Below are 57,671 nucleotides of genomic sequence, written 5' to 3' on the forward strand. Positions count from 1 at the left end.
CACCGCCGGTGGTTTGTCCACGATGGTGTATCGCTACGCCGGCCAGATCCCCGTGATGGAGTACAAGACACTGCGGTATCCGGGACATGCGGCCATCATGCGCAGTGTTCGTGATCTGGGCTTGCTGGGCACGGAGCCGGTGGATGTGAAGGGGCAGCACGTGGCGCCACGCGATGTGTTCGTGCGTGTCGCCGGCGCGGCGTTGCGCAAAGGCAAACCTGACCTGGTGGCATTGCGTGTCGTGGTCACGGGCATCACCGGTGGTGCACGCACGTCGCGGGCGTGGGAAGTCGTCGATCGCTATGACAGCGAACGGGGCATCTCGGCCATGATGCGCACGACGGGATACACCCTCGCGATCACCGGACTGCTGCAAATGTCGGGTGCCATCGCGGCAGGTGTGCACACCCCTGATGAGTGCATTCCACCTGCGCGCTACTTCGAGATGCTGGCCGCGCGCGGGATTCTCGTACGCGAAGTCGACGCGGTTTGACGCCGGGCCGATGTTGCGAGCGCCTGCCGATCGCTCATGAGGATCGGCAGGCGCGTTGTCATGTGCGGAACTCGCCGATCAGTCCGCGCACACGCAGGCTGGCTGTCTGCAGCATTTCCGCGGTCGCGGACACTTCCTGCGCCGACGCCGATGTCTGCTCGGTGCTCGCGGCCACTTCTTCGGCTGCAGCGGCATGCCCTTCTGCTGTGTCGCGTGCATCGTACAGCGAGCGCTGCACCTGACTCAGTGATCGGCGATTGCCCTCCACCGCCGTGGTCACGCGGGCTGTGGCGCCGTCGACCTGGGCCGCTGCGTGTTCGATGCGAGCGAGCGCGCTCCGCACACCCTCGGCAACGGTTTCTGCATCACGCAGTCGTGTCGCACCAGATTCCACTGCGGTTGACGCGCTGGCGATGCGGCCGCGGAATCGCTTCACGTTTTCGGTGACTTCATTGGCCGCGTGGGCGCTCTGTTCGGCCAGCGCGCGCACTTCCTGCGCCACGACCGCAAACCCGCGACCCGCACTGCCGGCCCGTGCCGCTTCGATGGCCGCGTTCAGTGCCAGCAGATTGGTTTGTGTGGCGATCTCCGAGATGACATTGACAAAGTCATCGATCACCGCGGTGGCGTCACGCACGGCCACCATCTCGTCGCGCGATGCCTGTACCACCTCGCGCGCACCGAGCAGGGTGTCGATCGCGACCTGTACCTGGTCGCGTGCACCGTTTGTGGTGTGCCGAATCTCGCGCCCCACGCGGTCGGTTTCTTCCGCTGCTTCACCGATCGTGGCTCCGGCCTCCGCGAGCTCCTTCACAGTTTCGCCGGCATGGTTCAGCGAGGTGAGCTGCATCGTCGCACCATGGGAGATGTCCATGATGGCCGACGTGACATGCTGTGACGACGCGGCGGCGGAGGAGGCCGACGCGGTGAGCTCGCTGGCTGCGAGTGTGACCTGATCCGCTTCTTCCTGCACGCGGGAGAAGAGCAGGCGCAGACGTTCGCGGGCCTGCCGCATGGCGTCGATCAGTTCGGCGTACTCCTGCGCAACGTGAGCGGAGCCGGCCGCATAGGGCGGGTCGCGCAGGTCACCTGCACCAATGGCCATGAGTTCGTCGCGCAGTTGTACCATGGGCTGCGTGATGGCTCGCGCGGTCGAGAGGCCAAAGAAGGCCGCCACACCAAATGCCAATGTCACCACCACGACCAGACTGGCTTCTGCATTGCGAAGTCCTTCCCGCATACGATCGATCGCATCACCAGCGCCCACCCGTGCCTCACGACGCAGTGCCTGCAGCTCCGTCTCGATGGCCTGGATGTCTTTGGTGGTGAGGGCCAGTACACGGTTGGCTTCCTCCGTACGCTGCGCCAACTGCCACGCACGGGTCGTCGCCACGCGCACCTCGAGGGTGGCCTGCAATCGGCCGATGGTTTCGAGTCGACGCCGTTCCTCGGCGCTCAACAGGCTCTTGGACACCGCGTCACGACGCAGTTGCTCCGCCTGCACGGTGAGACCCTGGTACTGCTGTTCATCGCTCTCCGTGCCGGTGCTGAGGTAGCGCAGTCCGGCCACGAGTTCGCGCAGCGCGATGTTGGTGGCGCGCTCCACGAACTCGGAACGATCCGTGACGTCATGGACGGTGGCCTCGGCCTGCGCATTGCTGCGGGAGAGCCAGAACCATCCCAACACACCCGCCGCCACGAGCAGGGTGATCGACGTACCAAACCCCGCGAGCAGTCGGGCGCGGATGGTGGAGATCTGCAGGAGGTGCCTCATGGTGCGCCCGCCCCCGTCTTCGGGACATCAGTCCCGGTACCGGTGCCTGCAGCTCCAGCGCGCGTCACCCGGGTGAGAAGAACCGGGCGCCCCTTGATGTCGTGATTCTGGTCAAAGGCGATGCGTCCGACGACACCATCCACCGAGGGAGTGCCGTTGCCGATGCCTTCGAGGGCCATGCGCAGGGCCGGGCGAGTGTTCGCGCCGCCGGCAACGGTTCGCCCGATCACGATGGCCGCGTCATATGAAAGCGCCGCGAAGCCGTCGGGTTCCTGGCGGAACCGATCACGATAGCGGGCGAGAAAGTGCATCGCCTCGGGGCTCGACGCCCGGTCGGCGCGAAAGAAGGCCGAGACGTAGGCGCCGACGGCGATGGTATCGCGGGCAATCCCCTCGGTGCCGTCGCCACCGACGAAGGGCACACGGACGCCTCGGGCACGGAGCGACCGCAGGAATTGCACGGCGTCGTCGGCGTCGCCCGGGAAGAGCACCACGTCGGGTTTGCGCAGGGCCACGAGGCTCGCGTAGGCCTCCCACTCCGTGACGCCGGTCAGGTAGGGATCGCGGGTGGCTACGATGCCACCACCTTTGCCAAACACGTCGGCGAAGGTGCTGGCCCAATCACGTCCATACGAGTCGTTGCGATAGATGATGGCCGCCCGGCGCGCGCCAAGGGTGTCGAGCACCCAGTGCGCGGTATGCTGCGCGGCGTCGGCGTCGCTCGGGGCAACACGGAAGAACCAGGGACTGACCCCACTCAGGCGCGGCGAGGACGCGGTCTGGGAGACCATGACCACGCCGTTGGCCCCCTCATGCTCAGCATCCGCATAGATCGGCACCGTCTCCAGAGTGTTGCCACTTTCCGGGTGGCCCACGACGGCGATCACCGTAGGATCTTCGCGGAGCTGTTCGGCCAGTCGGACCGGGCTCGAAACACCGGCCGGTGGTAGTCGCACGGCAAACCGGGTCGGGCCGGCCGCGTTCAGCCGTTCCACGGCGAGTTCGAGCCCACGGACAATGTTCTCGTAGCCTGGGGTCCCCGGGATGGCACCAACCCCGATCGCATGAGGAGCGCCGTCGCCAGCGGCCTGACGTTGGCATGCGCCGGTGGCCGCCAGTCCCATGATCGCCATGGCGGGCAGGGAGCGGGCCAGTCCGCGATGCCGGAAGGGCCATCGCGTGGGGGCGGGTTGGGCGCGGGCGGGTGTGCGGAGCTGGAGGGGGATCACGCCACACAGACGATTCGCGGCCTGTTCGCGAAACGGCAGTCGTGTATGGGATTTTCAGAGTGAAAAACGGGCTGATCCGGAGGGCCGAGTGGTGCGAAGAAACCAGTGAATAGGGTTCATGCCGGTTACATCGCGAAAAATGTCGGGCAAAGCCCGAGAAGTCGTCAGGCTTTGCTTGCGGTGGCCCAAAACGACGGTTTAGCTTCGCACTGCTGTCCCACCCCCGGCTGTCCGCCGAGCGCCCTTGTCGTACGCCCTCTGCGTACGTCCAGGACCGTCAAACGGCAGTCCTATCAACTCCACATCAGGATCCGGCATGGTTGGCACGTTCCGCCCGCGGCGAGTGGCATCCGCCGCGCTGCTGGGGGCTCTGGCCCTCGGGCTCGCGGCCTGCGGCGGCGAGTACCCGAACTCGACGTTCAATCACTACACCGAGTACAACACGGCGATCGACGCGCTGTGGGACAAGCTTCTCTTCTGGGGAACGCTGGTCTTCATCGGCGTCGAAGCAGGCCTGGTGTACACGATCTTCCGCTATCGTCGCCGTCCTGGCGGCGCGACGCCGAAGCAGGTGCATGGGAACACGGCGCTTGAAATCACCTGGACGGCCATTCCGGCCGTCATTCTGGTGTTCATCGCCATCCCCACGGTGAGCACGATCTTCAAGACTCAGGCCAAGGCTGCGCCTGATGCTCTGCAGGTCGAAGTCATCGGTCACCAGTGGTGGTGGGAGTTCAAGTACCCGCAGCTGGGCATCACCACCGCCAATGAGCTCTATCTGCCCAATGGGCGGACGGTGAACTTCCAGCTCAAGACGGTCGACGTTTTGCACTCCTTCTGGATTCCCCAGATGGGCGGCAAGCGCGATCTGGTCTCGAACCGCACCAACTATCTCTGGTTCACGCCGAACGCGGATCTGCCGTCGTCGGCCTGGAACGGCTTCTGCGCCGAGTTCTGCGGTGCGTCCCATGCGAACATGCGGTTCCGCGTGTACACGGTGACGCCGGCCGAGTTCGAACAGTGGGCGGCCCACCAGAAGCAGCCGGCGGTGTTCAAGGCGCCTGTGGTTGCGCCGGCCGCGGCCAATGCGGGCACCACGCCGGTGCAACTGGCGTCGTTGCAGCAGGGTGCGGTGGGTGATTCCAGCGCGGCGCCGGCCGCCCCGGTGGTGCCGGTGTGGGCGTTCCCGAAGGAGCGCCTGGACGCGGAGTTTGCCTACACGGTGCCCACGGCCAAGCTGCCGACGGCCATCAGCTTCGACGAGTCGTTGCTGGCACAGGGTGACGCGGAACGTGGCCGTCAGACGTTCTCCCGGTCTTCGTGCATCGGCTGTCACGCCATTGGCGGTACGCCGTTCACGTCGCCGATCGGGCCGAACCTGACGCACGTCGGGACGCGCTACACGATCGCCGCGGGTCTTTACCCGAACGACGCGAAGCACCTCGCGTACTGGATCAAGAGTGCCCCGCACATGAAGCCCGGCAGCATCATGCCGACCGTGGGCAAGGGCCTGACGGATCCCGTGCGCAAGAACGTCATCAATGTCGGTGGTCTGACTGACCCCGAGATCGCTGACATCGTCGCTTACCTCCAGGCTCTCAAGTAGCCGCCCCCGTCAACGACAGAATTCGACACGATGGCAACCATCGCTGCCGCGCCCCCGTACACCAAGGCCTCCACGGCTCCCGACACCGGGATCATGTCGTGGCTCACCACGGTGGACCACAAGCGCATCGGGGCGCTCTACCTGATCTCCGGACTGATCTTCTTCGTCGTCGGTGGCCTCGAGGCCGCCATCCTTCGTGCCCAGTTGGCCACTCCGAACGGCAAGATCGTGTCGGCGGAGATGTACAACCAGCTGTTCACGATGCATGGCACGACGATGATCTTCCTCGCCGTCATGCCTCTCTCGGCGGCGTTCTTCAACTTCCTGATCCCGCTGCAGATCGGCGCTCGTGACGTCGCGTTTCCGCGACTGAACGCCTTCTCGTACTGGATCTACCTGCTCGGCGGCATCTTCATCACGGTGCCCATCTTCTTCGCGATGGCGCCGGACGGTGGTTGGTTCGGTTACGCGCCATTGAGCACGAAGGCGTATTCGCCGCAGGTGAACATGGACTTCTGGGTGCTGGGTCTGCAGATCCTCGGCATCTCGTCGCTCGCGGCCGGTTTCAACTTCATCACGACGATCATCAACATGCGTGCACCGGGCATGACGCTCATGCGCATGCCGATCTTCACGTGGATGTCGTTCGTGGTGCAGTTCCTCGTCGTGCTGGCCTTCCCGGTCATCACGGTGGCGCTCGTGTTCCTGCAGTTCGACCGCTTCTTCGGCACGAACTTCTACACGATCGCCAAGGGCGCTGACCCGCTGCTCTGGCAGCACCTCTTCTGGGTGTTCGGTCACCCCGAGGTGTACATCCTGATTCTGCCGGCCTTCGGTCTCGTGTCCGAAGTGCTGCCGACGTTCTCCCGGAAGCCGCTGTTCGGGTACCCCGTCATGGTGTACTCGGGCATCCTGATCGGCTTCCTCGGCTTCGGCGTGTGGGCGCACCATATGTTCGCCGTCGGCATGGGTCCGATCGCTGACTCGGTGTTCTCGCTGGCCACGATGCTGATCGCCATTCCGACGGGCGTGAAGATCTTCAACTGGATCGCCACCATGTGGGGCGGCCAGATCAGCTTCACGGTCGCCATGAAGTTCGCGATCGCGCTGGTGGGCATGTTCACCGTCGGCGGTATCTCCGGCGTCATGCACTCCTCGCCGCCGGCCGACTTGCAGCAGACGGACACGTACTTCGTGGTGGCGCACTTCCACTACGTGCTGTTCGGTGGCTCGGTGTTCGGTCTGTTCGCCGGCATGTACTACTACTTCCCGAAGATCACGGGCCGTTTCCTCAGCGAGAAGCTGGGCAACTGGCACTTCTGGATCTCGTTCATCGGCATGAACCTCACGTTCTTCCCGATGCACTTCAGTGGTCTGCTGGGCATGCCGCGCCGTTACTACCAGTACGATGCGGGTCAGGGTTTCGATCTGTTCAACATGATGTCGTCGGTCGGCACGCTGATCCTCATGGTCGGCACGCTGTTCGGTCTCATCAACGTCTGGAAGAGCTGGAAGGGTGGCAAGCTGGCGTCGAGCAACCCCTGGGGTGCTGCGACGATCGAGTGGGCCATTCCGTCCCCGCCGCCCGAGTACAACTTCCTCGAGCTGCCGACGATCAAGTCGCGCTATCCGCTCTGGAACATGAAGGAAGGCGAACAGCTCGTACACGAGACGACGTACGAAGAAGAGAAGAACCTGCACATCCCCACGACGAAGGAATCCGGCATCGTGATGCCGAATCCCTCCATCTGGCCGCTGATCACCGCCGCCGGCATCGTTGCGATGTTCTGCGGTATGCCGTTCATGGACAAGAAGCCCGCTGTTGCCGTCGCCATGATGATTCTTGGCACGCTCTGGTGGGTGGGCTCGCTCTACAAGTGGCTGCTGACGCCCCTCGAGGATCACCACTAAGATGACCGCTACCACTGCTCCCGCCGCCCACGGCGACGGCCACGCGCACGGCGGCGGCGGCCATTACACGACCCTCGGGCTCGACAACCGCAAGATCGCCATTTGGACCTTCATCGGGTCCGAGTGCATGCTCTTCGCCTCCCTCATCTCCACCTACCTGATCTACAAGGGGCGGAGTCCGGAGGGACCGTATCCGCATGAGGTGTGGACGAACCCGGCGACGGGCCAGGTGTTCAAGCCGATCCTGAACATCCCGGTCACGTCGGCGTCCACCTTCGTGCTCCTGATGTCGTCGCTGGCGATGGTGTTGGCCCTGGCCGCGGTGCAGAACCGCCACGTGCCCAAGACCACCACGGGTGAACGCATTCTTGGCAACTCGAAGTTGTGGCTGTGGATGACCTGCCTGCTCGGCATCGTCTTCCTCGGCTGTCAGGCTTACGAGTTCACGTCCTTCATCCACGAAGGACTCACGATCCGCACGAACCTCTTCGGCTCCTCCTTCTTCACGCTGACCGGCTTCCACGGCGCGCACGTGACGGCCGGTGTGATCTGGCTGTTCACGCTGCTGGCGATCGACTACAAGCGTGGCCTGGAACCGAAGGATTCGTTGCTCGTCGACATCGCCGCGCTGTACTGGCACTTCGTCGACGTGATCTGGATCGTGATCTTCACCCTCGTTTACCTCATCAAGTGAGGCGATGATGGCTGATCATTCGCAGGGGGCGCACGGCGCCCACGCTGAGGACCATCCGACCTGGTCCACGTACTGGAAGGTCGCCCTGATCCTCACCATCATCACCGCCGTCGAAGTCTCGGCGTACTACATCCCGGCATGGGAAAACAGCTGGATTTACGTCCCCAGCATGCTCATCATGTCGTCGGTGAAGTTCGTGATCGTGGTGGCGTACTACATGCACCTCAAGTACGACCACAAGCTGTTCCGCGCGCTGTTCACGGGACCGTTCATCGTCGCCAGTCTCACGCTGATCGGCCTGCTGTTCCTCTTCTCGAAGCTGGTGCTTCGATTGGGATCGCTCAGCTGAACGCGTGACGACAGACTGACCCCTCCACGGGTACTGCGGGTCCCGGTGGGCGCCATACGGCGTTTCACCGGGACCCGTTGTCGTTGCGAGATGTGGGGCCTCGGCCGGATCCCGTCTACGATCGGTTAGATTGCCGGTATCATGCTGGCACTCCTTCATCCTGTCGCCCAACTCTCGCTCCGCGAGTTCTCGGTCCATCCGAGCACGGCCATCGGGATCGCTGCCTTCGGGGCAGCCTATATCTGGCGCGCGCGGCAAGGACCGTCGGCTGCCGATCTGCATCCGGTGTCGGTCGGTGCGGCATCGCCTGATGCCGGACCTGCTGCGGCTCTTCCGTCGCCCGTTGGGGCCGCGGTCGGCCCTACGATGGGACAGCGGCTGTCGTTCTTCACCGCGCTCGCGCTGCTCTTTGTCACGTTGAATGGGCCGTTGCACGACCTGAGCGATTTTTATCTGTTCAGTGCGCACATGGTGCAGCACCTCGTCCTCACGCTGATCGTGCCGCCGTTGATGATCCATGGCACACCCGGGTGGATGCTGCGCCCGTTGCTGCGACGCCCCGCGCTGTACCGTCTGGCGCGGCGCACGACGTCGGTTGTGGCCTGCTTCGTCATCTTCAATCTGGTGCTGGCATTCTGGCACTTGCCGCCGTTGTACAACCTCGCGTTGGCGTATCACCCGGTGCACATCACGCAACACCTGATGTTCATCGCGGCGTCGGTGTTGATGTGGTGGCCACTCATGTCGCCGCTGCCTGACCTGCCGCGAGCACCGTACCCGGCGCAAATGCTGTACTGTTTCCTGATGGTGATCCCGATGTCGATCATCTCGATCTACATCGCGATGGCCGATACGCTGTTGTATCCGGCGTATGCGATCGCCCCCCGTATCATGGGCATCACGCCGATGGACGACCAGCAGTATGGTGGCCTGATCATGTGGATCCCGGGCGGTGTGTTTTTCTATGCCGTGATGACCGTGGTGTTCTTCAAGTGGTCGGCGCGTGGTGAGGATGACGAAGCCAGTGCCCAGGTGACCTGGGCTCCCACGGTGAGCAACGGATGACCCGAGGCCACGAACGACGCGGCGATGGCGGAGGTGGAAAACCCTCTGCGGGCAAGCCAAAAGCTGGGCGGCCCAAGGCTGGTGGAGCCAAAGCCACCGGTGCCAAATCGGGCGGCCGAAAGGGCGGCAAGCCGTCGTCAGACAGTGCCAGAAGTGGCAAGCCCAAACCCGCAGGCGCTGGGCGCGGCGGGGCCGCCGATCGTCGATCCTCCGACCGTCGATCCGCTGCGGCGCGGGATACACGCGATGCGCGACCGGACGCCACGCGAGGTGTCGCGCGCGAGGTCACGCCGATCAAACCCTCCGGTCCATTTGTGGAGCTCTCCCGCATCGTGCATGCACCGGCCAGTGCGGTGTTTCGCATGGTGAACGATCCCACGAAGCGGGACTGGGCACCGGAACGCCTCTATCGTATCACGAGTGCGCTGCCACCGCGGTTTGCGCGATTGGCGTTTCCCGATGGGTCGCAGGCAGCCATCGCCATCGTACGTCAGGGCAACACTCGCACGGCGGTCAGCGTGGAGCACACCATGTTGCCGGAGTCGGTCGACGCGGACGTGTTGCGTCGGCGGTGGAATGATGCCCTGGCTGCGCTGAGTGAGGCGTTGGACAGCGACTGGGGCTAGAGGTTCATCCGCTCGCCGAGTAGGGCGACGGTGAAGATGGTAGAGACAAAAGGAAAGCCTCCGGAAACCGTTAGCGGTCCGGAGGCTTTCTCTACCCGCTACACTCTGCATCCCGTGTCTATTCGGGAGCACCAGCCAAAGCCGCATTCACGCGGCGTGGAAGGGCTGGGTGCATGCGCCACATATAGGCGCCCATCGCGGCGGCCGCGATCAGATTGGCAACGAAGACCTGAGCCCACGTGAGTTCACCGAACCCACGGGCCAACACCGTCGTCCAGCCGATCCAACCCACTTCGAAGGCGACGAACAGGCCTGCGAAACCGATGAACGCTGATGGCACACGTTCGGCGGAGTTCACGACCCACGAGAACACCACGCCGACAACGCAGAACACGATGAAGTGAAACAGCGTGTATCCGAGAAACGCACCAGCGCGACTGGGCTGGGCTCCATCGAGGAACAACGATGCAATCGCGTTGCCCAGCATCACCGGCGTGCCGAGCAAGTCTCCTCGCGTGGCATCAAGGATGGCGAACCAGACCGCGATGGCGGTGGCGCCGATGAGTCCAACGGAAATACCCTCACGGGCGACGGCATTATTGGCTGACATCCGATGCCTTCCTCCACGTTTGCGGTGACCATCGGGTTTGCCCCTCGACAAACCCGGATGTTGCAACCACACTGCGTTTGACAGCGACGCTGGTGGCGTCACCCTCTAGGCTCTACCACCGGCCGCTGCCCTGCGTTCCCGTTCAACCTTTCCGTCGTGCCGCGTGTCGGAGTGTCAACACGATGGACTTCGCGAGAGTATCACCCGATCCCGCCGCCCGCCATGCCATACTCCGCACGCTTCACCATCCGTCATGCGGTAGCCATCACAACGCCGCTCGTGTCAGCCCTTGCGGCCTGTGGTGGCGGCACGTCGGACAAGGCAAAAGCGGGGGCTGACACGGTCGCAACCGGCCCCATCTGTACGAGTCGCGATACCACCGCGGTCGGTGTCGCGGTGCGGGAGTTCATCACCTATGCCCGTCCTACGCCGCAGCGCTTCCTGAGCGCCGCCGGAACCGATTCGGCATTGCCGGACGACGGGTTCAAGGTGCTGCAGGACAAAGGACCGACGTACTTCTACACGAGCGATCCAAAGGGACAGGCGCAGGTCCGCGAGAAGTTGGAGTACTCAGGGCCCTACGCGTCCATGCTGGTGGTGTATCGTGGCAAGACCGAAGCCGACAACGGCAACACGGTGACCGTGACCCTTGGCGGTCACTACGTCGGTGGAGAACACGACGGAAAGGTGGCCGACAATCGCACGATGGTGGTGCGCTGTGATACAACCGGGTGGAGGCTTGCGTCTCCATCGGCGGCACCGACCGCGGCGGATAGCGCGGCCGCAGGCACTCCCACCGGTACGGTGGCGCCCAAGCCGTGACGTCACCAACGGGCAGCTTCAAGGCGGAGCGACTGCTGTCGCTTGATGTCTTTCGCGGTATGACCGTGGCCGGCATGCTGCTCGTGAACAATCCCGGAACCTGGTCTGCCATCTATCCACCGTTGCAACATGCGCCATGGCACGGGTGGACGCCGACGGATCTGATCTTCCCCTTCTTCCTGTTCATCGTAGGAATCACCACCGAACTGTCGCTGCGGGCACGTCGCGCGCGTGGTGATGATGAACAGGCAATCCTGCGGCAGATCCTCAAGCGCGGTGCGCTGATCTTTCTCTTTGGACTGCTGCTGGCCGGCTTCCCGTTTTTCACCTGGCCGCCCGGATTGCCTGGTGCGTCGTTTGGCGAGCGGGTCATCGATCGTTTCGAACACTGGCGCATCATGGGCGTACTGCAACGCATCGGTGTGGCCTATCTGTGCGGCGCGCTGCTCACCTGGCGCACCACCGTGCGGCAGCAGGGTGTCATTCTCGCCGCGCTGCTGTTCGGTTACTGGGCTCTCATGACGCTCGTGCCGGTACCCGATACGGGCGTCGCGGGACGTTTTGTGCTCGACAAGCCCGATCAGCTACTCAGCGCATGGCTCGATCGCACGGTGCTTGGCGTGAATCACCTGTGGAGTGGCGCCAAAACGTGGGACCCGGAAGGATTGCTGAGCACCATTCCGGCCATTGGGACGATGATCTGCGGCACCTTTGCCGGTCGATGGATCGCTCGGCAGGAACTCACGTTGCACGAGCGCTTGGTGGCCTTGTTCGCCGTGGGCGCGCTGGCGATGATGGTGGGGTTGATGTGGCATTGGGTTTTCCCCATCAACAAGAGCATCTGGACCAGCTCCTATGTGGTCTTCACCGCAGGGACGGGCGCGGTGACACTGGCCACCTGCATGTGGCTCATCGATGGGATCGGGTTGCGACGCTGGACCTTTCCGTTCGTCGTGTATGGTACCAACCCGATGTTGGCGTTCCTTGGCTCCGGCCTGATGGCGCGGTGCATCTCCTCCCTGTGGACCTGGGAGACAGGGGACGGATCACGGATCTCGGCGCAGGGATTCGTGTTCAAGACTGTGTACGCGTCATGGCTCCCGCTGCGGGAGGCATCGTTCGCGTATGCCGTTTCCTTTGTGGCGCTCTGGTTCCTCATTCTCTGGGCCGCATGGAAGCGTGGTTTCGTTCTCAAGGTGTGATGTCATGATGGCACGAAGCTTCCGGTCCCCGCGTTGGGTGTCCGCGCTGGTGATCGGATCGTTGCTCGGTGCGCCTCTCACGGAGGGGCACGCAGCGCCGTCCGCGGGTGCTCTGTCCTCGCGATTGCTCGTACAGAGCACCCGCACTCAGGCCAAGAAACGCACGACGACCACCAAAAAACGTCCGGCTCGCGCCACCACGGCCACGAAACGTCGCGCGACCAAGGCGCCCATTGTGCCGGTGCTGCGCTACACCACGCCGCGTGGCACCGAAGCGCTGACCAGCGATCTGTCCACGCTGCTTGGCAGCCGCACCCGCAATGGCGATTGGGGCGCGATCGTGGTGAGCATCTCGCGTGGCGATACGCTGTTTGCGCGCGGCGCCGATGCGCCGATGGTGCCGGCCAGCACGATGAAGCTGTTCACATCGGCCATCGCTTTCGAGAAGCTGGGGCCTGAACACACGTTCAGCACGGATGTGCTGCGTGATGGCACCGTGGATGCCAACGGCGTGCTGTCGGGCGACCTGGTGCTGCGTGGTGATGGCGATCCGTCGCTGTCGCCGCGGTTCGTGCGGGGTGGTCCCGACGCGTCGATGAATCTGCTGGCGCAGTTCACCGCCGGTACGGGCATCAAACGGGTGACCGGCGACATCATCGCCGATGCATCAGCGTTCGAGTCACGCCGCATTCCCGAGGGATGGCTGAGTCGGTATGCAGGAGCCGGGTATGCGGCCCCGTTTTCGGCGCTGTCGCTCAACGAGAACATTGTCATCGTAGGGGTCACGCCCGGTGGGTCCGGTGACGGCGCGAAGGTGTTTCTGGAGCCTGCCACTCAGGCGCTGACCATCACCAACACCGTGCGCACCGTGGCCGGTGGCGGATCCCGCATCACGGCGCGCCGTGTGGGCGATGATCGGGTGGTGGTGTCGGGCACCATCGGCGCGCGTGCAGGCACGGTGCGGTATCAGCTCGTGGTTGGTGATCCGTCCACCTTCACCGCCGGTGCATTCCGCGCCGCGCTCGAGGCACAGGGCGTGAAGGTGGATGGGGCCACCAAGGCTGGACGCACGTCGTCAACCGCTACCGTGGTCACCAGTCTGCCGTCACCCCCACTGGCTCGGCTCGTGTCGGTGATGAATCGCGAGAGCATCAACCTTTACGCCGAGATGTTGTATCGCAACGCGGCGCGTGGAGCGGACAAGACGACCGTTGGATCGGCCGAGACGGCGGCGACGGTGCTGAAGGACTTCATGGTGCGCCAGGTCGGTGCCGCGCCCGATGCCGTGACCGCGACGGATGGCAGCGGTTTGTCGGTGCTCGATCGGGTGACACCGCGTTCGCTGGTGCAGCTACTCGATCATGCGCATCACGCCCAGTGGGGCAGCGCCTTCCACGCGTCGTTGCCAGTGGCCGGTGAGTCCGAGCTGCTGCGCAACCGCATGCGCGCCACACCGGCGCAGGGGAACCTGCATGCCAAGACGGGCACGACGAATGATGTGATCGGTCTGTCGGGCTACGTGACCGCCGAGAACGGCGAGATTCTGGCATTTGCGTTTTTGTACAACGGCAAGGATCGCTGGCATGCCCGCGAGACGATCGACGCGATGGGACCAACCATGGCGGCGTTTTCGCGGGACTAGCGCCGGGGCCGGACCTTTCATTGGGATGTAGAAACGGGAGCTGGAACCACGGAAGCTGGTGGAACGGGAGCTGGTCCTACGGAAGCTGGACGAACGGGAGCTGGACGGACGGGGAAAAACGGGAGCCGGACCACGAAACCGACACTGCGGTCGTTGGTCCGGCTCCCGTTTTTCCCCGTCCGTCCAGCTCCCGTCTTCACAGCTCCCGTGGGTCCAGCTCCCGTCCCACCAGCTTCCGTAGGACCAGCTTCCGTCGTCCCAGCCCCCGCAGTTCCAGCCCCCTTACCGCCCCTTCTTTCCCCGCTCCTTCCCGCTCTTCAACGGCCCCTTCGCGGTCCGTGCCCCTACCGCCGGGTTCAGTGAACCCACCACTGCTCCCGCACGGGCCGCCGCGATGAGCGAGCCGCTACCGGTTCCCGCCACCACGGTGCTGTTGTAACCCACCGCAAAAGCGCCGGTCGCGCCACTCGCCGGCCCGGTCACGGCCCACAGCAAATCCGTCGATCCCGTGCTCATGTTGCTCCACGACGTGCCGTTGTAGCGCAGGATCGTGCCGGCCTCACCGGTCGCATAGAGATCCGTGGCGCGAAGGCCCCACACACTGGTGAGCACGCGCGTCGTGCCGGTGTTCATGCTGTTCCAGCCGGCCCCGGTCGACGTGAATGCCAGACCGCTCGTGCCACCCGCGCTGGCACCCACCGCGAGCACATTCGACGCGTTCTCCGCCCAGATCCCGGCGATCGTACCGGACGTCGGGGCATTCATCGCCGACCAACTGGTGCCGTTGAAGCGCAGGACCACACCCGCTTCACCCGAGACGTACACATCGGAGGCGGACGACCCGAAGACCGACCACAGTGAGCCCGAAATGGAGGCCACCACGTTCCAGGTCGATCCATTGAAGCGCACCACCTGACCGGCCGACGTCACCGCGTACACATTGCTCGCGCTCGTGCCCCAGAGGCCGTAGACCGCACCGCTGCCCGGGAACGCCATCGTCGTCCAGTTGCTGCCATTCCAGCGCAGCATCGTGCCCTGATCGCCAGCCGCAAAAGCTTCACTGGCGCTGCTGCCCCACACCGTGTTCAGCGTGCTGGTGGTCGGAGTCGATTGACGGCTCCAGGCACTGCCATTCCAGCGATAGATGGAGCCGAACTCGCCCACGGCCCACGCGTTGTTCGCACTCGTCGTCCACACGTCGATCAGATCCGGGGACGCATTGAGCGTCTCCCAGGAGGAGCCCGGTGTGCGCATGACGAGACCGCGTTGTCCACCGGCGACCAGGTTGCCGGCGCCGTCCAGGGCGACCGCAAACAGGCGCGGCGCATACGGCGTGGACATCGGCGTGACCGAAGAACCGTTCAACTGCAACAGTCCGTCATCGGTCGCGAGGTACATCCGTCCGCCGTTGGCACTGCTGCCCACGATGCCGAAGAGATCACCCGTCGCCGAGCCGGCCGCGACACGAGTCCACTGCGTGCCATCGAAGCGCAGAATGGTGCCGAAGGTGCCGACGGCCGCCACATTCGAGGTGGACGTACCGGACACCGACATCAACACCTCGGAAGAACCTGATGGCAGTTTGGTCCAGGCAGAACCGTTGTAGCGCAGAATCTCGCCACCGGTGCCCACCGCGAAGGCAGTACCACCGGTGGACCACACGCCAGACAACGCCTCCGACGAACCGGTGCTGGTCGCGCTCCAGCTCGAGCCGTTGAACCGCAGCGCCGTGCCATTGGCACCCACCGCGAAGCCCAGCGACGCGCTCTCGAGGAAGACACCATACAACGTCTGCGCCGTGCCGCTGCTCATCGTGCTCCATGAACTGCCATTGAAGCGCGCGATGACACCATTGGTGCCCACGGCAACGACATTGCTGGCGCTGCTGCCACTCACGGACACGAAGCGGGTGCCGTAGCTCGATCCACTCGCCGACAGTGTCCAGGTCGAGCCATTGTAGCGGTAGATGTTGCCGATGGAGTTGACGGCAAAGATCGACGACGCATCGGGCGCATCCAGCGCCACCACATCTTCATGCAGCGCCCCGCCGAGACGGCTGCTGGTCCAACTGTTCACCAGTTGCGTTGGTGCCTGCGGTGTGGCCGTGACCGTGATGGCCGACGTCGCCTGCTTGGACGTGTCGATGGCCGACGCCACCGTGATCACCGCACTGCCGAGGCCCGTTCCCGTCACCAGGCCCGCGAAGTTCACGCTGGCCACGGCGGGATTGCTGCTGCGATAGATCACGGCCTGCGACAGCGAACCTTGCGCCACCACCGAAGGAGTGAGCTGCACCGTCTGACTGGCGGCGATGGTTGCCGACGCCGGTGTGACACTCACCGACTGCACCTGCGGCACCACCGTAATGGTGGCCGATGCGGACCGTGTCGTGTCGGATACTGATGTCGCCGTCACCAGCGTGGTGCCAAAGCCCGCTGCCGTCACCACACCACCGGCGGTCACGGTAGCGATCGACGTGTTGGCGGACTGCCAGGTGACACCCTGGCCGGGGCCTGTTTCGCCCGTGATACTGGCGACAATGGTTTGCTGCTGGCCGAGCGAGAGTGCCACGGTGGCCGGCGCCACACTGACCACGGACGCCGCGCGCACCGTGACGGTGGCGGTCGCGCGCTTGGTGGTGTCACCAGCGGCCAGGACGGTGATCGTGGCATTGCCCGCTGCCACGCCGGTGGCCGTGCCATTGGCGGCAACGGCTACGACCGACGGATTGCTGGTGCGCCAGATCAATCCGGTCGGCGCGCCGGGATCACCCGTCACGGTGCCAGAGAAGGTGCGGGCCTCACCGGGCGCCAGGATGATCGTCGTCGGCGAAATCGCGATGCTGTGTACCACCGACACCACCTGCACGGCAATTGACGCGCTGCGGGAGGTATCCGCTACCGACACGGCGGTGATGGTGGTCGATCCAAAGGTGACGGCACTGATGAGACCCGTCGCGGACACCGTGGCAATGCGCGGATCTTCGGAGCGCCATGTCACGGTCCGGTTCACACCGGCATCCGCCTGCACCGACGCCGACGCCTGTCGGGTCTGTCCCACTTCCAGCGACACATTCGTCGGCGACACCGTGACCACCGGTGCATACCGCACCGTGATGAGCGCGGTCGCACGGCGGGTTGAATCAGCAGCGGACAACGCGGTGATGATGGCCGTACCAACGGCATTGGCGGTGACCATGCCCTCGTCACTCACGCTGGCCACCGAGGCGTTGCTCGTGCGCCAGATGATGGCCTGTGAGGCACCCGGATCGGCCGAGAGTGTGGCCTGAAGCGGACGGCTGTCGGCCAGGAACATCGACAACGCCGTGGGTGACAGATCGAGGTCCCGCACGATCGGCACCACGGAAATCGTGGCCGAGCCGCGGCGCGTGGTGTCGGCCAATGACACGGCTGTGATCGTCGTGCTGCCCTGCGAGACACCCGTGACCATGCCACTCTGTGAAATCATCGCGACGGCCGGATCGCTCGAACGCCACGTCACTGTGGTGCTCATGCCGGCTTCGATGGTGACCTGTGCGGCAAGGGTGCGTGTCTCACCGGCGCCCAGCGACACTGAAGCGGGGGAGACCACCACCACACGGGCCGGACGCACGTCGAGACGAACCGAGTCCTGCAAGCGAGGATCGGCAGCCGCGGTCAGGCGCAGCGTCGTGGTCCCCACACCAAGCGCCGTCACGACGCCTGATGCGGAAATGGAGGCCACCGACGGCTGGCTGCTGCTCCACTGCACATCGCGTGACTGCGTGCTGTCGACATCGATGATGGCGTTCAGTGATACATCGTCGCCGATCCACAACGTGGTGGGCGCGGCGTTGATGCGCACATGGCGCGCCGGCGTCACGGTCAGCAGTGCGGCGGCTGTCACACGGGAGTCGGCAATCGCGGTCACGCGCACCACGGCGGTGCCTGGGCTGATGCCGGTGGCCACGCCACTCGAAGACACCGTCAGCACACCGGGGTTTTCACTGGACCATCGCACGGCAGCCACCGCACCCTGATCGGCGTCGAGGGTGGCGACGAATGAGAGTTGATCGCCGGCGCGCAGCGTGCCGGTGGCGGGTGTCAGCGACAGATCCCGCACCGCGAGCACATGAATGGCGATGTCCTGCACAAAAGCGCCGATCTGCGCGCGCACCGTGGTGCGGCCAGGCGCGCGTGCCGTCACGACGGCGGTCGTACCGCTACCTGCCACATCGGCCACGGTGATGTCGGCACTCGACCAACTCACGGACGTACCGGCGATCGCACCGCCGGATGCATTGCGCACCGTGGCGTTGATCTGCTCGGACGAACCGATCGCGGCCAGACTCACCGACGATGTGGAGAGTTGCAGACTGGCTGGTGTGTTGCCGCCACCCCCACCACCGGTACTCGGTCCGGTGGTGGTATCTGCACCACCGGAACAGGCCGCGAAGAACCCTGTGGCGAGCATCAGGAACGTGGCAGCAGCCGTACGAGCGGCGCACGACGTCGAATTGTCCAACGAAATAAGACCAGTCATGGCATGCGAGGAATCCAAGGAACACGTGAAAGACGGTTCGATCCTTGGACGACTCACGCACGCCGGCGGCACGATTGGCACAATGTGTTTCGTTGTTCCGTCACACCCTCGGAACACGTGTCACATTTCACGCAATCGCCAATGAAAAAGGGAGCGACCGTGGTGATCGCTCCCTTCGTCACATCACACAGTTGTTCTTTTCGGCGATGTGTCTCGCGGCCTGATTATGACTCGGTGACTATCGATGCCGCTTCGAGCGCTTGGCACCGACAGGCAACGGACCACGTCGCAACGCGGCACCACTCGCCGGTTCCAGCGACGCGCGGCCACCTACCCCTGCCGCGCCAGATACGGCAGCGCGCAGTGCACCGCTGGACAGCGAACCCGAAACAATCGTGGCGTTGTAGCCGACTGCAAACGCACCGCCTGTGGCATTCGGTGCGCCAGACACACTCCACAACAGATCGGTCGTGCCGGTGGTCATGGTCTGCCACCGGGTGCCATCGAAATGCAGCATCGTACCGACATCGCCGGTGACATACAGATCGAGCAGACTCGGTCCCCAGATGGACGTGAGAATGCGTGTGGAATTCACGCCGAGCGTACTCCACGCCGATCCGTTCCAGGAATACGCCACACCGGCCGTGCCCTGGCTGTTGGCGCCCACGGTGTAGAGCCCCGAGGCGCCGGTCGCCCAGAGGCCCGCCAGTGTGCCGCCCGACGGCGCGGGCAATGCACTCCAGGTGGTGCCGTTGTACCGCGATGCGATGCCGTTCTCACCGGACACGAACACCTCGTTGGCGCTGTACCCGTACACGGCCCAGAGTGCGCTGCTCATCGTCGTCGTGATGGTCCACACGGTGCCGTTGTAGCGCAGTACTTCGCCGGCGGCGGTGGTGGCGTAGACGTTGGTGCCGCTGGTCCCCCACAGCGCATAGACCGTGCTGGTGCTGGGGAACGTCATGGTGGTCCAGGTCGACCCGTTCCAGCGCAGCATGGTGCCGTTCTCGCCGCCGGCGTAGGCCTCGGTGGCACTCGGTGCCCACACCGCGTCGAGCGTGGCGGTGGTGGGTGTCGATTGCCGGGTCCACGCGGAGCCGTCCCAACGGTAGATGGATCCAAACTCACCCACCGCCCATGCGCTGTTGGCGGCCGTGGTCCAGACGTCGAGCAGATCCGGCGCCAGGTTGAGGGTGGTCCATGGTGTCCCGCTGCGCATCACCGCACCACGCTGCCCCGTGGCCCAGACCGCACCATTGGCGTCGAGGCCGACGCTGTAGAGACGTGGTGCATACGGGGTGGTGACCACTGATACGGCGTTGCCATCGATCTGTGCCACGCCATCGTCGCCAACGACATAGCGCCGACCATCATTGGCGGCGGATCCGGTCACGGCGTAGAACCCACCCGACAAGCCACTCGAGGGGAGGGTGGACCATTCCGAACCATTCCAGCGCAGGATGGTGCCCCCGGATCCCACGACCACCACGTTCGCGAGCGTGAGTCCGTGCACGCCATACAGGGTCTCCACCGTGGGCACGGCGACACGGGCCCACGTGGATCCTGTGCGGCGCAATAGTTCGCCATCGGCGCCAACCGCATACGCCACCCCGTCACCGGACCACACGCCGTTGAGGACGAGCGTCGATCCCGACGTCTCGCTGCTCCAGGTGGTGCCGTTCCAGCGCAGAATCGTGCCGCCCGATCCCACGGCATACGCCGTGGTCGCGTTCTCCACGAACACGCCGTACAGCGGCCGTGTGGTGCCCGATGTCATGCTTGCCCAGGCCGTACCGTTCCAGCGTGCGATCGCACCGTTCGAGCCCACCGCGATGAGATTGGTGCTCGACGAAGCGTGCAGGGCAAAAAACGTCGTGTTGTATGTGGTGCCACGGGCACTCACGGCCCACGCGGTGCCGTTCCATCGCAGAATGTCACCGTTCGCGTTGATGGCGAACGAGTTGCTGCCATCGAATGGGGCAATCGCCACGACATCGTCGTACAGTGGGCCGCTCAGACGCGCCGCCGTCCAGCTATTCGCGAGGCGCGGTACCACGCGTACGGTCACCGTGTCCCACTTCGACGCATCAGCGGCCGAGGACGCGGTGATGAGTGTGGAGCCCGACGTCACACCGGTCACCACGCCGGTCGCGCTCACCGAAGCAACACTCGGCGTGCTGGAGCTCCAGGACAGTGCGGTGCTGACCCCGGGGTCCGCCGTAACGGTGGCGGTGAGCGCCACACTGGTGGTGGGATTCACGCTGACATTGCGCTGCGCGATAGACACCGAGATCGGTCGCGTGGGCACGGTGATCGTGGCCGTGGCGCGACGGGTGGTGTCCACCGTGGACAGCACGGTGATTGTGGAGCTGCCCACCGTGACGGCCGTGACGAGGCCGGTGGCACTTACTGTGGCCACGGCCGGATTGCTCGACCGCCAGGTGACCGTCTGGGCCAGCCCCGCATCGGCGCTGACCGTGGCCGTGAGCTGCTGGGTGGCCGCGATGAACACCGAAGCGGTGGCGGGCGTGACCGCCACCGATCGCACCACCGGCACGATGTTCACCACCGCAGTGCCGCGCAGTGTCGTGTCCGCCGTGGAAACCGCCTGAATCTGTGTCGTGCCCTGCGCGACGCCGGTGACGGTACCATTGGTCGACACCGTGGCGATATTCGTCGCTACGCTGCGCCAGGTGACCGTGGTGGGCAGGCCACCATCAATCTGCACGGTGGCCGTGAGACGAGTGGTCTGTCCTGACCCTATGCTCACCGGGCTCGGCGTGACCGTGATGTTGCGGGCCGACTGCACCGTGATGGTGGCCGTGCCACTCACCCGCGTGTCGGCCACCGAGGTGGCGCGCACCACGGCCGTTCCGGTGGCCACGGCGGTCACGACGCCCGACGCCGACACGGTGGCCAGCGTCGGGTTGTCGGAACTCCAGGTGACGGTCGTGCCGGCACCATTGATCGCATCCACCAATGCCGTGAGCGCCTGCGTTTCCCCCACCCGCAGGGTCGCGGCCGATGGCGTGACGCTGACCCCCCGCACGGTCGGAACCGGCGTCGGCGGAGTGGGCGTGCCATCCCCGCCACCTCCGCACGCGGCAAGCACCATCACGAGGATTGCGGCACCACACGTACGAAGGCGCGAAAACGACATACCGGTTTGGTCTGGCTGAAAGTGAGCGCCGCTCGGCGCTTTATGACTTCACGGAACGGTCCGACGTGACGCTGCGCGGAGCTGTCATGGCCGCAGGATTCAGGATCTCATCGAGCTGTGCACGGGTGACCAGTTTCCGCTCGAGCACAATGTCAAAGACCCCGCGACCGCTGGCCAACGCCGTCCGGGCAACGTCACTCGCTGCTTCATACCCGATCACGGGAACCAGAGCCGTCACGATCCCGATCGAATGCTCTACAAAGTGACGCATCCGGTCCGCATTGGCTGTGATCCCGGTGACACAACGCTCGCGAAGCACGGTGCAGGCGTTCCGCAGCATGTCGATGCCCCGCAACAGTCGGTAGGCAATGACCGGTTCAAAGGCATTGAGCTGAAGCTGTCCCGCTTCTGCTGCCATGGTGACGGTGACATCGCCGCCGATGACATCAAAACAGACCTGGTTGACCACTTCGGGAATAACCGGATTGACCTTGCCAGGCATGATGGACGAACCCGGCTGCATGGCTGGTAGGTTGATTTCCCCGAAGCCCGCCCGCGGACCCGAAGAGAGCAAGCGCAGGTCGTTGCAGATCTTGGACAGCTTGGTGGCCGTGCGCTTGAGCACGCCCGAGAGCTGCACAAAGGCGCCGGTGTCGCTGGTGGCTTCCACGAGATCGGGCGCCGTCAGCACCGGGACGTTGGACACCGCCGTCAGGTGGCGGGCCACGAGATCGGCATACCCCGGCGGAGCATTGATGCCGGTGCCAATGGCGGTCGCGCCGAGGTTGATCTCGCGAATCAGCGACTGGGCTTCGGCCAGACGATCCACATCCTCACGCAGCGTGTTCGCGAAGGCGTTGAATTCCTGGCCGAGCGTCATGGGCACGGCGTCCTGCATCTGGGTGCGGCCCATCTTCAGCAGCGACGCAAACTCGGTCCCCTTCTCGCCGAACGCATCGGCGAGGCGTGCGAGTTCTGCACTGAAGCCGGCGAGACTCTTGTGCAGCGCAACGCGCACCGCGGTCGGGTAGACGTCGTTGGTGGACTGGCTGAGGTTCACATGGTCGTTCGGGCCGACCACCTGATAGGCTCCACGCGGCTGGTTCAGCAGCTCCAGCGCCCGGTTCGCGATGACCTCATTGGCGTTCATGTTGGTCGACGTGCCAGCGCCACCCTGGATCATGTCCACCAGGAAGTGCTCGTGGTGACGGCCGGCGCGAATCTCACGCGCGGCGCGCACGATGGCATCGGCCACCGGGGTGTCGAGCAGTCCCAGTTCCTGATTGGTGAGTGCGGCCGCTTCCTTCACCGTGGCCAGCGCTTCGATCAGCACCGGGAACTCGCGCAACGGAATGCCGGTGATGGGGAAGTTCTCGAGGGCCCGCAGTGTCTGGACACCATACAGCGCTTCGTACGGCACTTCGCGTTCGCCGAGCAGATCGTGCTCGAGGCGCGTGCGATGCCCGCCGAAGCCCAGCGTGCGTCCACGTCCGACCAGTGTGGCATCGGCGCGGCGCAGGCGTTCGGAAATGGCCCGCGCGGCCTTGGCGACGAGTGCGGCGTAGAGCTGCGGCGCTTCGCGGGTGATGTCTTCGATCTGCGTGCGCGTGAGCAGCATCGCCTTGCCCGGCATGATCACGCGGGCCGTGGTGCCGTGATTGCTGTCGTCGAGCAGCAGTCCTTCGCCCACGGCCTCGCCGGGTCCGAGGGTCACCAGGCGGGTCGAGCGGCCATCGGCGGCCTTCTCGATCGCCACGGCCCCACTGACCAGAATCGCGAAACGCTGTCGTGGTTCGCCTTCGTTGAAGATGGTCTCGTCGGCGACGAGGTCACGCGGCGTGACGTGACGGGAGAGCTTCCAGAGGTGCGCGTCGGTGAACCCGTCGAGGAAATGGGTCTCGCGCAGCAGATCGGCGATTTCGGCCGGAGTGGTCATGGGAAGTAAAAGAGGTGGGAGGCAGCACTGACATTCTGACGGTCCGGCAGCCGTCTCGCCACAGGGGCGCGACAGCGGTATCGTCGAAGACCAGCCGATCGGCTGGTGGCAGGTCGTACTTTCTCATACTGCTTCGTCCGCCCTCTCTGTTCCGGAGTGCCCCGTGTCCGTGACTCGTCGTGACTTTCTCGAGCGCTCCGCCGCGCTTGCCGCCGCCGGTTTTGTACCCCGACTTCCGGACGATTGGTGGAGTGAGGCGACCGCGGCCCCCCCAGGCACCACACCCGGGTTCCGGGCGCGTCCCGTGGTGGTCTCTTCGGCCAATGGCCTGCGCGGGGTGAAAGTGGCGTACGATCGCATGCAGACGGGTGAAGACCCGCTCGATGCGGCGATTGCCGGCGTGAATATCCAGGAGCTCGATCCCGAGGACCAGTCGGTGGGATTGGGTGGGCTGCCCAACGAGGAGGGGGTGGTGCAGCTCGATGCCTCCTGCATGCATGGCCCGACCCGACGGGCGGGATCCGTGGCCGCCATCGAGGATATCGCCACGCCGTCGCTGGTGGCCAAGGCGGTCATGGACTACACCGATCACGTCATGCTGGTGGGCGTGGGCGCCAAGCGGTTCGCGAAAGCGATGGGCTTCAAGGAGCAGAACCTGCTCACCGACAAGTCGCGTCAGGACTGGATGCGCTGGAAGGCCCGTCTCAATGCCAACGATGCGTGGCTCGATCATGATGACGACATCAAGATCAAGTTCACGACGGGCACCATCAACATGAACGCGGTGAACACCGCCGGGGACATCGCGTCGGTCACGACGACCAGCGGCATGGCGTGGAAGGTGCCGGGCCGTATCGGGGATTCGCCGATCATCGGGGCAGGGCAGTACTGCGACAATCTCGTGGGGGCAGCGGGCAGCACGGGGCGGGGAGAGGCCAACATCAAGACCTGCGCGTCGTTCCTGGCGGTCGAGTTCATGCGCCAGGGGCTCGCCCCTCAGGAGGCGCTGATGAAAACCCTCGAACGGGTTGTGGCCATGACGGAGACCCGACTGCTCGGCCCCAACGGCCGGCCGAAGTTCGACCTCGAGTTCTACGCCATCACCAAGGACGGCCGCTACACCGGCGCCACGCTGTACTCCGGCGGCAAGTTCGCCGTCTGCGACGAACGTGGGGCTCGGCTCGAAGACGCGGCGTTTCTCTATCGCCGCTGAACAACGGGCGCTTGCGGTGCGCGCGGCTCGGCCGGGTCGGGGATCCGGAGGCGCGGCCGCTTGCTGCGTGGGCGCGACCGGGCTGGGCTGAGGGTGCCAGGCCCCTCTCTTCCCCGCGCCGGCAGCGCACTACCGCCTGACGTCCGCGCCCGCCGGACCAAGCCGAACCTCGGGGGCGGTTCCGAGCCGCCTCTTCGCGGGGCGCGCCGGGGCACCCCGGCGCCCCGCGAAGCAAGCGGCGAGGGGCCGTCCCCGAGTTCGGCGCGTCGCCCGCACCGCCAGCCTGCCAGTGGCGCGCACCGCCGACCCCTCGATTCGCTTAACTTGTCGAGATGTCCGAAATCGCCCTGCCGACCCCGTACGACCCGCGATCCATCGAGCCCAAGTGGCAGACCCGATGGACCGAGCGCGCCACCAATCGCGCCAAGCTCGACACCCCTGAGCGCCCGTTTTATGCGCTGATGATGTTCCCGTATCCGAGCGCCGAAGGGCTGCACGTCGGGAACCTCTTTGCCTTCACGGGCAGTGACATTTCTGCCCGATTCCATCGGTTGATCGGACATGACGTGTTCCAGCCGCTGGGGTTCGACGCGTTTGGTATCCACTCGGAGAACTATGCGCTGAAGGTGGGCGCACATCCGATGGAGCTGACGCCGAAGAACGTCGGCAACTTCACGCGGCAGCTCGAGCGGGCCGGCTTCATGATCGACTGGAACCAGAAGGTCGACACGTCGCGCGCCGACTACTACAAGTGGACGCAGTGGGTCTTCCTGCAACTGCACAAGCAGGGGCTCGCGTACAAAAAGGCGGCGGCGGTGAACTGGTGTCCCACCGACAAGACCGTGCTCGCCAACGAGCAGGTCGAAGGGGGACTGTGTGAACGGTGTGGCACCGCCGTCGAGCAGCGTTTCCTCGAGCAGTGGTTCTTCCGCATCTCGGAGTATGCGCCGCGTCTGCTGAGCAATCTCGATTGGCTCGACTGGTCGCCGGTCACGAAGCAGGCCCAGCGCAACTGGATCGGGAAGTCGGAAGGCGCGCAGCTCACCTTTGCGGTGTCGGGCCGCAGCGAGCGCATCACGGTGTTCACCACGCGCGCGGACACGATCTTTGGCGCCACGTACCTCGTGCTGGCGCCCGAACATCCGTTGGTGGCGTCCATCACCACCGATGCGCAGCGGAGCGATGTTGCTGCCTACCAGGAGCGTGCGACGAAGCAGGATCTCATCTCGCGCAAAAGCAGCAAGGACAAGACCGGGGTGTTCACCGGCGCGTATGCCGTCAATCCCGCCACGGGGCAGAACATCCCGATCTGGATCGCCGACTACGTGCTGATGGAATACGGCACCGGGGCCATCATGGCCGTGCCCGGGCACGACGAGCGGGACTTCGAATTTGCGCAGGTGTTTGATCTGCCCGTCGTGCGTGTGGTGGCTGCGGCCGACCAGCAGGCCGACACGGCACTCGGTGATGCCGCCTTCACCGACGACGATGATGCCTGTCGTCTGGTGAATTCAGGTCCGTTCGACGGGCTTGCGGTGCGCGACGCCAAGCGCGAAGTGACCGCGTGGCTGGCCGACGGGGGGCATGGCACGGCCGTGACCAATTATCGCCTGCACGACTGGTGCATTTCGCGGCAGCGCTATTGGGGACCGCCGATTCCGATCATCTACTGCGAAGACTGCGGCGCCGTGCCGGTGCCCGAGTCGCAGTTGCCGGTGGAATTGCCGTTCATTCCCGACTTCAAGCCCGATGACTCGGGCATCTCGCCGCTCGCCCGTCACGAAGAGTGGTACCGGGTGCCGTGCCCGACCTGCGGCAAAAACGCACGTCGGGAGACCGACGTGTCCGACACGTTCCTCGACAGCGCCTGGTACTTCCTGCGCTACCCGAGCGCGACGCGCGACGACGTGCCGTTCGATGCCGCGCGCACGAAGACGTGGTTGCCGGTGAACTCGTACATCGGCGGCAACGAACATGCCGTGCTGCACCTGCTGTATTCGCGTTTCATCACGATGGTCCTGAAGGACGCGGGGCACATCGACTTCGAGGAGCCGTTCACGCGCTTCCGCGCCCACGGCATGATCATCCGCGAAGGCGCCAAGATGTCGAAGTCGAAGGGCAACGTCATCAACCCCGATCAGTACATGGAGGAATGGGGCGCCGACGCCTTCCGCATGTATCTGATGTTCCTCGGACCGTATGAGGAGGGGGGGGATTTCCGCGATCAGGGCATCAGCGGTGTCCGGCGTTTCCTGGACCGTCTGTGGGCCTCGGTGCGGGACGCCGTTCGTGACGGAAGCCCCGACCCGGACGTCATTCGCAAGTTGCATCGCACGATCAAGAAGGTTGGTGAGGACTCGGCCAACCTGGGGTACAACACGGCGATTGCGGCGATGATGGAGTACATGAATGCCGTGCGTCGTGGTGAGCGGGTCGCGCATCGCGCCGAGGTCGAGCCGCTGGTGCAGCTCGTGGCGCCCTACGCGCCGCACCTGGCCGAGGAGTGCTGGGAAACGCTCGGTCATCAGGGCAGTGTCTTCGACGCCGGCTGGCCCAGCTTCGACGCCGCGCAGCTAGTGGACGACGAAGTGGATCTGGTGGTGCAGGTGAACGGCAAGGTGCGCGGGAAGATTCGCGTGCCGGCCGATATTGGCAGTGATGAGGCCATGGTCCGGGCTGTATCTGACGAAACGATCGCCAAGTTTGTCGTGGGAACACCGAAGAAGGTGATCTTCGTACCGAAGCGGTTGCTCAACATCGTGGTCTGATCCCTCTGGGGTGACCGCGCCGCGCCCCGGGAGGGGTGATGAGCATTGAGTTGATTCTTGCGGTCATCGGAGTCGCGTTGCAGTTCACCACCATGGCGGCCGCTTGGACGCTGGGTGGTGCTGCACGATGGCGACGGGCCAGATGGTTCACTGCCGTGACGCTCACGGCGGGCATGTATTGTGTTGTCGATGTCGTGGGCGCCTTGCAGATCATGCAGGGCATGAACCACGACTGGACCATGGGGACCAATCTGGTCCTGGCCACCGTGCATGCGGCCACGTGGCTCATTTTTGCGTTCGTCGACAACGCCGGAAGATGGCAGTCGGTCCCGCTCGCGGTGCGCAGCATCAGCATCGCGGCGGTGGCCGTCAATCTGACGCTGGTGACCACGGGACTGGCCCACGTCTTGGAGCCGGTGCGTGTCGCCTATATCCCCATGCTCCAGGCCTCAGTCCGGCGACCGGAGCTGAATGCCCTGGGGCAGGCGGCCGGCGCCCTGGCACTCCTGATGTTCGCGGGAAGCGCCTACGGTTTTCTGCGCCGGGTACGGATCGGGGAACGGGGCGCCGGTGCCATTCTGCTCGGCTTTGGTCTCTTCCTGCTCTTCACACTCGAGGAGCTGGCCGTCGCATCAGGTTGGATCGACTTCATCTACCTCGCGGATCTGGGCTACTTCAGTGTGGTGGCGCCGGTGGCTTGGCAGATGCTGAGTGGTTTCCGCGATGATGCCAATGAACTCGACCAGCTCTCTACGCACCTCACCGACGAAGTGCGTCGCCGCACCGAAGAACGCGACGACGCGCGGCGCGTGATGCTCGAGCAGCAGCGTCTCGCATCACTGGGGCGACTGGCAGCCGGTGTGGGTCATGAGATCAACAATCCGCTGCAGTACCTGCGTTTCAATCTCGAGGAGCTGCGTGACCATCCGGCACTCCGAGACGATGAAGAAGGACGGGTGGCCGTCGACCAGGCTTTCGAAGGCGTCGATCGCATTCGTCAGGTGGTGGATGGACTGCGCACCTACGTGCGTCCGGGTGCCGATGAGCTAGTGCCGCTCGACATCCGCGACGTCGCGCGCGCCGCGCTGCGCGTTGCCGCACCACAGTGGCGACAAGGCATCACGGTCTCCACCGAACTCGCAGATGTTCCACTCGTGAATGGTCATGAAGGCCGACTCGTGCAGGTGGCATTGAACCCCATCGTGAATGGGGCGCAGGCGATGCTCGCGCATGCGGACGCCACGCGGAAGACGCTCACGGTGGTCACGCGCACCGGCGCGGATGGATGGGCCGAGATTCTGGTGCGTGACCAGGGGCCGGGTTTCGCGCCGGAAGTGACCGCTCGCCTCGGTGAGCCGTACGTCACCACCAAAGCGGCCACCGGTGGTACCGGCCTCGGATTGTTTGTTGCGCGCGGCATCGTGGAAGCACATGGTGGCACCGTCACGTTCGCGAATCTGCCGGAGGGCGGCGCGTCGGTGCTGGTGCGTTTGCCACCCGTGAAAGTGCCCAGGCAGGGCGTGGGGGAGCGCCGGACACCACAATCCTTCCCTGTGCTGCCCAAGACCACCACGCCACTGCGTGTGCTCGTGGTGGAGGACGATCCCTCCGCGTTGCATGCGATCGAACGCGGACTCGTCAGAGAAGGGCTCGAGGTGACGTCCTATTCCCGTGCCCGCGATGCGCTGGCGTGGTTGGCCGACGCGGAGGTCGCGCGACGTGTGGATCTCGTGGTCACCGACCTCATGATGCCGGATGTCTCGGGCTCGCAGTTCGCGGCGGCATTGGCCACGGCACATCCTCGACTGCGGGAGCGACTGGTCGTGCTCACGGGTGGTGCGGCGGCCCCCGAGGAAGAAGCATTCCTGCATGAGCCCGGACTGCTCGTATTGGGCAAACCCATCACGCGGCAGGAGCTCGCCGCTCAATTGCGTGCGCGTGTGGTCGCCCCGACCAAGGGCAGCAGGGCGTAAACCCTCGTGGAACTCCTCGGTGTCGCATGGCCAACGACTTCCGAGGATTCCATGGCTCCTGATCACACATCGTCTCCTGCGCGCGCCGCGTGCGTCATGCGACCCCTGCTGTGGGCATTGCCCTTCATGCTCACCTTGCCGGGGGCGTTGCCCTTCAGTGCCGCCGAGGCACAGAACATTGATGTTTCGGTGCCGCGGCGTATGTCCCTGGGCACCATGTGGACCCGCTCCGCGGACCGTGCCGTACTCGGCGTGACGCTGGGAGCCGGTTCGGTGTCGGACACCGCTGGGGTGCGTCTCGAATCGGTGGATGCCAATGGACCGGCGGCAAAGGCCGGGTTACAGGCCGGCGATGTACTGACCGAGGTGAATGGGGTATCGCTCAAGGTGGCCAGGGAGGATGCCGAAGACCTCGCCTTGACTGGACTGGCGCAGCGTCGTCTCCAGCGGGTACTGGCCAAGTCCAAGCCGGGTGACGATGTGCGTCTGCAATACCGGCGCAGCGGCACCACGAAGGCCCTCTCGTTCAAGACCGTGTCTGCGGCCGACCTCGAACGCAGCGAGGTGCGCCGTGTCTCCAGCTCCCCGCGAATGGTCGAGGATATGCGGGGCCGGATCGGCGTGACCATCGGCGGGCCCGGTACCTCGCGAGATACGCTGGGGCTCTTTATCAGTGCGGTCGCCGCCGGCGGCCCGGCTGAGCTTGCAGGCGTTTTCGAAGGCGAGCGATTGGCCGCCGTCAATGGTGTGGACGTACGGATGCCGCGCGAGGATCTCGACGACGAACAGACACGCTCGGCCCGCATCGATCGGTTTGTCCGGGAGGTGCAGAAGGTCGCGCCCGGCAGTCCGGTCTCACTCCGGGTCTATGGCAACGGGAAATACCGCGAGGTCAGTGTAAAAGCGGTCAAAGCGTCCGAATTGCCGTCCACCGGCTTCAACTTCGAGTTTGGGGACGGAGCTGGAGATCGCCGAGTTCGCGTCATCACGCCGCCCGTGCAGGAACTCATGGATGGGGTTGGAGATGGGCTCCGCCAGCAAATCCGGGAGCGGTTGCGAGACATGGAGGTCCGCACGCCGACCCCCTCTGGGACGGTTCGTGTGATCACACGGCGTTCCTCCTCCGCCCTCTGAATAGCGCCGCTGGGACCATTTCCCCCGGTTTCCACACGGTTCGTCACAGCGATACAACGCTGGGTGGCTTCCTGACGTTATCTTGGCGGATTCCCCTGAACGGTGCCCCGGCTCGATGCCGGGGCATCGTGCCCTCAGACCCGCCGTTCGCACCGCGAATGCCAGCCATTGCAACGCCGACGCCTGCGCGTCGGTTTTTCATACAGCCCGCTCTCCCTCCTCGCGCGGCGTTTCTTCTCCTCATGGCGCTCGGCGCCTGCAAGGAGCAAGTGCGTCCGCAGCGCCCGACGCCCACCGTTTCGGTAGAACCGGCAGCGAAGGGGGCGCTTCCTTATATCGTCGTTGCCAACGGCCAGGTCGAGCCGAACCGCACCGTCGCTGTGCAGTCGCTCGTGTCCGGTCAGTTGACACGTATCGCGATCGCTGAAGGCGATGAAGTCTCGCAAGGACAGGTGTTGTTCGAGATCGATCCTCGGCCTTTCCGCGCGGAACTGCAGCGGGTGCAAGCCACCCTGGCACGCGACGAGGCGACCTTGGTGCGTGCACGTGCCGACTCGGCGCGCTTTGCAGCACTCGCCAGCGACGGGTACGTCACGAAGCAGCAGCTCGATCAGGCCTTCGCTGAAGTGTCGGCGCTGTCCGCCACCGTGTCTGCCAACCGCGCCTCGCTCGATCGGGCACGATTCGATCTCGAAAACACCGTGGTCAAGGCGCCGATTTCCGGTCGCACCGGCCAGTTGTTGTTCCGCGCCGGCGCGCTCGTGCGCGCTTCCACCGACCAGCTCGTGACAATCAATGAGCTGCGTCCGGTGTTGGTGCGTTTCCCCGTGCCTGAAAAGGACTTCGAGGAGATGCGTCGCCGCGCGGGTGTCGACAAGCCGTTGGCGGTGAAGGTCACGCCCAATGGCGCCGACACGACCAAGTCGATCAAGGCCACTCTGACGTTTGTCGACAATCAGGTCGATCGCACCACCGGCTCGGTGCTGCTCAAGGCGCGCGTGCCCAATGAAGATCGCGCGCTGTGGCCCGGTCAGTTCGTGAGCGTCGGTCTGCAACTCGATGTCGAGCAGAACGTGATCACCGTGCCGTCCATTGCGGTGGTGACCACGGGCACGACGTCGTTTGTGTATGTGATGGAAGACGGCAAGGCGAAGCGCACGGTGGTGAAGCCGGGCCGCCTCGCCGGTTCGCTCATTCGTGTGGACAGTGGCCTGGTAGGTGGTGAGCAAGTCATCATCGAAGGGCAGACGCGCTTGTCCGATGGTGCGTCGGTGCGCCTGCGTGGCGAAGAAGGTGATCGCCCACGCAAGGCCGATTCCGGCGGTGGACAGCGTGGTGGTAACGGTGGTGCCGGCAGCGCGGCCAATTCGCCGCGGGGCAATGGCGGGCAGTCCGGAGGCCAGGGAGGCCAGGCGCGATGAGCGACGAACGGCAGCAGCAGAACGACGGGGCCGGTGAGCCGGTCGAAGGCATGAACATCAGCGAGATCTGGATCCGGCGACCCGTCATGACGACGCTCGTCATGTCCGCCATCCTGATCTTCGGTGTGCTCGCGTATCAGAGGCTGCCGGTCAGCGATCTGCCCACGATCGACTACCCCACGATCACCGTCTCGGCCAACCTGCCCGGCGCAAGCCCGGAAGTCATGGCGGCGTCGGTGGCGACACCTCTCGAGCAGCAGTTCGCGACGATTTCCGGCATCGACAACATCACGTCGGGAAGCTCGCAGGGCAGCACCAATGTCACGATCCAGTTCAATCTCGATCGCGACATCGACAAGGCGGCTGCCGACGTACAGTCGGGCATTTCCAAGGCGCTGCGTCAGTTGCCGCAGGGGATCAACCCGCCCTCGTACAACAAGGCCAACGCGGCCGACGCGCCGATCATGATGTATTCGCTCAACTCCGACGTGCTTTCGCGCACGGAGCTGAACGAATACGCCGAGACATTCATTGCGCAGCGCTTGAGCACCATCACCGGTGTGGCGCAGGTGCAGGTGTTCGGTTCGGCCAAGTACGCCGTGCGCGTGCAGCTCGACCCGAGCGCACTCGCGCAGCGTGGTATCGGCATCGACGAAGTACAGTCGGCCATCAACTCGGGCAACTCGAACTCACCGGCCGGCGTGCTGATGGGTCCGAACCAGTCGTTCACGCTGCAGGCCACCGGTCAGCTCAAGAACGCGGCGGAGTTCCGCGCGCTGGTCGTCGCCTATCGCAACGGTACGCCCGTGCGACTCGGCGATCTGGGCAACGTGTTCGACGGTCTGCAGAACATGCGTGGCATGAGCGAGCTCAATGGTCGCTCGAATATCTCGCTCGCCATCATCCGCCAGCCCGGTGCCAATACCGTGGGCACGGCGAAGGGTGTCGATGCGGCCATGCAGGAGATGCTGCCGCAGTTGCCGCCCAGTGTGCAGGTCGAAACCATCTTCAACCGCGCCGAGAGCATCGAACACTCGGTGTGGGACGTGCAGTTCACGCTGCTGCTGACGGTGGCGCTGGTCGTGATGGTGATCTTCCTGTTCCTGCGCAACATGCGCGCGACCATCATCCCGTCGCTGGCGCTGCCGTTCTCGATCATCGGCACCTGTATCGTGATGTACGCGCTGGGTTTCAGTTTGAACAACCTGACGCTCATGGCGCTCACCCTCGCCGTCGGCTTCGTGGTCGACGACGCCATCGTGATGCTCGAGAACATCGTGCGTCACATGGAAATGGGGAAAGGTCCCATACGCGCGGCGCTCGATGGCTCACGAGAAATCAGCTTCACGATTCTCTCGATGACGCTGTCCCTGGTGGCGGTGTTCATCCCGCTGCTGTTCATGCCGGGCCTGGTGGGCCGCCTGTTCCGTGAGTTCGCGGTGACGATCGGCGTGGCCATCCTCGTGTCCGGCTTCGTGTCGCTCACGTTGACGCCCATGCTGGCCGCCAAGTTCCTCAAGGGCGGCGAAGGTCATGCGGCCACCGAAGGCAAGTGGCGCTCGGTGGAGCGCCTCTACCAGGGCACGGAAAAGTTGTACGTCGATTCACTGAACTGGGTGATGCGGCACCGTCCGCTCACCATGTTGTTCAGCGCGCTGACGCTGGCCGCCACGGTGGTGCTGTTCGTCATCATTCCGAAGGGCTTCCTGCCGTCTGAAGATACCGGTCGTCTGCAGGGCTCCGTGGAAGGACCGGAAGGCATCGGGTATGACGCGCTGGCGGCGAAGGTGCGTGAAGTGGGTGCCATTCTCACCAACAATCCCAACGTGAAGTTCGCGTTGATGTCGGTGGGTGGCGGTGGTGGTGGTGGCAGCAACAGCGGCCGTATCCAGCTCACCCTCGTCGATCGCGCTCAGCGCAAGCACGTGGACGAAGTGATGCGTGAACTCACGCGCGCCACGTCCGGTGTTCCGGGGGTGCAGGTGTTCTTCCGCAACCCGCCACCGATCAACATCGGTGGACGTCGCGGCAACAGCGCCTACTCCGTCTCGCTGCAGGGCTCCGATATCGCCGAGTTGTACACGGCGGCGCGCGCCCTCGACCAGCGCATGCGTGAACTGCCTGGACTCGAAAACGTGTCCAGCGACCTGCAGGTGGGCAATCCGCAGGTGTCCGTCACGATCGATCGTGAACGTGCTTCGGCGCTCGGTGTGACGGCCAGCCAGATCGAAAACGCCATGTACAACGCCTACGGGCAGCGTCAGGTGTCCACGATCTACACGCAAGTCAATCAGTATCAGGTCATCCTCGAGTTGCTGCCGGAATTCCAACGTGATCCGGCGTCACTCAGCCAGTTGTTCATCCGCTCCAACACCGGCAATCAGGTACCGCTTGGTGCAGTGGCAACCTTCACCAAGGGTGTCGGGCCGCAGTCGGTGCAGCACAACGGTCAGCAGCCCGCTGTATCGATCTCGTTCAATACGCGACCGGACGTAGCGCTGGGTGATGCCGTGAATGCGGTGCAGCAGGAAGCGGCGGCCGTGTTGCCGACGGGTGTGACGGCGGTGCTGTCCGGTGACACGCAGGCCTTCGCGCAAGCACAGAGTGGTCTGTTGGCACTGCTGGTGGTCGCGATCTTCGTCATCTATGTGGTGCTGGGCATCCTGTACGAGAGCTTCATCCATCCGCTGACGATTCTCTCTGGCTTGCCGTTCGCAGCCGTGGGTGCCTTGGCGACACTGATGCTGTTCGGCAAGGACTTGAGCGTCTACGCCTATGTCGGTGTGATCATGCTCATCGGTCTCGTGAAGAAGAACGCGATCATGATGATCGACTTCGCGATCGAGGCCGAGCGCAAGGAAGGGATGAATCCTACCGACGCCATCCTCGAGGCGGCGCGTGTGCGATTCCGCCCGATCACGATGACCACGATGGCGGCGCTCATGGGTACACTGCCGATCGCCATCGGCTATGGCGCCGGTGCCGAGTCGCGTCAGCCGCTCGGACTCGCAGTGGTGGGCGGCTTGGCGTTCTCGCAGCTCATCACGCTGTATGTGACGCCGGTGGTGTACACCTATCTCGATGCCTTCGTGAAGCGCCGGGAAGCGCGTCGTAAGCGTGCGACCTCTTCCACGCTGGAGCCGGCGACGGTGGCGGGGGATTGAGGTAGGCGCTTCGCGCTTTTGTATCTAGAGGAATCAGGGGGAAAGTTGGAGAGGGAGCAGATCGATAGGACTGACGCAGTCCTGTAAATCTGCTCCCTCTCCAACTTTCCCCCTGATTCCTCTAGATATCCATGACGCCGTGGCGCCCAAAGCCAGTCGTTAGAACTCGATCTGCGTCCCCAGCTCCACCACACGATTCGGCGGGATATTGAAGAAGTCCGTCGCCGATCGTGCATTCCGCGCCATGATCGAGAACACGATCTTGCGCCACTTCGACAGGGTGATCTTGTCTCCCGGCTTGGCCGGGATCGGAATGAGTCGCTCGCGCCCGAGGAAGTAGCTCGTCTCCATCGGCTTGCAGCGAATGCCCATCTGATCCACCACCTCGAGGATCTGAGGCACGTTTGGCGTCTGCATGAATCCGTATGACGCGATCACACGCCAGAACCCATGACCGAGTGGCAAGACGCGCACGCGCTCCGAGGCACTGGTCTCCGGAATGTCGGCCGTCTTCACCGACACCAGCAGTACCCGCTCGTGCAGCACCTTGTTGTGCTTGAGATGGTGCAACAGCACCGGCGGCACGCCATCATCATTGCCCGTCATGAACACGGCCGTGCCGGGCACCCGATGGACCTTCGACTGCGCCACACCATCGAGGAAGAGCGTGATGGGCATCGTGCCTTCCGCGAGGCGCTGCATGAGCAGCGCACGTCCGCGCTTCCAGGTGAGCATCAGGACAAACAAGACCACACCCAGGACCATCGGTACCCAGCCGCCGTGTGCCAGCTTCACCACGTTGGCGGAGAAGAACACCAGGTCCACGGAAAGGAACAACATCGCCAGCAGGATCGCTTGCCACGGCTTCCAACGGAAACGGATGCGGGCGACGAGGTAGAACAGCACGCTGGTGATCAGCATCGTGCCTGTCACCGCAATGCCGTAGGCCGCGCCCAGTGCCGAGGTGTTCTTGAACGCCACCACGATGATGAGACATCCCACCGCGATGAACCAGTTCACTTCCGGGATGTAGATCTGCCCCTCTTCCTTCTGCGACGTGTGCTTGATCTCGAGTCGCGGGATGAAACCGAGGGCGATGCCCTGTCGCGTAACCGAAAACGCACCAGAGATCATCGCCTGTGATGCAACGACGGCGGCGAGTGTCGCCAACACCAGCAACGGGAGCAGCAGCGCGCGCGGCGCGAGCATGAAGAACGGATTCTCGGCCGCTTCCGGCAGGCGTACGAGCAAGGCGCCCTGTCCGAAGTAGTTGAGCAGCAGCGCGGGGAACACCATGACCAGCCACGCAATGCTGATCGGACGACGCCCGAAGTGGCCCATGTCGGCGTACAGCGCTTCGCCGCCGGTGATCACCAGCACCACGGAGCCGAGAACAAAAAACGCGAGTTTCTCGTGAGCCTGTACGAAGTGCACCGCATACATCGGATTCACCGCGGCGAGAATCCAGGGCGAATGCACAATCTCGACGAGGCCCAGCGTGGCGATGACCACGAACCAGATGACCATGATCGGGGCGAAGGCCTTACCGATCAGATCGGTGCCATAGCGCTGCACGACAAAAAGTGCCGTGAGGATGACCACCGAGAATGGGACGATGTAGTGCGCGAGTTGTGGGAAGGCGACTTCAAGTCCTTCCATGGCCCCCAACACCGTCATGGCTGGCGTGATGATGCCGTCTCCGTACAACAGCGCGGTGCCGAACAAGGCCAGGGCCACAAAGATGCCGCCCTTGGCAAAACTCTGCGGTGTGCCGCGCGGGAAAATCAGCGCGAGCAGTGCGAAGGTGCCGCCTTCGCCACGGTTGTCGGCGCGCAGGACGTATCCCACGTACTTCACGGTCACGACCAGCGTCAGCGCCCACACGATCATGGAGAGAATCCCGAACACGTTCTCTCGAGTGGGCTCCAACCCGTAGAGCGGACTGAAACACTCCTTGATGGAGTAGAGTGGGCTGGTGCCGATGTCGCCGTAGACCACGCCGAGCGCGGTCAGGGTGAGCACGGCGAGCCGCTTGCCGGTGGGGTGCTCGTCGCGATGGGAGCTGGTGACCGTCGCGGCGGGGAACATGCCCGTACTGGAGCGGAACTCCGAGCCAGGGGCCGCCGACATGGCGTTCACGGGCCCTGGATCGGGAACCGGGCCGGTGGGGTGGCGTAGCGGCTCGGAGGAGCGTGTACTCGGCTCGTCCGCGGGCTTCGCGTCGGTGCTGCTGTCTGTTTGTGCTCCGGCTTCAGGCTGAGAAGACGGAGGTTCTTGGTTGTCGGTCATTGGGTGTGGTAGGACTCGACAGAATGTAATCGGGATGTGCGTTGCCTAACACTGAGCCAATAGGCGCATCTGAACTGCGAACGCAAAAACCCCACACCTCCCGCGGAGCGGGCGTGTGGGGTCGATGGGCCAACGTCAGAAGAATGCCCCGACGGCTACAGCTCCCGTCCGATGAGCACCGAAAGCTGCGCGCGGGCGATGCGGCTGTCCAAGCGGGCCTGGATCAGTGCCTGGCGTGCCTGATTCAGCGTGGTCTGTGACGTGAGCAGGTCGAGCAGCGTCGACGCACCCAACGCATACCGCTGCTGCTGCACCCGCAGGTCTTCCTCGGCCGCCGCGATTGCCGCCATCTGCACCTGGACACGGGCCATGGCGTTCTGCAGCGAACGCAGATTCGTGGTGAGGTTCTGCTTGGCCGCGAGCTGCACGTCCCGGAGCTGGGCTTCGGCGTTCGTGAGCGTCACATCCGCCTGAACGGACTGTGATTCGCGAAGGAGGCCGTTGAACAGCGGGTAGTTGATGTTGAAGTTCATCGTCTGGCGCGTGGCATGCTCGCTGCCGACCAGCAGCAGGTTGCGACCCGCGAACCCCGCGCTGTTCTGGTTGAACGCATACTGAAACGACATGCCCAGCGTGGGCAGGTACGACGTCCGCTGCGATTGTTTGGCTGCCTTGGCCACTGCCACGTTGGACTGCGCCAGACGAATGGCCGGGCCGTCGCTCGCGAGCATGGTCAGTTCTACTTCCGACGGCAAAGCAACGGGCGTGTCGAGCGTATCGGCCGCAGACGCCGTGATAGTGGTGGTCGAGCCGGAGACACGCGTCAGAGACGCGTTAGCCACACGCAGGTCGTTCTCGGCGGTCAGCACGGCCAGCTGGGCATTGCCGAGCAGGATCGCCGAGCGCAACGAGTCTGACTTGGTGGCGACTCCAGCGGCGACACGAGCCGTGGACGCCTTGAGCTGCTGGTCTGCCTGCTCGAGCTGTGCCCGGGCAGCGGCGGCGGATTCGCGCGCCGCGAGTGCCGCATAGAACTGCTGCTTCACCTGCAGAGTTGCATCAAACCGTGCGGTGGTGGCTGCGACCTCGGCGACATCAGCCGTAGCCCGAATGCGTCTCGCTTCAGAGAAGCGGCGCCCGCCGTCGAACAGATCGAGATCCATGCGGAGCGTGTTGCCATAGCTCCACGGATTGCCCGACAACGCCGTCAGCTGACCATTGAAACTGTTGATGGTCGTGCCCTGCGTATTGCCACTGGTCGCCGACAGGTTGATGGTCGGGAAATAGGAAGCCACCGCCTGCCGACGGGCGGCGGCGGCGTTGCGATTGAGCCCACGCGCCTGCACAGCCGCCGGGGCGTTGCGCGAAGCCATATCGATCGCTTCCTGCAGCGACACGGGACGGGCGCCGTCTTCTGGGACGGCAGGGGGCTGAGCGCCAAGCGGGGCGGCCACCAGGACCGCCCCGACCATAGCCAGACCAACGGACTGACCAAGCTTCACCGGACTTCACCTCGTGCACGCGCCGTACTGTCGGCGACGCGTTGGTTGCGTTCGAGCAGTCGGCGGAATCCCGCCACCTGGGTACTGTCGAACGTATTCATCATGAGCACGCGCGCGCTGTCCCGGAGGGAATCGAGGGCAGGGCGGACGATGCGCATAATTTCGCGTGAGCGACCCTTTCGCCACTCCCACACCGAATCGACGAGTTGTCGCTGGTCAGTGTTAAGGGCGAGTTCCCGGTGCAGCTCATCGAGCATGGCGCGCTCATCCGTGACACGCGGCGCGCTGGGTGGTGTGACCACCCGCTCCGCGGCAAACCCCACGGCGCCTCCCATGAGGAAGGCACCGAGGAGGAACATGATGGCGAGCGACTTGGGGCGGGGAGAGGACACGACGAACCGCTGACGACTAGTAGTCGAGCGGATGCAGATACCGTTCCGGCGCGTCGGCCGGCAGGTGCGGGCGCACCCGCGTCAGCATCACATCATCGAGCGGCTGGGTGGATTCCACCACCTCGCGGGCCGCCAGTTCACGAGCCTGCGCATTGGCCGCCTGGTCACGCACAAACGTGGCACCGGCCGCCAGCAACGCCAATGTGGCCGCCACCAATCCGGTGGTTCGCAGATCCGCCGTGCGCAGCTCCGAGAAACCGCTCCACCACGACGGACGCAGCTCATGCACCACCTTGCCGAGTCGCTGGGGCAGCGACTGCATGATCCGCTGTTCCTGTTTGGTCCAGAAGGCGTCGTCCTGCGGCGCCGCGTACTGCGTCCGCAACATCGCGGTCACCTGAGGATCCGCGCCCGGGCTCCGCCCGTCGTCGTTCCGTGTGCCGTTCATTTTTCACTCCGAAGGTTGCTCAACTGACGCCTGAGGTGCGCCCGAGCGTGATGCAGGTCCGATCGGGCAGTCCCCTCGGGAATACCGAGCAAGGTGCCGATCTCTGCGTGTTTATATCCCTCGACGTCATGCAGCACGATGACGGCGCGCTGCCGTTCGCCCAGGGTGTCCAGCGCACGCGTCAACCGCGCGCGCAGTTCGTCGGATTCTGCGGGGTCACGATGTGGAGACGACAGCGTCTCCGGCAATTCATCGGCATCACGCACCTTGCGTCGGCGAGCGATGTCGAGGGCCGCATTGGCGACGATGCGGTGCAACCACGCCCCGAACGCCTGCTCGGGACGGAAACGCTCCAACGCACGGAACGCATGCAGAAACCCTTCCTGCACCGCATCCTCGGCGTCGTCATGCGATAGGACGATTGCCCGCGCCACGGCGTAAGCCCGGCGCTGATGGCGGCGTACGAGGCCCGCAAAGGCCACGTTGTCCCCGGCCTGCGCCGCCAGGACCAATTCCCGCTCTTCGAGCGCCTCAGGCGAAATCGGGCGCTCAGTACCCACGGGCGCCCCCCCGACACGAATGTCGGACACGACCCGTCCGGGACGCCCATGACTGGGCGGCGCGCTCGGGATCGGGAGGGAAAGGGCAGTCACAGGATCGGGTGGGGTCACCCGACTTACGCATCGCCGGAAAACGTCGTTGAGGATGGGGGGGTCAATCCCGCCAGACCCAGGGGGCCGGCGTGCGCCTGCATAGCCGACAGGACCCGCTGGATGTGCTCATCCAGCGGCACCCCCAGCGCCTCAGCGCCCTGCACGATATCGTCGCGGTTGACGCCGCGCGCAAATGCCTTGTCTTTCATCTTCTTCCGCACCCCCGCCACATCGACATCGGCCACGGCCCTGGACGGCTTCACCAGCGCACAGGCCGTGATCAGCCCAGAGAGTTCGTCCACCGCGAAGAGAGCCTTCGCCATGGTGGTCTCCCGCGGTACCCCGCAGTAGTCGGCGTGGCCCAAGACGGCCTCGCAGACACTCTCGGGCCAGCCGAGGGTGCGCAGGTGCCGGACCCCCTCCGCCGGATGTTCGACATCGGCGGCCTGCGAAGCGTTGGGATACCGCTCGTAGTCAAAATCGTGGATCAGGCCGGTCACCCCCCACAGCTCCTCGTCCTCACCCAGATGACGGGCGTACGCGCGCATGGCGCATTCGACGGCCAGCATGTGTTTGCGGAGGGACTCGGAGGCGGTCCACTCATGGACCAGGCGCTCGGCCTCAAGACGGGAAGGGATCACAATAGACACAATGGCGCGTGAACGAAGGGGAAACAACTGCTGGGGGGCAGGGGCGGAGAAACGGGCGCTGGAGCTACGGGGGCTGGAAGAACGGAAGCTGGGGAGACGGGAGCTGAGGGGACGGGAGCTGGGAAAACGGAAGCTGGAAAAACGGAAGCTGGAAGAACGGGAGCTGGACCTACGGGAGCTGGACGCACGGGCCAAGGCGGGTGGGACTGACCCGTTGGTCCAGCTTCCGTTTTTCCCCGTTGGTCCAGCTCCCGTGTCCCCAGCTCCCGTAGGTCCAGCTCCCGTCCCCCCAGCTTCCGTTTCCCCAGCCCCCGTTCCTCGTGGTCCCCCCCCGCTAGTGCCCGTCTGCCTTCACCGGTACCGCTCGTCCCGTCTTCCAGATGAGCAGCAGCGGCAGCGCCGACACCAGCAGCAACCCCGAAATCAGGTAGATCCGCGAAAACGCCATGACACTGGCCTGGGCGGTGATCTGTCCGTCCAGCAGCATCAGCGCCTGCTGCTTGGCGGTGGCGGCGTCGATCCCGCGACCCATGAGGCCATGGGTGAGGCCATTCAGGCGCTCCAGCGTGGCCGGATCATAGGCGCCGACGTGTTCGGTCAGCACCGCCTTCTCCGTCTTGGTCAGTCGGGAGAGCATGGTGGCCATGATGGCGATACCCAGGGAGCCGCCCAACTGACGCATCAGGTTGAACATGCCCGTGGCCTGACCCAGGCGTTCCATGGGGATGCCCGCCATGCTGGCGCCGGTGAGTGGCACGAACAGGCAACCGAGTCCCACGCCGCGCAGGATGAGGGGCCAGAACATGTCGTCCTGCCCGGCGTCCAACGTGAGCTGCGACATCTTCGTCATCGACGCCAGGAACAGAAAGGCACCAATGGTGACCAGGATGCGTGCATCGATCTTCCCGCCGAAACGCCCCATGATCGCCATCGTGAATGCGGAGGCGATAGCGCCCGGCAAGATCACGAGTCCTGTCTGCTGCGCGCTGTACCCGTGCAGGGACTGCAGGAACACAGGCAGTACGAACACCGAGCCAAAGAGCGCCACGCCCATGAAGCTCGCGAACACCACACCCGGCGCCAGTTGCCGCGATTTGAGCACGCGGAAATCGATCACCGGCTCTTCAATCGTCAGCTCCCGCCACACCAGCAGTATCGCCGACACCCCGCTCACGATGGCCAGCGTCAGCACGAAGCGTGACTCGAACCAGTCGTACCGTTCGCCACGCTCCAGCATCCACTGCAGGGAACCCACGGCCAGGGTCAGCAGCAGGATGCCCGTCCCATCGATCGTGCGCGTACGCACCTGGTGTGCGGCATCCTTCACGTACGTCCACACCATCAGCGCGGCAATCAGGCCGAGCGGCACGTTGATGTAGAAGATCCACGGCCACGCATACGCATCGACGATGAAACCGCCGAGCGTCGGGCCAATGGTCGGGCCCACCATGACACCCACGCCGAAGATGGCCTGACCGATACCGCGTTCATGCGGCGGAAACGCTTCGAACAACGTGGTCTGCGCGGTCGAGAGCAACGCGCCGCCGCCCAGTCCCTGGAGCACTCGCCAGAACACGAGGCCCCACAGCGACGTGGCCGCACCGCAGAAGAACGACGCGATGACGAAGATGAAGATCGAACCGGTGAGATAGCGCTGCCGGCCGAAAAAGCCTGACAACCAGCTCGACATCGGAATGACGATGACGTTCGCGATGATGTACGACGTGCTCACCCACGCGATTTCGTCGAGTGTCGCACCCAGCGTACCCATCATGTGCGGGATCGCGACGTTCACGATGGACGTGTCGACGAGTTCGAGCACCGCTGCCAACGTCACCGCGATCGCGATGAGATATTTGTTCTTGTACGGATCGTCCGCCACGGCTCTGGCGGCACCGGAGGTGCCTCGCGCCGATGGGGAGTCGGCCAACGCCGAAGGGCTGGCCACCGAAGTGCTCATGGGGTGTTACCGGACGACGACGCTGGCCAGCACCGACATACCCGGACGCAGCGGACGATCCTTGCCGAGGTCCTTCGTCACGCGGATGCGCACCGGCACACGCTGTACGACCTTCGTGAAGTTGCCCGTCGCGTTGTCCGGCGGCAGCAGGGCGAACTTGGCGCCGGTGGCCGACGCGATGCTCTCGACTTCGCCTTCAGCCGTGGCCTCATAGGCATCGATCTCGAGATCGACCTTCTGCCCCACGCGCAGGCGCGCGAGCTGCGTCTCCTTCATGTTGGCCGTGACAAAGAGACCTGTGTCGGCCACGATCGACATCATCGCCTGACCGGCCTGAATGAGCTGACCCAGTTCGACCTGCTTGCGCGACACGATGCCGGAGAGCGGCGCCTCGACGGTGGCATACGACAACTGCAAGGCCGCGTTGTCGCGGGCCGCTTCGGCCGCCGCGAGACGGGCCTGGGCGAGTCGCACACCGGCCTGCGCGTTGGCGATGCTGCCAGTGGCGGCCAGCACCTGACGCTGCGTGGCTTCGAGGTTGGCGGTGGCCGCATCGAAGGTGGCCTGCGCGCCGTCGAGCTGCGCCATGCTGATGATCTGCTTGCCGGCGAGCTCCTTCGCACGCGTCAGGTCGGCCTGGGCCCGAATGAGCTGCGCCTTGGCCGCGTCCACCTGCGCGGAGCCGACATCACGTTGGCTCGACGCCGTACGCACCACCGTCACCGCCTGGCCTTCCAGGCCGCGGCCACCGGCCGATGCCCGCGCGGCGGCGAGCTCCGCTTCTGCCTGGGCGAGCTTCACCTCGAGTTCGCGCGTGTCGAGTTTCACGAGCACGTGTTTGCCGTCGACATGGCCGTTGTCGATGGCGTTGATGGCGGTGACATAGCCACCGACCTTGGCCACCACCGGTACGATGTGGCCGTCGATCTGAGCGTTGTCGGTCGACTCATGGGAGCGACCAAAGGACCAGCGTTGATAGCCCCAGATGCCCACGGCCACGAGGGCGGCGATCGGGATCAGGAGACGAATATTCGGGCGAGCCATGGAAGTGGTCTGTTCTGAGTGGGATGATGTATCGGATCAGGGCAGCTTCTGTGCATCGCCCATCGCCTTGGCGAGGGCCACGCGGGCGCCGTGATAGGCAGCCAACGCGTCGTTGCGCAGCGTGCGCGCCTGATTGAGTGAGAGCAGGGCCGTGATCACATCCGCATTGCCGGCCACACCGGCACGGAAGCGCTCCTGCGCCTGGGAAACTTCCTGTTCGGCGAGGCGCAGACGTTCTCGCACCGCGTCCACCTGTTCCTGAGCCGAGCCAAGATCCAGCAGCGCCGCGCGCACTTCGAGCGAGCTCTGTGCGCGCAGATCGCGCAGGCGTGCATCGGTCTCACGAGCCGCCGCGACCTGCTCCTCGAGACGTGATTCGCGACGGAATCCGTCGAACACACCCACCGAGAGCTGCACGCCCCAGGTGTAGGTGGGCAGCAGGCGCTCGTAGTTGCGGCCGATCACGCCGTGGTCCACCGTGAGCCCGAGTTGGGGCGCCCGTTCCCAGCGAATGGCCTTGGCCGACTGTTGCTGCGCAAACTCCTGTGCCTTGAGCGCCCGCACGTCAGCCCGAGTGTCGAGCGCGGCCGTCAGCGCTTCGCTGGCGGAGGGCAGGGCACTGGCCAACGGCAACCCGGCCAGAGAATCGGCCAGTTCGAGTGAGGCATCGGCGGCCACGCCGGTGATCCGCTTGAGCTCGAGCAAGGTGCGGTCGCGGTCGTTCCGCGCCATGATGATCTGTGCGCGCACATTGGCGAGCTGCGATTCCGCGCGGGTGACGTCGAGGGCGATACCGACCCCCGCCTGCAACTGATCGCGCGCGATGCCCAGCAAGTCTGCGGCGAGCGTCGAATCCGCTCGACGAGCCGACAACTGCGCTTCGGCCCGCGCGGCCCGCACATAGGTCGCGGCGGCGGCCGCCGCTGCGCCCTCGGCCTGGGCGTTCACCTCGGCGCCAGCGGCCGTGGTGCTGGCCTGCGCGGCACGCCAACTCCCCCATTTGCCCAGATCGAGCAGAGGCGCCTGCACACGGTACCGGAGGTCGATCGTGGGCACGGGGCCAAGCAGTTCACCGTCCGGCCGCATCATCGGCGCGCCAGTCACCGGATTGACGAACGAAAATCCGAAAGTGGCAGTATTGAGTGTTCTTTCTGACTGAATAATGGCGCCTGCAAGGTCTGGAAACAGAGCTCCTCTGCGTTGCGTGGCGCGTGCCGCGGCCTGTTCAACACGAGCCTTGGAGATGTCGATGGCCCCGTTTTGCTTGGCGGCCAGGCGCGCGGCGTCTCCCAGCGTGATCCGGGTCTGGGCCTCGGCTTGTGAGCCACCAAGCGCCAGGAACAGGCCCGCGACGGTAGCCGCGACAATCCGGGCTCGTGAGGCAGGGGCACGGCTTGAGCCGCGGCGCGGCCCGCCATGCCCCAATCGATCCGGGCCCGAATCGTCAGATGTTTGTAGAATGCTGTATGTCATGGAAGATTGATGGAATTTCCGCTCAGGGTTTGAGCGCGTGGAGGTAAAATCCGAGTATTTCGTCGAGGACCTGGTCGTCGGTGCCGAGCTGTGGGTGGAACGCCCGGTTGTTGCACCAGGTGCTGTGGGAGATGAGGAGCGCGGAGTACATGCGGGCGGCCATGTGCGGATCGACCGGCCGGAATTCACCACGCGTGATCCCGCGTTCAACGATGCTCGCCATCAGGCGTCGGCCACGCGCGATGACTTCGTCGGCGTAGAAGGCCATGAGATCGGGGAAATTCACGAGTTCGTCGTGCACGAGGCGCTTGAGCACGCGCACCCGGTCCGTCCGATGAAAATTCCACGACCTTGTGGCAAATTCTCGAATTTGTGACGCCGAACTGGCGTCTTTGTGCGCTTCTTGTGACGCCTCTGCTTCGCTCAATGCCACCACAATCGTGGTGCGCACCATTTCTCGGAATAACGCTTCCTTGTTCGGGAAGTAGAGATAAATGGTGCCTTTGGCGACCTGAGCACGCTTGGCAATGTCATCGAGGCGTGTTCCCGCCAAGCCGCGCTCACCAAACTCGTGAAAGGCGGCGTCGATGATCTGTTGTGGTCGCTCTTCCGGCGCTCGTCGGCGCGTGGAAGGCGAGTCTGGAGCAAGAGTCACGATGGTCTCGGCTGTTACTGACTGACTGGTCAGTCTGGAGACGAATCAATGCGATTCAGGTTTCGGACGCAAGTGGGGGATTGGCGGATGGATTTGGGCTTCTGGGAGATCCCGGGGGCCGCCTGCGGCGGCGATACCTGCAGGATCAACAGCCGGATACCAGCATGATTGATCGTCAATGTTCACATTTTAAAAACACTAACAATACAGTATTAGAACATTCTGGTATATTTCGATTCCAATCATGCTGGTATCCGGCAGTTCATCCTGCAGGTATCGCGCCCCAAAGGGGCGCCCCCCAGCACCACCACCAAACAAAACGGGCCCGGCAAACGCCGAGCCCGCTCATCACTCCAGCACGAAGCCGCTTAGCCGACCGAGGGAACCTCGATCACCAACGCGCTCGTGTGCTTCGCTTCGGCAGCATGGCCGGCGAACTTCGCGTTCGTCCACACCACGATCCCGTACAGGATGGCACCGATGAAAATCGAGCCCCCGATGAGTCCCATGAACGCGGCGCCCATATCACTGCTCTGCGCGGCGTGCTTGTCGTGTCCAGCCATGATCGGTGGTGTGAAAGGAAAAGTTAGTCGACGTCGGCCACGCGGACCGACACCATGTGGTCATTCTGCACGATCGTCGGCAGGATCTCCAGTCCCTCGGTCACCTGGCCGTACACCGTGTGCACGCCATTGAGGTGGCGCGTGTTGGACTCGCTCAGCACCAGAAAGAACTGGCTGCCGCCCGTATCGCGACCCGCATGGGCCATCGAGAGCGCGCCAACCTTGTGCGTGTGCGGGTTGCCCTTTGTTTCGCACGGAATCTGCCAGCCCGGGCCGCCCGAACCGATACGACGATCGCCTTCCGGCAGATCGCGCGACTGCGGGTCACCGCCCTGCACGACAAAGTCGGGGATCACGCGGTGGAACTTCACCCCGTCATAGAAACCCGAGTTGGCCAGCTTCTCGAAGTTCTCGACGGTCTTCGGCGCTTCTCCGGCGAACAGCTCGGCGGTCAGCGTCCCCTTATTGGTTTCGATCGTAGCGATTTTGGCCACGGATTTCTCGACGGTTGAAGGATCAGAACTATCTGTAAACCTATCCAACGACCCGTCAGGCGTCGATGCCCGCGCTGGGGCAAACGTCGGCCAGCACACAGCGGTCGCAGGCGGGTTTTCTGGCGAAGCAGGTCCGGCGGCCATGCCAGATGAGCAAGTGGCTGAGTTGCGCCCACGCATCACGCGGAAAAAGCGGCATGAGTTCCCGCTCGATCCCCACCGGGTCGGGTTCCCGGGTCAGTCCCAGCCGACGGGCCAGTCGTTGCACGTGGGTGTCCACCACAATGCCTTCGTTGATGCCAAAGGCATTGCCCAGAATGACGTTGGCTGTCTTGCGACCCACACCAGGCAGCGGCACCAATTCGGCGATGCTGCGTGGCACGTCGCCCGCATGGTCACGCACGAGCGCCTTGGCCATGCCCACCAGGCTTTTGGCTTTCGCGCGGAAAAACCCCGTGGTCCGCACGATCTCTTCGACTTCTTCCAACGGCGCGTTGGCCAGCGTCTCCGGGTTCGGAAAACGGGCAAAGAGCGCAGGGGTGACCATGTTCACGCGCACGTCGGTGCACTGCGCCGACAGAATGGTGGCGCTCAACAACTCGAACGCATTGCGGTGATCGAGTTCGCAGTGCGCATCAGGATAGGTCGCCTGCAGACGTTCGAGTACCACCGTGGCGATCGCCTGTTTGTCGGCCTTCGTCTTGGGGCTGCGGGCAACAGGTGCGGCACGCTGCGAGGGTTTCTGGCCCAGCGTCTTCGACGTGCGTCGTGGCTTGGGTGTGCCCGCACTGCGCACAGATGTCCCGGACGGCACCGCGCCGCGTTTCGAGGCACCGGGCTTTTTCACCGACAAGGGTTGCCGAGGCCCGCCTCCGGTTGCTCGCGCCATGCTGGCGGCTATGCGATCAGCGACGCCCGTCGCGCACGCGCAAAAGCGAGCACGTCGTCGGCGGAGCGGGCGTTGAGCACGTTGGCTGGCGAAAGCCATCCCTTGCGGGCCGTGGCCACACCCAGCTCGAGATTCTCGAATCCCTGCGGGGAGTGTGCGTCGGGGCCGATGCTGACCAGTGTTCCATGCTCGCGGGCGACGCGGCAGGCCCGCCAATCGATATCGAGCCGATGCGGATCCGCATTGAGCTCCACTGCGACGCCCACTTCACCGGCCTTGGCGATGACGGCATCGAGGTCGATGGCATAGGGTTCACGGGTGAGCAGCAGTCGACCCGTGGGATGACCGAGGATGGTGAGGTGCGGATCGTCGAGCGCCTTGAGCACACGATCGGTCATCTGTCGCTCGTTCATGCCATAGCGCGAGTGGATCGACCCGATCACGAAGTCGAAACGATCGAGGAAGGCCGCATCATAGTCGACGCGTCCACACGGCAGGATATCGGCTTCGATGCCTTTGAGCACCCGGAAGTCGACGCCTTCAGCGGCATACCGGGCATTCAGCACATCGATTTCGTCGTGCTGCTGCAGGATCGCATCGCGCGCCAGACCGCCCGCGTACGTGTTGGACTGCGAGTGATCGGACACGCCGAGATAGCGTAGACCACGCGCCCGGGCCGCGGCGGCCATCTGTTCGATGGTGGCACCGCCATCGCTGTACTGTGAGTGGCAGTGGAGTGCGCCCACGAGATCCCGCTCGGTGATCAGCTCTGGGAGATGATCGGCTTCGGCAGCGCCAATCTCGCCAGTGGCTTCACGCAACTCGGGTGGCACGAACGCGAGCCCGAGTCGGGCGTACAGCGCGGCTTCGTCGGCGACGGGGATCACGTCACCATTGGCATCGCGCAGTTCATCGCCCGTCAGCGAGAACCCACGTTGCGTGGCGAGTGCGATGAGCTCGTTGACGTGCGTGGCACTGCCCGTGGCGCGCCACCAGGCGAGCACGAATTGTTCGGGGCGCACGCAGTGCAGGTCCACATGAGCACCGTCTTCGAAACGCAGCGCGATGGTTCGTCCACCGCCGCCGAGCACTTCCCGCACGCCACGCAATTGCGACAGCGTGGTCGCGACGACACTCGGACTGCCGCGCACGGCCGCCACGAGATCGATATCCCGTACCACTTCCATGCGGCGCCGGATGGAGCCGGCGATTTCGAGCTGCAGCACATCCGGGTGTGCGCGCAGAGCCTCGGCGATGCGCGCCGCTTCTGCGCGTCCATGCTGCCACAGCACGGCGGCGCCCGTCGCGCGCAGGTCCGCGATGCCCTTGAGGATGCGTTCCGCTGTGCGTTCCCCGAAGCGGGGCAAGGCGGCCAGACGGCCATTCCGTGCGACCTCCTCGAGCTCCATGACGGAGTCGATATCGAGACCATCGTGGATGGCGCGAATGCGGGCCGGACCAAGCCCCGGGATGCGCAGCATTTCGAGCAGGCCTTCAGGCGTTTCTTCCTGCAGGCGCTCGAGCAGTTCGGAGCTGTTCGACTCCGTGAGATCCCGCAGCACCACCAGCGCTTCGTCGCTCAGCGACTCGACGAGCGTCCCAGTTGCCGGCGCCGAACCGGACGCGGCGGACAGTATCGGCAGTATCTCGCCCAACGGCGCATCCGCGAAGCCACCCACGACCCGCGCGGCCGTCTGCATGCCACGCACGCGCGCCTTGTCGGCGTTGTGCAATTCCAGCAGGGTGGCGATGCTGGTGAGGACGTGGGCGGCGGTCCGGCAGTGCATCCCGCAATCTAGCGGACGCCGACGCTTCCGGCGTTGCGGTCTTCGGGTACGGCGCTCCGTCTTCGGCGCGCCGTACCACCTGGCCTGCGAGGAGCGCTCAGCTCTCGATGCCCGCCTGGAACTTCATCTGGCGGATCAGGGTCATCATCTCGTTTTCCGTGAGATCCAGCTCATGCTGGCCGGCGGCCGGGTCGAGCAGGCCGGTGCGCATGCCCACAGCCACGCGATTCTGGTAGCGCACCTTGGCCAGCAATTCCATGGTGAGCTGACGCAATCCGTGGTACTTCCGCTTCTCGGCATTGGCGCGACGATAGCGCTGGGCCAATTCTTCCAGTTGCAGGTCACGGGCGCGTCGCAACACGTCGTCCGTGGTACGGCCTGGAAGCACACTGCGGTCGGGAATGCCGTTGTTTTCCCAACCACTTTCGGCAAAAAACAGACGACCCACGTATTCGACGCCGTCGTGTGACGTGTGGAGCGTGACACGGACTTCCCGGTCATCGACCGGGATGGTGCCAAGTGGGGTTTGGACGATTGGACTGCGTGACGCCATTGGATGGGCTCCAACCAACGTGATGCGAATCGGCTACGGCTCGGTGGTCTCGGCCAGGAATGTTTGCATCACCGCAAACAGCTCTTCCGGCTGCTCGACGTAGGGCACATGCCCACATGCGTCGAGGACCACGAACCGAGCACCCAGACACTCTGCGACCGCAGCGGCCGATTCGAGTGGGATGGGGTCCGAGTTCCCGTGAAGGACGAGCGCCGGGCAGTCCACGGCACAAATCGCATCCCGAAGATCAAAATCCCCGAGACTGTTCCAGATGGACTGCTGAACTTTGCCCGTCACTCGGAAGGGCGTCAACGCCGTGGCATTCCGGGGATCATGGAAATAGCCCGCAACGCTGAGCTCGAAGCTCCGCTGCCGGTAGGCGTCCGGGTCGCGCTCCCGCAGTCCCGATGCGGCGAGTTCGGCACGCATGCCCTGAATGACTTCCCCCCGTCCGCGCGCGGCCAGTGCCTCTTCGAACTGGGTCCGCCAAGCCCGGGTGATCGGCGCCGGCGAGATCAGCACCATCCGTGCAGGGGCAGGCAGAGACGGGTCCTGTGTACACCTTATGGCGTACAGCATGGCCAGCATCGCTCCCCACGAGTACCCGATCAGTGTTGGCGGCACGAGCCCGAACTCCCTGATCAGCGTGCCGAGATCAGCGACCTGCGTTTCCCAGGTGATGGGCGTCGGGTCGTCGGTCTTCGATTGCCCCCCACCGCGCTGGTCGTAGGTGTAGACGCGGTGGTTCTCGGCCAGCGCCAACATCTGCGGATACAGGTAGTCGTGATGCGCACCCGGACCGCCGTGGAGCAGCAGAACCGGAGGCGCATCGACCGGGCCGTCGATGCGGTAGTACAGCGAGGTGGAGACAGAGAAAGGCATGGGAACTGCAGAAGCTGGAGGGACAGGAGCAGGAACTGCAGAAGCGGGAGGGACGGGAGCTGGACCGACGGGAGCTGGGGAAACGGGAGCTGGGGAAACGGGAGCTGGAGAAACGGGAGCTGGACCCACGGGGCACAACGGCAGCAGGCTGCACGACCCCGTACCTCTCACCCGTGACTTCCAACATACCCGGACGACGTCTTCGGAGCGGCGTGCGCGCACACCGGTGCTAGCTTCCACATAAGGCCCTCCCGCTTGAACGCGTAGTTCCAGCTTCCGTAGTCCCAGCTCCCGTTTCTCCAGCTCCCGTAGGTCCAGCTTCCGTCGTTCCAGCCCCCGTCCCCCCAGCTTCCGTCGGTCCAGCTCCCGCTCCTCCGCTCCGCCCCCCGCCCCCTCGCAGTTCCGTCCATGCCCCCTCTCGGTTACCGCCGCTCCACTCCGTCAGCATCTGCCGCCGAAAGCGGCGCGTTTCGGGCCGTTCCTGATGGCCGGGCCGCGCGTGGCACGATGCGGGCGCTGGCGTTGCTGGTCGATCGTATCGTCACGCTCGGTACGTCGGGAGCGTCCGATATGCCCGAGCGCGCCGCGGTGCGGGATGCGTTGCGGTTGCTGGCCGCACGGATCCGCGAGGGAGCCATGCTGTGTCGCATCATCGACGGACAGTTTGTGTTGGCCGGTGAAGCAGTGGATCGGGGACTCACGCGCGACGATCCACTGCTGGCCGGACTGTTGCAACGGTGTTTTGTGCATGGAGTGGGCGGTATCACCGTCCGACAGGGTGCCGCGCCCGGTGAGCTGTTCACGCTCGCCTCGATGTTGGCTTCGGCCCCTCGGGGAGATGACGTCGTGCCGTTTTCCTCGGACACGCCGACGACGTTGAGCAGCATCGGCGCCGAGCCCTTGCCGCGTGAATTGCTGCGCTCGTGGAGTGTGTTGGTGACGCCGGCGGAGCGTCCCACGGCGCACCTGCTGCTCACGCCCGCTGAAGGCCTGGCCGCGATCAGTGCCACGATGGCGGACGGCGCGGGTGCGTCACCGACTGTGGTCGCGCTCACTCGGCTCGCGTCATCACACAGCGACGAAGCGGCCAACGCCGCGGTCGATCAGCTCGTGCAACTGCTCGACGATGCCGAACTGCGTGGTGAGGCACGCGTGGTGGAAGGGATCGCGCGTGCCTGCATGGCACAATTGCATGCCGTGGGTTCTGGCAGCACACGGCTTGCCCTCGAACGGCTGCTACGACGTCTGCAGCATCGACGTACGCTGGAGTTGTTGGGCGAACGACTGCCTGAGGTCCCGGATCGTCTGCAGTTGCTCACGCTGTTCGCACGGGCTGGGGAAATCGCCGTCGAGATTCTGGTGAACCAGCTCATGCGCGTGCAGGATGCCACCGCGCGCCGTGCCTATTTCGACAGCATCGTCTCCCTCGATCTGGGGGCCACGCTGCTGTTCGAGCTGGTGCGGGATCCGCGGTGGTTCGTGGTGCGCAATGCGGTGGCGTTGCTGGGGGAGATGGGGGTTGAGCACGCCGACATTGCCATGTTGCCGCTGGTTGCCCATGAGGATGATCGGATCCGCATTGCGGTGTCGCGATCGCTGTTGCGACTGGGCACCGTGAAAGCGCTGGCGGGTTTGCATGGTCTCATCGACGACCGCAACGCCGAGGTGCGTCGCATTGCGGCCGCGGCGTACGGTCTGACATCGACCGCCAGTGGCAGTGTCCGCCCGCCCGCGGCGCGGCTCGCCATGGCGCTCGAACGGGAGACGGACGAAGACGTCGCCCTCGAGATGTTGGCCTCATTGGGACGACTGGGATCGGCTGACGCCGTTCAGCGGCTGCTGCGCATTGCCCTGCCGCCACAGCAACCGCAGGATGGCACCGAGCGTCCTGCACCACGAGAATCGTATCTGCGCGTGGCAGCTATCGAGTCCCTGATACGCGCACGAGGGCAGGCGGTGGTGCCTGCCCTCGAAGGCCTGAAAAACGATCCCGATCCCGATGTGGCAGCGGCCGCCAAACGCATGGATGCGTAGGCTGACGCGATGAGATCCAGCGTGTGTCCTATCGGTCGGTGAAATCGGTGGCGTCGCTCACCGTGCGGCAGGTTTCCGCGATGAGCGTGGCGGCCCGATCGAGGTCCTCCAGCGAAACCATCTCGTTCGGCGAGTGCATGTAGCGGTTCGGAATCGACACCAGGCCCGTCGCCACACCGCTGCGTGCGAGTTGCATCGCGTCGGCGTCGGTGCTCGTGAAACGACCGGCGGCATGGATCGAGAACGGGATCTCCAGTCGCTGCGCCGTCTCCGACAGCAGGCGATACACCACCGGCGAAATCACCGACCCGCGTGTCAGCACCGGTCCACCGCCGATGTTGTGCTCACCGATTTCTTCCTTCTTCACACCGGGATGGTCGGTCGCGAATGTCACGTCCACCGCGATCGCCATGGTGGCCTCCTGCGAATGCGCCGCCACCCGTGCGCCGCCACCCGTGTAGCCGATCTCTTCCTGCGCCGTCGCGGCCGCCACCACGCGGGCATGCCCCGGATTTTCTGCATAGCGCCGCAGCGCCTCGAGCACGACGAACGCCCCGATGCGGTCGTCGATGCTGCGCGACACGATCCGGTGATTGGGCATGTCCATCGTGCGGGAATCGATCACGCCGGCATCACCCACCTGCAGCAGTTCCTGCGCCTCGGCCTTGTTCTTCACGCCGATGTCGACCCACAGATCGGTGATCTTGGACGCCTTTTCGCGTTCCTCGGGTTTCATCAGGTGGATGGCCTTCTTGCCGATCACACCGAACACATCCCCATTTCGACCCAGAAAGCGCATACGCTGGGCCACCAGCACCTGCGGATCCCAGCCGCCGATCGGTTCGAAGTAGATGTACCCGTTGTCGTCGATGTGGGTGATGATCACACCGATTTCGTCGATATGACCGGCCAGCAGAATCGTCGGCGCGTTCGGGCCACCGGTGCCTTCGACCACGGCGTACGAATTGCCGATGACGTCGGCGCGGATGGCCGACGTGAACGTGGCCGCTTCGGTGCGCCAGGCGCGCGCCGGTGCGCCTTCGAAGCCCGACGGTCCGGGGGTGTCGAGCAGGCGCTTGAGAAATGCGATGGAGGAGTCGGAGAGCATCCCGGAAATATACGTGGTAGCTTGTGGCATGATTCTCCTCCTCGTGGCGATCGGGCTCGGCGCTGGTATTCTCTCCGGCGTCTTCGGCATCGGTGGCGGGATCGTGATTGTCCCGGCCCTGATCTACCTCGCGAAGATGCCGCCGCAGCAGGCCGCCGGCACATCACTCGCCGCGCTCGTGCTGCCCATCGGGGCGGCCATCGGGGCGGCGACGTACTACCGCGCCGGCCATCTGCAGATCAAGGACGCCCTCTACATCGCCCTCGGCATGGCCGCCGGCGCGTACCTCGGCGCACTGCTTTCCACGCACCTCGATGCCAACATCCTGCGCAAGGCATTTGCCGTGCTGCTTGTCCTGATGGCCGTCAAACTCTGGTTGGGCTGAACGCGGTACGGTGAGCGGGCCCGCTCGCCGACATGATTCCCCATCGCGCCGAGCATTCCCTTCGTCGCAGCGCTCCTCGGGAACGAGTCGGCGCTCCGGAGATTCGTGCCGACTCGCTCACGGCAGACCGTGCTCCGATCCAACCGTCGTTCGCTGTCAGCCCTTCAGAACACTTCGGTCCATCGCTCTTCTCACCGATCGCGTCAGTCCAGCCGCTCGCCCTCGTCACCCACGCCGGCCTTGCCCAGCCGGCGTGAGGTCAGGAGCGCGCCCCCGACGACTCGTTCCCGAGGAGCGGAGCGACGAAGGGAATGCTCGGCGGGGCCGCGCTCCTGATCGAAGCGCCGAGCGCCGAGCACCGCCCCGTAGTTACGAGACGCGAACCGCGTGACGCCGATCGATCGGGGAGAAGAGCGAAGGGTTGAAGATGCGCGCCATCGCCTCGATGCCATCGACGACACGAGGGCCCGGGCGTGTGGTGAGTCCGTTGGCGTCCATGGCCCATACTGCGCGGCCGGCGAGCCACGACCATTCGGGGTTGGACAGGCAGGCGCGCGCTTCATCGGCCGCTGCGGATACCCCGTAGCCACACTGCGCAAACACCACGATCTCCGGGTCCGCCTCGCGCAGCGCGTCCATGCCGATCGGCACCGAGTGCGCGCCCGCCACCCCAAGGACGTCTACACCGCCAGCGCGGCGGATCTGCTCGGGACCCCAGTGGCCGGCCAGATACACCGGTGACGTCCATTCCACGAGCGCCACACGCGGACGCGGCGCCTTGGCCGCTTTCAGCGTCTCATGCACATGTCGTACGCGGTCGTGCAGTCCGGCCAGCAACTCTTCTGCCTCATCGAGTGCGTCCATCACCACCGCGACCGCACGGATGTCGTCGTAGATGCCGTCGAGTGATGTGCCACCCAGGGTGACCACGGTGGGTACTGGTGCCAGACGATCGGCGAGCGCGCGGACATCGGTTTCCCGCACCGCACATACATCACACAGGGCCTGCGTCAGCAACACATCCGGATGCAGCGCACGAATCTTCGTTTCATCGAGCGTGAACAAGGCCAGGCCTTCGGCATTCTGCGATCGCACCGCGTCATCGATGGCCGCGGGATCATGGGTGTCGGGCAGTGCACTTTTGGTCACGCGAGCCCGGGATCCCAGAATATCCGGATAGTCGCACTCATGAGTGACACCCACGAGTGAATCGGTGGCCCCGAGCAGGGCGACGATCTCAGTGGCAGCGGGCAGCAGCGAAACGAGACGCACAGTGATCTCCCGGGAAAACGACGCTGGAGTCGCGAAGGGGCTTCACGACCACCACAGGCAGGCTCACGGCCTCGGGGAGGCCTCATACACAGTCTTGCCACCCACATAGGTGGCGAGGACTTTCGTTTTCAGGACCAACTCCACCGGCACGCGCATGATGTCCTGGTCGAGCACTACAAAATCGGCGTATTTGCCGGCGGTGATCGAACCGATCTCCTTCTCCTGGAAGCCGGAGTACGCTGGCCAGATGGTCATGCTGCGGAGTGCATCTTCGCGCGACATCTTCTGCTCGGGAAACCATCCGCCCGCCGGCCAATCACGTCCGTCCTGGCGGGCGATGGCGGCGTGGAACGAGATGAGTGGATTCACTTCTTCCACTGGGAAGTCGGATCCGTTGGGGATGATCACACCAGTCTGTAGCAATGATTGCCACGCATAGGCCCCGTACAGACGCGTGGGGCCCAGGCGCTTGCCGATCCAGTACATGTCGCTGGTCTGGTGGCTGGCTTGCATGGACGGAATGACGCCGAGCTGCGCAAAACGTGGGATATCGTCGTAGTGCAGGATCTGCGCATGTTCCACGCGGAACCGGTGATCGACTCGCGGGACACGACCAATGGCACGCTCGTAGGCGTCCAGCACCACGCGGTTTCCACGATCGCCGATGGCGTGGGTGTTGATCTGGAACCCCGCCCGCAGACCGGCTTCGGCCACTTCCTGGATGTGAGCCGGCGCAGACAGCAGCAGACCCGTGTTGTTCGGATCGTCGCTGTAGGGTTCGAGCAGCGCTGCGCCACGGGAACCCATCGCGCCATCCGCGTACAACTTCACCGCACGGACCCACACCTGTCCGTTGTGCAGCCCCGAGCGCGGACCCTGCGCGAAGTAGTGGCGCAACGCCACGGAGTCGTCGCCGATCATGACATAGAGTCGCAGGTTGAGTTCCTGCTTCTGCGCCATGTCTTCGAACAGATCGATATTGGCGCGCGAGGCCCCGGCATCGTGCATGCCCACCAGGCCGAAGGAGTGCATGCGGGCGATCGCGTCCTTGAGTGCCGAACGCATTTCATCCCGCGTGAACTCCGGCACCTTGGCACCGACGATGCCCTGGGCCCGGTCGATCAGCACGCCGGTGGGATTGCCCTGGGCATCCTTCAGGATCTTGCCGCCGTCCGGATCTTTTGTGGTCCGGGTGAGGCCGGCGAGCTGCATGGCGGCACTGTTCACAAAGCCCGCATGCCCATCGACTCGCGTCAGGATGACCGGGTGATCAGGAATGGCCGCCGAGAGTTGGGTGTGGGTGGGAAACTGTGTATTGCCCCAGG

At 64.6% G+C, this 57,671-nt stretch carries 43 protein-coding genes (2 of these 43 running past the window's edge); 18 read left to right on the plus strand and 25 right to left on the minus strand.

The window, feature by feature from the left end; all coding sequences use genetic code 11:
- Positions 1 to 493, plus strand: the end of a protein-coding gene (locus GAU_RS02550) for a saccharopine dehydrogenase family protein (RefSeq protein ID WP_012681990.1). It extends 653 nt beyond the left edge of the window; the window shows 493 of its 1,146 coding nt (coding positions 654–1,146); its start codon lies beyond the left edge, outside the window; the stop codon is at positions 491 to 493.
- A gap of 58 nt (positions 494 to 551) precedes the next feature.
- Here GAU_RS02550 and GAU_RS22110 read toward each other — a convergent pair whose 3' ends face one another.
- Both GAU_RS22110 and GAU_RS02560 read right to left on the minus strand, forming a co-directional pair.
- The gene (locus GAU_RS22110) at positions 552 to 2,267 is read right to left on the minus strand and encodes a methyl-accepting chemotaxis protein (RefSeq protein ID WP_012681991.1); all 1,716 of its coding nucleotides are present in this window, start codon (positions 2,265 to 2,267) and stop codon (positions 552 to 554) included.
- The gene (locus GAU_RS02560) at positions 2,264 to 3,496 is read right to left on the minus strand and encodes a branched-chain amino acid ABC transporter substrate-binding protein (RefSeq protein WP_012681992.1); all 1,233 of its coding nucleotides are present in this window, start codon (positions 3,494 to 3,496) and stop codon (positions 2,264 to 2,266) included. The genes GAU_RS22110 and GAU_RS02560 overlap by 4 nt, the downstream gene beginning before the upstream one ends.
- A 316-nt stretch (positions 3,497 to 3,812) precedes the next feature.
- Here GAU_RS02560 and coxB point away from each other — a divergent pair, with 316 nt between their 5' ends.
- The 6 genes from coxB to GAU_RS22115 all read left to right on the plus strand — a co-directional run bounded on the left by coxB (position 3,813) and on the right by GAU_RS22115 (position 9,747).
- Positions 3,813 to 5,102, plus strand: a complete 1,290-nt coding sequence (gene coxB, locus GAU_RS20245; RefSeq protein ID WP_012681993.1) for a cytochrome c oxidase subunit II — start codon at positions 3,813 to 3,815, stop codon at positions 5,100 to 5,102.
- A gap of 30 nt (positions 5,103 to 5,132) precedes the next feature.
- Positions 5,133 to 7,013 (plus strand): cytochrome c oxidase subunit I, encoded by a 1,881-nt coding sequence (gene ctaD, locus GAU_RS02570; RefSeq protein WP_012681994.1) that lies wholly within the window; start codon positions 5,133 to 5,135, stop codon positions 7,011 to 7,013.
- Position 7,014: 1 nt separating this feature from the next.
- The gene (locus GAU_RS02575) at positions 7,015 to 7,707 is read left to right on the plus strand and encodes a cytochrome c oxidase subunit 3 (RefSeq protein ID WP_012681995.1); all 693 of its coding nucleotides are present in this window, start codon (positions 7,015 to 7,017) and stop codon (positions 7,705 to 7,707) included.
- Between the two features lie 4 nt (positions 7,708 to 7,711).
- Positions 7,712 to 8,056 (plus strand): cytochrome C oxidase subunit IV family protein, encoded by a 345-nt coding sequence (locus tag GAU_RS02580; protein WP_012681996.1) that lies wholly within the window; start codon positions 7,712 to 7,714, stop codon positions 8,054 to 8,056.
- A gap of 141 nt (positions 8,057 to 8,197) precedes the next feature.
- The gene (locus GAU_RS02585; protein ID WP_012681997.1) at positions 8,198 to 9,121 is read left to right on the plus strand and encodes a cytochrome c oxidase assembly protein; all 924 of its coding nucleotides are present in this window, start codon (positions 8,198 to 8,200) and stop codon (positions 9,119 to 9,121) included.
- Positions 9,118 to 9,747, plus strand: a complete 630-nt coding sequence (locus GAU_RS22115) for a hypothetical protein (protein WP_012681998.1) — start codon at positions 9,118 to 9,120, stop codon at positions 9,745 to 9,747. Before GAU_RS02585 ends, GAU_RS22115 begins: the two co-directional genes overlap by 4 nt.
- Before the next feature lie 118 nt (positions 9,748 to 9,865).
- On the opposite strand, the gene GAU_RS02595 is transcribed toward GAU_RS22115, so the two are convergent.
- The gene (locus tag GAU_RS02595) at positions 9,866 to 10,459 is read right to left on the minus strand and encodes a Bax inhibitor-1/YccA family membrane protein (RefSeq protein ID WP_425483086.1); all 594 of its coding nucleotides are present in this window, start codon (positions 10,457 to 10,459) and stop codon (positions 9,866 to 9,868) included.
- A 120-nt stretch (positions 10,460 to 10,579) separates the two neighbouring features.
- On the opposite strand from GAU_RS02595, the gene GAU_RS02600 reads away from it, so the two are divergent.
- Genes GAU_RS02600 through dacB form a run of 3 tightly spaced genes read left to right on the plus strand, consistent with a single transcriptional unit; the run spans position 10,580 to position 14,023 of the window.
- Positions 10,580 to 11,179, plus strand: a complete 600-nt coding sequence (locus GAU_RS02600) for a hypothetical protein (RefSeq protein WP_012682000.1) — start codon at positions 10,580 to 10,582, stop codon at positions 11,177 to 11,179.
- Positions 11,176 to 12,381: an acyltransferase family protein gene (locus GAU_RS02605; protein ID WP_012682001.1), complete on the plus strand. Its 1,206-nt coding sequence runs from the start codon at positions 11,176 to 11,178 to the stop codon at positions 12,379 to 12,381. Before GAU_RS02600 ends, GAU_RS02605 begins: the two co-directional genes overlap by 4 nt.
- 4 nt (positions 12,382 to 12,385) lie before the next feature.
- On the plus strand, positions 12,386 to 14,023 hold the full coding sequence (dacB, locus tag GAU_RS02610) for a D-alanyl-D-alanine carboxypeptidase/D-alanyl-D-alanine endopeptidase (protein ID WP_012682002.1): 1,638 nt from the start codon (positions 12,386 to 12,388) through the stop codon (positions 14,021 to 14,023).
- Positions 14,024 to 14,305: 282 nt separating this feature from the next.
- On the opposite strand, the gene GAU_RS20250 is transcribed toward dacB, so the two are convergent.
- From GAU_RS20250 to GAU_RS02625, 3 genes are all read right to left on the minus strand, one after another.
- Positions 14,306 to 18,544: a beta strand repeat-containing protein gene (locus GAU_RS20250; protein WP_052574199.1), complete on the minus strand. Its 4,239-nt coding sequence runs from the start codon at positions 18,542 to 18,544 to the stop codon at positions 14,306 to 14,308.
- Positions 18,545 to 18,782: 238 nt separating this feature from the next.
- Entirely contained in the window at positions 18,783 to 21,704 is a 2,922-nt protein-coding gene (locus GAU_RS20255; protein WP_012682004.1) for an Ig-like domain-containing protein, read from the minus strand.
- A gap of 40 nt (positions 21,705 to 21,744) precedes the next feature.
- Complete coding sequence (locus GAU_RS02625; protein ID WP_083765400.1) at positions 21,745 to 23,640, minus strand: aspartate ammonia-lyase; 1,896 nt, start codon at positions 23,638 to 23,640, stop codon at positions 21,745 to 21,747.
- A 163-nt stretch (positions 23,641 to 23,803) separates the two neighbouring features.
- On the opposite strand from GAU_RS02625, the gene GAU_RS02630 reads away from it, so the two are divergent.
- The 6 genes from GAU_RS02630 to GAU_RS02655 all read left to right on the plus strand — a co-directional run bounded on the left by GAU_RS02630 (position 23,804) and on the right by GAU_RS02655 (position 35,313).
- Positions 23,804 to 24,853 (plus strand): N(4)-(beta-N-acetylglucosaminyl)-L-asparaginase, encoded by a 1,050-nt coding sequence (locus GAU_RS02630; RefSeq protein WP_012682006.1) that lies wholly within the window; start codon positions 23,804 to 23,806, stop codon positions 24,851 to 24,853.
- Positions 24,854 to 25,185: 332 nt separating this feature from the next.
- Positions 25,186 to 27,621 carry a leucine--tRNA ligase gene (gene leuS / locus GAU_RS02635; protein ID WP_012682007.1) on the plus strand — a complete coding sequence of 812 codons (2,436 nt, stop codon included), beginning with the start codon at positions 25,186 to 25,188 and terminating at the stop codon, positions 27,619 to 27,621.
- 38 nt (positions 27,622 to 27,659) lie between these two features.
- Positions 27,660 to 29,594: a hybrid sensor histidine kinase/response regulator gene (locus GAU_RS02640; RefSeq protein ID WP_012682008.1), complete on the plus strand. Its 1,935-nt coding sequence runs from the start codon at positions 27,660 to 27,662 to the stop codon at positions 29,592 to 29,594.
- 51 nt (positions 29,595 to 29,645) lie between these two features.
- On the plus strand, positions 29,646 to 30,728 hold the full coding sequence (locus tag GAU_RS02645; protein ID WP_083765401.1) for a PDZ domain-containing protein: 1,083 nt from the start codon (positions 29,646 to 29,648) through the stop codon (positions 30,726 to 30,728).
- A 242-nt stretch (positions 30,729 to 30,970) separates the two neighbouring features.
- Complete coding sequence (locus GAU_RS02650; RefSeq protein ID WP_052574200.1) at positions 30,971 to 32,149, plus strand: efflux RND transporter periplasmic adaptor subunit; 1,179 nt, start codon at positions 30,971 to 30,973, stop codon at positions 32,147 to 32,149.
- Positions 32,150 to 32,199: 50 nt separating this feature from the next.
- On the plus strand, positions 32,200 to 35,313 hold the full coding sequence (locus tag GAU_RS02655) for an efflux RND transporter permease subunit (protein ID WP_012682011.1): 3,114 nt from the start codon (positions 32,200 to 32,202) through the stop codon (positions 35,311 to 35,313).
- A gap of 159 nt (positions 35,314 to 35,472) precedes the next feature.
- Here GAU_RS02655 and GAU_RS02660 read toward each other — a convergent pair whose 3' ends face one another.
- The 16 genes from GAU_RS02660 to GAU_RS20260 form a co-directional block, all read right to left on the minus strand.
- On the minus strand, positions 35,473 to 37,443 hold the full coding sequence (locus tag GAU_RS02660) for a potassium transporter Kup (protein WP_197526037.1): 1,971 nt from the start codon (positions 37,441 to 37,443) through the stop codon (positions 35,473 to 35,475).
- A 314-nt stretch (positions 37,444 to 37,757) separates the two neighbouring features.
- A complete protein-coding gene (locus GAU_RS02665) occupies positions 37,758 to 39,104 on the minus strand; it encodes a TolC family protein (protein ID WP_156798868.1) in 1,347 nt (448 codons plus the stop codon).
- On the minus strand, positions 39,101 to 39,496 hold the full coding sequence (locus tag GAU_RS02670; protein ID WP_012682014.1) for a hypothetical protein: 396 nt from the start codon (positions 39,494 to 39,496) through the stop codon (positions 39,101 to 39,103). Before GAU_RS02670 ends, GAU_RS02665 begins: the two co-directional genes overlap by 4 nt.
- A 16-nt stretch (positions 39,497 to 39,512) precedes the next feature.
- On the minus strand, positions 39,513 to 39,944 hold the full coding sequence (locus tag GAU_RS02675) for a hypothetical protein (protein ID WP_012682015.1): 432 nt from the start codon (positions 39,942 to 39,944) through the stop codon (positions 39,513 to 39,515).
- A complete protein-coding gene (locus tag GAU_RS02680; protein ID WP_169307568.1) occupies positions 39,941 to 40,534 on the minus strand; it encodes an RNA polymerase sigma factor in 594 nt (197 codons plus the stop codon). Before GAU_RS02680 ends, GAU_RS02675 begins: the two co-directional genes overlap by 4 nt.
- Positions 40,535 to 40,620: 86 nt before the next feature.
- Positions 40,621 to 41,235 (minus strand): HDIG domain-containing metalloprotein, encoded by a 615-nt coding sequence (locus tag GAU_RS02685; protein ID WP_052574580.1) that lies wholly within the window; start codon positions 41,233 to 41,235, stop codon positions 40,621 to 40,623.
- Positions 41,236 to 41,581: 346 nt separating this feature from the next.
- On the minus strand, positions 41,582 to 43,207 hold the full coding sequence (locus GAU_RS02690; protein WP_052574201.1) for a DHA2 family efflux MFS transporter permease subunit: 1,626 nt from the start codon (positions 43,205 to 43,207) through the stop codon (positions 41,582 to 41,584).
- A gap of 6 nt (positions 43,208 to 43,213) precedes the next feature.
- Positions 43,214 to 44,251, minus strand: a complete 1,038-nt coding sequence (locus GAU_RS02695; protein WP_012682019.1) for an HlyD family secretion protein — start codon at positions 44,249 to 44,251, stop codon at positions 43,214 to 43,216.
- 36 nt (positions 44,252 to 44,287) lie between these two features.
- Positions 44,288 to 45,724: a TolC family protein gene (locus GAU_RS02700; RefSeq protein WP_012682020.1), complete on the minus strand. Its 1,437-nt coding sequence runs from the start codon at positions 45,722 to 45,724 to the stop codon at positions 44,288 to 44,290.
- A 22-nt stretch (positions 45,725 to 45,746) separates the two neighbouring features.
- On the minus strand, positions 45,747 to 46,379 hold the full coding sequence (locus tag GAU_RS02705) for a TetR/AcrR family transcriptional regulator (RefSeq protein WP_012682021.1): 633 nt from the start codon (positions 46,377 to 46,379) through the stop codon (positions 45,747 to 45,749).
- A 368-nt stretch (positions 46,380 to 46,747) separates the two neighbouring features.
- Positions 46,748 to 46,942, minus strand: coding sequence for a hypothetical protein (locus tag GAU_RS02710; RefSeq protein WP_012682022.1), 195 nt, complete (start codon positions 46,940 to 46,942; stop codon positions 46,748 to 46,750).
- A 23-nt stretch (positions 46,943 to 46,965) separates the two neighbouring features.
- The gene (locus GAU_RS02715; RefSeq protein WP_012682023.1) at positions 46,966 to 47,436 is read right to left on the minus strand and encodes a peptidylprolyl isomerase; all 471 of its coding nucleotides are present in this window, start codon (positions 47,434 to 47,436) and stop codon (positions 46,966 to 46,968) included.
- Between the two features lie 55 nt (positions 47,437 to 47,491).
- The gene (gene nth / locus GAU_RS02720; protein ID WP_083765404.1) at positions 47,492 to 48,325 is read right to left on the minus strand and encodes an endonuclease III; all 834 of its coding nucleotides are present in this window, start codon (positions 48,323 to 48,325) and stop codon (positions 47,492 to 47,494) included.
- An 8-nt stretch (positions 48,326 to 48,333) separates the two neighbouring features.
- A complete protein-coding gene (locus GAU_RS02725; RefSeq protein WP_012682025.1) occupies positions 48,334 to 50,112 on the minus strand; it encodes a PHP domain-containing protein in 1,779 nt (592 codons plus the stop codon).
- Between the two features lie 97 nt (positions 50,113 to 50,209).
- Positions 50,210 to 50,665, minus strand: coding sequence for a hypothetical protein (locus GAU_RS02730; protein ID WP_012682026.1), 456 nt, complete (start codon positions 50,663 to 50,665; stop codon positions 50,210 to 50,212).
- 33 nt (positions 50,666 to 50,698) lie between these two features.
- Positions 50,699 to 51,547, minus strand: a complete 849-nt coding sequence (locus GAU_RS20260) for an alpha/beta fold hydrolase (RefSeq protein ID WP_012682027.1) — start codon at positions 51,545 to 51,547, stop codon at positions 50,699 to 50,701.
- 408 nt (positions 51,548 to 51,955) lie between these two features.
- Here GAU_RS20260 and GAU_RS02740 point away from each other — a divergent pair, with 408 nt between their 5' ends.
- Positions 51,956 to 53,581 carry a HEAT repeat domain-containing protein gene (locus GAU_RS02740; protein ID WP_083765405.1) on the plus strand — a complete coding sequence of 542 codons (1,626 nt, stop codon included), beginning with the start codon at positions 51,956 to 51,958 and terminating at the stop codon, positions 53,579 to 53,581.
- Positions 53,582 to 53,609: 28 nt separating this feature from the next.
- Here GAU_RS02740 and GAU_RS02745 read toward each other — a convergent pair whose 3' ends face one another.
- Positions 53,610 to 54,689, minus strand: coding sequence for a M42 family metallopeptidase (locus tag GAU_RS02745; protein ID WP_012682029.1), 1,080 nt, complete (start codon positions 54,687 to 54,689; stop codon positions 53,610 to 53,612).
- Between the two features lie 28 nt (positions 54,690 to 54,717).
- On the opposite strand from GAU_RS02745, the gene GAU_RS02750 reads away from it, so the two are divergent.
- Positions 54,718 to 55,074: a sulfite exporter TauE/SafE family protein gene (locus tag GAU_RS02750; RefSeq protein ID WP_012682030.1), complete on the plus strand. Its 357-nt coding sequence runs from the start codon at positions 54,718 to 54,720 to the stop codon at positions 55,072 to 55,074.
- A 369-nt stretch (positions 55,075 to 55,443) separates the two neighbouring features.
- Here GAU_RS02750 and GAU_RS02755 read toward each other — a convergent pair whose 3' ends face one another.
- On the minus strand, positions 55,444 to 56,346 hold the full coding sequence (locus GAU_RS02755) for an ABC transporter substrate-binding protein (protein WP_012682031.1): 903 nt from the start codon (positions 56,344 to 56,346) through the stop codon (positions 55,444 to 55,446).
- Between the two features lie 63 nt (positions 56,347 to 56,409).
- A protein-coding gene (locus GAU_RS02760) for an amidohydrolase (RefSeq protein WP_012682032.1) crosses the window boundary here: on the minus strand, positions 56,410 to 57,671 show its 3' portion. The gene runs 418 nt beyond the window's last position; the window shows 1,262 of its 1,680 coding nt (coding positions 419–1,680); the start codon falls outside the window, past its right edge — the gene reads right to left on this strand; it ends in the stop codon at positions 56,410 to 56,412.

Source organism: Gemmatimonas aurantiaca T-27 (genome assembly GCF_000010305.1).
Classification (GTDB): Bacteria; Gemmatimonadota; Gemmatimonadetes; order Gemmatimonadales; family Gemmatimonadaceae; genus Gemmatimonas; species Gemmatimonas aurantiaca.

What these genes read in the sequence shown, in the direction of transcription:
- GAU_RS22110 (WP_012681991.1), bottom strand. Translation starts at nt 2,267, where the DNA reads ATGAGGCACCTCCTGCAGATCTCCACCATCCGCGCCCGACTGCTCGCG.
- coxB (WP_012681993.1), top strand. Translation starts at nt 3,813, where the DNA reads ATGGTTGGCACGTTCCGCCCGCGGCGAGTGGCATCCGCCGCGCTGCTG.
- ctaD (WP_012681994.1), top strand. Translation starts at nt 5,133, where the DNA reads ATGGCAACCATCGCTGCCGCGCCCCCGTACACCAAGGCCTCCACGGCT.
- GAU_RS02575 (WP_012681995.1), top strand. Translation starts at nt 7,015, where the DNA reads ATGACCGCTACCACTGCTCCCGCCGCCCACGGCGACGGCCACGCGCAC.
- GAU_RS02580 (WP_012681996.1), top strand. Translation starts at nt 7,712, where the DNA reads ATGATGGCTGATCATTCGCAGGGGGCGCACGGCGCCCACGCTGAGGAC.
- GAU_RS02585 (WP_012681997.1), top strand. Translation starts at nt 8,198, where the DNA reads ATGCTGGCACTCCTTCATCCTGTCGCCCAACTCTCGCTCCGCGAGTTC.
- GAU_RS22115 (WP_012681998.1), top strand. Translation starts at nt 9,118, where the DNA reads ATGACCCGAGGCCACGAACGACGCGGCGATGGCGGAGGTGGAAAACCC.
- GAU_RS02600 (WP_012682000.1), top strand. Translation starts at nt 10,580, where the DNA reads ATGCCATACTCCGCACGCTTCACCATCCGTCATGCGGTAGCCATCACA.
- dacB (WP_012682002.1), top strand. Translation starts at nt 12,386, where the DNA reads ATGATGGCACGAAGCTTCCGGTCCCCGCGTTGGGTGTCCGCGCTGGTG.
- GAU_RS20250 (WP_052574199.1), bottom strand. Translation starts at nt 18,544, where the DNA reads ATGACTGGTCTTATTTCGTTGGACAATTCGACGTCGTGCGCCGCTCGT.
- GAU_RS20255 (WP_012682004.1), bottom strand. Translation starts at nt 21,704, where the DNA reads ATGTCGTTTTCGCGCCTTCGTACGTGTGGTGCCGCAATCCTCGTGATG.
- GAU_RS02625 (WP_083765400.1), bottom strand. Translation starts at nt 23,640, where the DNA reads ATGACCACTCCGGCCGAAATCGCCGATCTGCTGCGCGAGACCCATTTC.
- leuS (WP_012682007.1), top strand. Translation starts at nt 25,186, where the DNA reads ATGTCCGAAATCGCCCTGCCGACCCCGTACGACCCGCGATCCATCGAG.
- GAU_RS02640 (WP_012682008.1), top strand. Translation starts at nt 27,660, where the DNA reads ATGAGCATTGAGTTGATTCTTGCGGTCATCGGAGTCGCGTTGCAGTTC.
- GAU_RS02645 (WP_083765401.1), top strand. Translation starts at nt 29,646, where the DNA reads ATGGCTCCTGATCACACATCGTCTCCTGCGCGCGCCGCGTGCGTCATG.
- GAU_RS02650 (WP_052574200.1), top strand. Translation starts at nt 30,971, where the DNA reads ATGGCGCTCGGCGCCTGCAAGGAGCAAGTGCGTCCGCAGCGCCCGACG.
- GAU_RS02655 (WP_012682011.1), top strand. Translation starts at nt 32,200, where the DNA reads ATGAACATCAGCGAGATCTGGATCCGGCGACCCGTCATGACGACGCTC.
- GAU_RS02660 (WP_197526037.1), bottom strand. Translation starts at nt 37,443, where the DNA reads ATGTCGGCGGCCCCTGGCTCGGAGTTCCGCTCCAGTACGGGCATGTTC.
- GAU_RS02675 (WP_012682015.1), bottom strand. Translation starts at nt 39,944, where the DNA reads ATGAACGGCACACGGAACGACGACGGGCGGAGCCCGGGCGCGGATCCT.
- GAU_RS02690 (WP_052574201.1), bottom strand. Translation starts at nt 43,207, where the DNA reads ATGAGCACTTCGGTGGCCAGCCCTTCGGCGTTGGCCGACTCCCCATCG.
- GAU_RS02695 (WP_012682019.1), bottom strand. Translation starts at nt 44,251, where the DNA reads ATGGCTCGCCCGAATATTCGTCTCCTGATCCCGATCGCCGCCCTCGTG.
- GAU_RS02700 (WP_012682020.1), bottom strand. Translation starts at nt 45,724, where the DNA reads ATGACATACAGCATTCTACAAACATCTGACGATTCGGGCCCGGATCGA.
- GAU_RS02710 (WP_012682022.1), bottom strand. Translation starts at nt 46,942, where the DNA reads ATGGCTGGACACGACAAGCACGCCGCGCAGAGCAGTGATATGGGCGCC.
- nth (WP_083765404.1), bottom strand. Translation starts at nt 48,325, where the DNA reads ATGGCGCGAGCAACCGGAGGCGGGCCTCGGCAACCCTTGTCGGTGAAA.
- GAU_RS02725 (WP_012682025.1), bottom strand. Translation starts at nt 50,112, where the DNA reads ATGCACTGCCGGACCGCCGCCCACGTCCTCACCAGCATCGCCACCCTG.
- GAU_RS02730 (WP_012682026.1), bottom strand. Translation starts at nt 50,665, where the DNA reads ATGGCGTCACGCAGTCCAATCGTCCAAACCCCACTTGGCACCATCCCG.
- GAU_RS20260 (WP_012682027.1), bottom strand. Translation starts at nt 51,547, where the DNA reads ATGCCTTTCTCTGTCTCCACCTCGCTGTACTACCGCATCGACGGCCCG.
- GAU_RS02740 (WP_083765405.1), top strand. Translation starts at nt 51,956, where the DNA reads ATGCCCCCTCTCGGTTACCGCCGCTCCACTCCGTCAGCATCTGCCGCC.
- GAU_RS02745 (WP_012682029.1), bottom strand. Translation starts at nt 54,689, where the DNA reads ATGCTCTCCGACTCCTCCATCGCATTTCTCAAGCGCCTGCTCGACACC.
- GAU_RS02750 (WP_012682030.1), top strand. Translation starts at nt 54,718, where the DNA reads ATGATTCTCCTCCTCGTGGCGATCGGGCTCGGCGCTGGTATTCTCTCC.